Source organism: Bacillus sp. A015 (genome assembly GCF_053851875.1).
Window position 1 is genome coordinate 1 of the sequence record NZ_JBSPZB010000024.1, and the last position, 55,400, is coordinate 55,400.

Below are 55,400 nucleotides of genomic sequence, written 5' to 3' on the forward strand. Positions count from 1 at the left end.
TGGTACACTTGATGATACAAGTTTTGGCGGCGATACCTTTGTGGAAGAACACTTTTTAGACAACGCTGTTCATATGGGAATCAAAAACGCCAAAAGTATTGTGAAGGATCACAAAAAGGCACTCAAAACCATTTTTCAAGACATTGATGACCTCATTTCTTTGGAGGTATTTGATAGCCAAACCTTTGATGAAAAGATCGCAGATGCAGAAGACGAGCGGAAAAAGACGGTTAAAGATTTAATAGAACTTGATCAAAATTTAAAAGATGAATATGCTTTGTCAGAGACTGAGCAGAAGGCTACAATGGCATTGTACGCAGAAATGATGAATGCGACAAATGACGGAAAATCCATTTCGCCTATGAATTTTGACAAGAAAGCGTATCAAAATAGTGAAATCTACAAGGCAAAAAGCGATATTGAGAAGCAAACTTCTGAATATCTTAAAATTAAAAAAGAACAAGAAGAAGCCCGCGAGATCGCGAAAGAACAGGAAGCCCTCGCCAACCGTCCTTGGTATGATAAAGCCCTCGATTATGGCGGAAATATCGTCAATGAGCTGACAGGTGTGAACGATGCAAAAAGCGCCGCAACAGGCGTTGATCCGATCACAGGTGAAGAACTTACCGCAGGACAGCGAGTCGCCGCAGGCGGCATGGCAGCGGCAGGCTACATCCCAATCGTCGGCTGGGCAGGCCGCATATTCAAAGGCGGAAAAGCTGTCTATAAAACGACCCAAGCCACATCAGCCGCAGTCAGAGCAGTCGACATTTACAAGACATCGCAAAAGTCCTTTGACGCCCTAAAAACATCTCAAAAAGGCTTATATGGCCTCACCGCAACCAACGGATTTAGCGAAGCGATAACGGGTCGAGACATGTTTGGAAATAAGGTTTCGAAAGAACAGCAGGAAGCGAGCATGAACGCGGCACTTGGAATTCTTTTACCGTTTGGGGCGAAAGGGTTTCATGGGAAGATGGGGGTTAAGAGTACTGTTAAAAATGTAGATAATGGTACAGTGTGGAAGAATATAAAAATTACTCAACCACTTTATGAAGGTACAAAAATCCCAAAATCCTTTGAATTAGCAACAGCAGGTGGAAAGTTCTGGGTACATCCAAATGGAACAAAACATATGGTCGAGTATATAACAAGAGATGCGACTACACATGGTATGCCGATAAATAGTCAAACTTTATTGTCGAGTTTCCAAAGCTCTGTTAACAATGCTGCTAAGCAAGGAATTAAATATGAAGAAATTATGAAGATAGGTAATTGGGAATTAATATTTAGTAAACCCCGTGGAGACGGATTACTACCAGTAATAAAGCATGCTGTGTATATGCCTTAGAAGGAGACATGATAATGTTAAAAGTAACAGAATATAAAGACAGTCAGCCTATAAATATTGAATATGATCTTTATACACCGATTAATATAGAATTCGGTAGTTGGAATATATCAAAAGAGCCAACGATATATTGGAGAACTGGAGATTTCAAGAAATCTCTAATTGAAATAGGCATAGGGAAATATACAGGCAGCCTTCGTTCAATTACACTAACATTAAGTGAGAATGTACACAAAATGGAAAGTTTGAAATTTGATCTGAAAGATATAAATATGATTAAAGGCGCACCAAATTTTCAAGTAGAAGAATATAATGATATGACCTATATAGACGAAGAAGGTAAATTAGACGTATATATAGGGATAGATAAGGTTTTGATTTCATTTTCAGAAAATGATGCTTTGTCTATTTTACAAAATGATACAGTAGGATTTGCTTTAGATAAAGATGAAGTAGTTTGTGGCATTATAATAAGTGATATGTTAGAACATGAAAAGAAAACATTAGAAGATGCATTGAATTAGATTATTGTGAAATACAAAAAAATTTAACCTTGATTGGCTAAATGCCTTTCAAGGTTTTTGGTGTTTATTTGACTCCATACCGGAGGAAAACTTTTCTGTCAAAACCACCGTATGGCGAGCAGCACGAACTGAATATTTTTGTCCAGAAGGGAGAACCTGCGGACGTTAATCAATGAGCACAATATGTCCCTTGATCGGTGTCTTTCCCTTATCAAGAGTGTATCTGACTACGAACAAAGGTGTTGATGAATGTATTCATACGATAGGGACGTTCTGAGCCTGAATAGCAGTTGGTCTACGGCATTGAGGGCAGTATTTCATTTTATGATCGACTGTACTTGGCATCCTCTTGGAGTGTAGTCATCATTGAAAAATCTATTTAAACGAAGAGCGTAAGGTGGTGCTTATTTGGCAATTAGAGTTTGAGTATGAAGATCAGAGGTTCTTTATCCTAGCGATTACGGGAAGAGATATGTTTGGGAACAAAATCTCAAAAGAGCAATAGGAAGCCAGCATGAACGCGGCGCTTGGAATGCTTTTGCCGTTTGGGGCGAAAGGGTTTCATGGGAAGATGGGGGTTAAAAGAACAAGTGGTTTAAGTAAAATACCTGAAAATAGCATTAAACATTCTGATAAAGGAGACTTCACAACAAACCCTAAAACAGGGGATATTTCAAAAATGAAGGGTGGGGGGCACGGACAAAGCAACATAAAATTCTTACAAGAAAATAATATAGAATATAATATAAATAAAGTATATGAGAACGGTGTAAGGGTAGGTAATGTTCCTGGTCATAAGGTGAAAGCAAAACGAACAGGTTCCAACCAATCATGGTTTCCAGAAAACTGGACAGAATCTGACATTACATCAGCGGGTGCAAAAATTGCTGAATCACCTGATTTTTCTAAAGTGGAAAATGGAGTGACTATTTTTGGTGAATATAAAGGAGTAAGGGTTGGAGTTATTAAAACCAATGGAGAAGTAGGAACCATTTTTCCGGATGCTACAAAACAACCATAATTTGGAGGGTCAATATGGACATTGAAAATAGATTAAAAACGATATTAGATAAAAGAAAAAAGTTAGATTTAAATGATGATTACGGTATACAAAAAAGTTGGGATGAAATAATAGAAGTTCTTGGAGAAAATGAAGAGAGAACATTAGACTATTTAGATCATTGCAGTAAAGAAGATTTATATTGGATAAGCGAAGTGTTTGAAGACATATCAGAAGTTTTACAAAGTAAGGAATTAATTAAATGTTTGCGTAGATTGGATAAAAAATATCCTGAATTAGAGATGAAACAAGATATTGATATAGCAGAAAGCTATATTGAAGACTAAAATTGTAACATTTCCCCCTAATCATAGTGCCTCTCTCCACTTAACCGGAAATAATATGTTAAACTAATCCAATCACAACAAAAAAAGGGGAATAAAACATGCTATGGATTTTCACACAAAACCAGCAAAGCCTGGTCCAAGTCAATGAAGTCACAGTACAGGGGAAAAAAATTGAAGGGATCATGGGAAATGATTCTTGGACAAAGATACTCGGCAAGTATGACTCAAATGATCGAGCAGCAGAGATCCTTCAAGACATTGTGAAGACGATTGAAGAAAATCAAGGTGCATCTATTACATACCGAATGCCTCATCAATAATAAAGAAACCACCTTTCCCTCGAGAAAAGGTGGTTTCAGCGTGTAGACAAACCCTCGCATTCGGTGTCAGTTCTGCGTTCCGGTGCTCACGAATGTCAAATTCGCTCCGTTCCAGTACTCGTCCTTCCTAGAATTCAAAGGTTTTCTATCACGCTGAAAAGAAGACAAAGGGCTAAAATAAAGATCATTTTAGCCCTTTGTCAAACAATCTAAAACCACCTTTCCCTCGAGGAAAGGTGGTTTTGTTTATGATGGTGTTTTTGTAAAGGCTAAGAATAATGGAATGCCTGTGCCGACAAGTGTTGTGGCAAAAAGGAACATACCGCAAATGAATAGAAAATGACTGGCTGAAAAGACGAGTGCCATAATAAGAAAAACGATGCTGAGTCCTGCCATGCTATACGATGGGACAAAGCGGCGTTTGTATGTGGCTTTCTTTGTTAGGATTGAGAAGAAAATGCCAAATAATAAAGGGACAATCCATAAGTAAAATAAAATAATAAGAGACATACATCATACCTCGATTTTTCCTTCTATTTTATCAGATGCCGATTACAACGGATACCATAAAGCTTCACTTTGTAAAATCATTCATGTAATTGACACAATTAAGTGGACTGATTCATCGAATGCGTTTTTTGTGTCATATATTCAGGCTGTAAAAGTGCGTACACACAATGATCGGCAAAGCGGTCGCCCAGCCATTCACATTGTCTTAAAATGCCTTCAAGAGAGAAGGAAAATCGCTCTGCGATGCGTCTGCTCTTCTGGTTATCGACAGCGGCTCTGATTTCAATGCGGTGCAGTCCGCACTCTTCAAATAAATATTGAATGACGGCTTTACAGGCTTTTGTCATGATGCCTTTTCCTTGATAGCCTTCTCCGAGCCAATAGCCAATAGAAACGGTACGGTTGATCCAATGAATTTGGTGGGTGCCAATGATGCCGACGAGTTCTCCATGTGACCATATGCCCGCTTGGAAGCCGTTGTTCTGCAAGGCTTGCTGCATTGCGCCTTGAATGAACGCCATGCTGTCTTCTTCTGTTTGCGTTGTATCTACCCAAAGCAACCATTCACGTAAATGCTCTCTTGACCGCTGAATGAGCAGATACAAACTTCTTGCGTCTCTAGGCTCAAGCAGCCGCATGGATAGATCTTGATCCTGATAAAAAAACATGTGCCCACATCCTCTCAGGGAAAATTAATTCTATCATAACCAAATGGAAAGAAAAAGACAGCATCATCACTGTCTTTTACATAAACGTATCCACAATTAGAAAGAGATTGAGTGCTACAACAAGAGCTGCTATCACCCAAGATATTCCTGTCACCCAGCGTGCATTCGTCAAATCGCCCATAATTCGTTTTTTACTTGTAAACAAAATGAGTGGAATTAAAGCAAAGGCTATACCAAAAGATAAGACCACCTGACTCATCACAAGCGCAGATGTCGGATTCACCCCGGATGCAATGATCGCAATAGGGGGAATGATGGTAATCAACCGGCGTACATACAGCGGGATCCGGTACTGAATAAATCCCTGCATTATAATATCGCCTGACAGTGTACCGACAGAAGAGCTGGAAAGCCCGGCTACAAGCAGACCTACACCAAATAAGATGGCTGATACAGGACCTGCGAGTGTACCAAAATGCTGAAACGCAACATCCAGATCCTCAACAAAGAGACCATTTTTATAAAATAAAGCGGCTGCTACAATCAACATGCTGGCATTGATGGCCCCAGCGACTAGCATGGCAATAAGGATGTCTAAAAACTCAAAGCGGAAAATTTGTTTTTTCTCTTTTTCTGTTCTGCCGACGACTCGTCTTTGGGTTAAAGCTGAATGTAAATAAATCGCGTGCGGCATCACAGTAGCACCTAAAATGCCAGCTGCAAGCAGCACACTATCTGTTCCATCAAACCTCGGAATGAAAAGTCCGCCTGCGACACTTGCGATATCTGGCTTTGCGACAAAGGTTTGCACAGCAAAAGCGATCACTACAACGAACAGCATACCAGTGATGCCTGCTTCTAATGCTCGATATCCTCGTCTTTGCAGCTCTAAAATCGCAAATGATCCGATGGCTGCAATAATTGATGCTTCAAGCAGCGGGATACGAAAGAGTAAGTATAAACCAAGTGCAGCCCCGATAAACTCAGCTAAATCTGTGGCAATTATCACGAGCTCGCCCTGAATCCATAAACCGATGGAGACGGGCTTTGGAAACTCTTCACGTGCGATTTCAGGTAAATTTTTACCCGTCGCTATTCCAAGCTTTGCGGACAAGGATTGGATAAGCAAAGCCATGAGATTCGATATGAGAATGACCCATAAGAGAAGATACCCGTATTTTGAGCCAGCGGCAATATTGGTGGCGAAATTCCCTGGATCAATATAAGCAATAGCTGCGATAAAAGCAGGGCCGAGAAAAGGAAGGAGCCTTCTAAATCCTTTGACCTTTCCTTCAAGTGCACGCTCAGCAGCCGCTGACATGTGTGCCTGTGCCTTGATGTATTTGTTTGTCATATGTCATCACCTAGATTCTACAAAGTTTTGCTGGGGCACAAAAAGTTTCCTCTATGCAATTTTTAATCATCATATGCCCATCTCCATGAAAAGTCAACTATCTGAACTAATAGGTTTGTTTATCATATGTAAGTGAAAAAAATAGATGCAATGTCAATCAATACATAAAAAAACACCGCCTCTTAGGCGGTGCCAGCGTGTAGACAAACCCTCGCATTCTTTGTCAGGTCTCCGCTCCGGTACTCGTCCTTCCTAGACTGCAAAGGTTTTCTATCACGCTGAAAAGAAGACAAAGGGCTAAAATAAAAATCATTTTAGCCCTTTGCTTCCTCTGTTTTCGTTTTTTTAAGAAACCCTTGATCCAACACTGCGGAAGATCAGGCTTAAAATAATAACAAAAATAGCTGCTCCTAAGATCGCTGGAATGATCGCAAAGCCTGCAATACTAGGACCCCACGTTCCAAGTAATCCATGACCAATCCAAGCGCCTGCAAGCCCGGCAATCATTGAACCTATCCATCCTCCTGGTACACTACCTCCAGCGAGTGCACTGCCGATGAGGCCAATGACAATCGCCACAACTAATGAAATAAGAAATCCTAACATGTTGATCACTCCTCTTTTGATTGTTTATTAAGCAATAACCGTTTTGAAAGGGTTTAAAACCTCTCGGAACCGCTTCGATGTTTGATACGTATGATGGACAAGGATTGTGTATAATAACAGACAAATACCGAACGGCATCTAAGGAGGAAATGGTATGGAGGAAAGAGATTGGCTAAAAGCACAATTAAAGGAGATTGAAAAATGGGAGAAAGAACAGCAGAAGGTGTGCTTTTGGGAGAAACTCAGTCGGCTTCCATTTCAAATGCTGGACAAGCTGACTCCTGCCTTTATTCAGAAAAAAATCGGTGTGCTACTAGATGAAATGGGGCATTACATTCAATCAGGTGGCGCCTATTTGACATCAGAAAAAGGCATCATCCATCAATTTCAAAAGAAATGTGCTGACGAATCGATTCAGCGCATAGAAGATATTGAAAAAGCCCCTATTGAAGTCATGGATGCCATTAGTGAACATATGGGGAAAAACAGAACGAATATCGCCACGGTGCAAGGTGCGACAACAGGTGTCGGCGGCATGTTTACATTAGCGGCAGATATTCCTGCGGTGCTGGGCCTTTCCTTAAAAACATTACAGGATATTGCCGTCACCTATGGCTATGATCCTAAAAACAAGGAAGAACGGGTATTTATCATTAAATGTTTACAGCTGAACTCTGCTGATGTCGTTGGGAAAAAGTCGATACTAAAAGAGCTGAAGAGCTGCCATGCGTCCGAAGGAAAGCACGAAAACATGATCTCTCAAATTCAAGGATGGCGTGAAGTGGTCTATAATTACCGAGATTCGTTTGGCTGGAAGAAGCTGTTTCAGCTTGTCCCAATTGCGGGGATTTGGTTTGGAGCAGTCTCCAATCGCTCGCAGTTAAAAGGAATTGCCGAAACAGGCATGATGCAATATCGAAAGCGCAGAATTTTAACAAGATTACAAGAGCTCACGCAGCAAGAACAGAGTGAGTCGGGTGCATAAAGAAAATCCCTTTTCTCAAAGGGCTTTCAGCGTGTAGACAAACCCTTGCATTCTTTGTCAGGTCTGCGCGCCGGTGCTCACGAATGTCAAATTCGCTCCGCTCCGGTGCTCGTCCTTCCTAGACTTCAAAGGTTTTCAATCACGCTGAAAAGAAGACAAAGGGCTAAAATAAAGTTCATTTTAGCCCTTTGTCAACAATCTGAAATCCCTTTTCTCAAAGGGATTTTTTATTTGGTCTTATCATCATCTTCTTGAAAAGCTTGGATAGGAGAATGGTCATAACGTGCCCGCAGCTCGCGGATCTGTTTGATCAGGGTGGAACCGATTGTTTTTTCGGCTTCATCATACAAAGGATCAAGGGCTTTCACCCATTTTTGCCTCTCTGCTGGCGTTAATTCGTGGATCGCAATCGGAGATTCCCGTTTAATGTCCTCCAGCTGATCATGATTCATCTGTTCTGCATGTTTCTCGTTCCAAGCCGTTGTTTCTTCCATCGCTTCAAGTAAAATTCTTTTCGTTTCGGGTGTCTGGCGGTCAAAGAAGGCTTGATCTGTTAAGACAACATACCCTAAATACCCGTGATTACTGATCGTCATATAGTCTTGTATATGATAGAATTTTTTTGAATAAATATTTGAAATTGTATTTTCTTCACCGTCTACTTTTTTTGTTTCTAACAGCTGAAATGTCGAATTAAACGATTCCTGATAGGGCTTTGCGCCAAGAAGTTTGAACTGTTTTTCAATCATGTCGCTTTGCATAATGCGGAGAGATTGATTTTTTAAATCACCAGGCTGTTTGATTGGTCCTTTATTAGAGGTAATTTGCTTAAAGCCATTTGTCCAGTAGGCCATTCCTTTTAGACCATCTTTTTGCAGCGTGCCGAACAATTTCTGTCCAATCGCACCGTGTAAGCCTTCTTGAACAGCATCATAATTAGAAAAAGCAAAGGGAAGATCAAGTGCCAGCCACTCAGGGGACAGCATGCCGAGCTTCGAGGTAGACGGAGCAATAAATTGTACTTGATTCTCTTTGAGTGCATTAATCTCTTCAATATCAGAATAAAGGCTCCCGTTTGAGAAAATTTGAATGCTGATCTTTCCATCGGATTTCTCATGCACGAGCTCAGCAAATTTCTTTGCGGCAAGTCCTTTTGGTGTATTGTCTGCTACGACATGGCTAAATTTGAACACAAGCTGATCCTTCAGCCCTGTCTGTTCATCATCGAATATAGTCGCTGATTTAGGCATCATATGATAAAAGCCAAAGTATAAAGCGGTTACAAAACCGATGATTAGCAATAGCGTATAAGCAAGTAAATTCTTCATGCGTCAGATCCCCCTTATGTCAAGCATACTTGACAGAGGAAGAATTCGTAAAGATACAGGTGAAAAAATGATGAGAAATCGATTGAAATTACAACAACTATCTATTAGGTGGAAGCTCACCATTTTGACATATTTCGTTGTCATTTTCGCCCTTTTAATCGGAGGAATTGTCCTTGTTGGGGGAATCCAGCAAACGGAGGAACGAGAGCTGCGAAAAAGACTCATGAATACAGCGAGAACAGTGGCTGAGATGAATGAGGTGAAGCAGGCGTTAGCGGATCAGACAAAGGAACGTTCTCGATTACAGCATGCGATCGAAGAGATTCGGATTATTCAAGACGCTGACTACATTGTTGTCATGGATATGGATCATGTGAGATTAACGCATCCAGTGAAAACAAGAATTGGCCACCGCTCAGAGGGGACAGATGAAGAGCCGGCTTTTGCAGAGCATATTTATTTCTCAGAAGCAGAGGGAGAGCTTGGAACAGCCATCAGAGCTTTTTATCCAGTGAAGGATGAAAAATTTAACCAGACAGGTGTTGTCCTTGTAGGAAGGACGCTGCCAAGTATGGCAGATATATTAGGAAAAATGAAGCAGGATATCCTCATGATCCTGCTGCTGACGCTCAGCTTTGGGCTTGTGGGTTCATTTTTGCTCGCCCGTCATATCAAACAGCAAATGTTTAAGCTGGAGCCGCACGAGATTGTCAGAATGCTAGAGGAACGCACCGCCACCTTCCACTCCATCAATGAAGGAGTCATCGCCATCGATAATCAGCACTTGATCACCATTTTTAATGAGAAGGCGAAGCAAATTTTTGGAGTGACAGGTGATGCAGTAGGCCGGAATATTTGGGAGGTGCTGCCCGACACGAGACTTCCTGAGATCATTGATCGCGCAGAACCAGTCTACAATGAAGAGATTCATATGAGCGGAAAGCGGATTATGAGCAGCCGGATTCCGATTGTGATGAAAAAGAAGATGATCGGAGCAGTCGCCATTTTTCAGGACCGGACAGAGGCTGCTAAATTAGCAGAGGAACTAACTGGGGTCAAGAACTTTGTTGACGGCCTGCGGGTGCAGAATCATGAGCATATGAATAAGCTTCATACGATTGCGGGATTGATTCAGCTTGGCAAAGCCGATCAGGCGCTCGACCTTGCGTTTCAAACGACAGAAGAACAGGAACATGTGACGGATTTTCTTCACCGCGTCATTCAGCACGATGCCGTCGCAGGTTTATTGATGAGCAAGATCAGAAGGGGCAAGGAGCTTGGCATCAAAGTCGAAGTGGATGAAAATAGCTGTCTGCGCGATTTTCCAGAGCGGCTAGATCAGCATGATATGACGAAGCTGCTTGGCAATCTGATTGAGAACGCCTTTGCCTCGTATGATACTGTAGAAAGAGAAACGAAACTCATTTCGATTAGTATTGATCAAACGGAGGATGTTCTCGCGATTTTGATTGAAGACCATGGCTCCGGGATAGAAGAGGAAATGATTCCTCATATCTTCGATAAAGGCTTCACATACGGTAAAGAAGGCGGAACAGGCTATGGCCTGTATATTGTCAAAACGATGATCGACAAAGGGATGGGGAACGTAGAAGTCACATCAAGCATCGGCATTGGTACCACCTTCTCAATCGAATTCCCAATGACAATAGAGGAGAGAGACAGATGACTCAGATTAAGGTGCTATTAATTGAAGATGACCCGATGGTGCAAGAAGTGAATAAAGAGTTCATTATGAGTGTTCCTGGCTTTCAAGTAGCGGCTGTAGCAGGGAATGGCGAACAGGGCATCCAGCTGATCAAAGAGATTCGTCCAGACCTCGTGGTACTTGATGTCTATATGCCGAAGAAGGATGGCGTCAAAACGCTGCAAGACATTAGAAAGCAAAAGATGCAAGTGGATGTGATTGTAATTTCTGCAGCGAAGGACAAAGAGACAATTGGCGTCATGCTCCAAAATGGTGCGCGAGATTATATCATCAAACCGTTCAAATTTGAACGAATGAAAGAATCACTTGAAAGCTATAAAGCATTTAAATCGAAAATTCGTACCGCAGCAGAATTTTCTCAGGAGATGCTGGATGATATCATACGAAAGCCTGCCGTTAAGCAGGAAGGTACATGGCTCCCTAAGGGGCTGAATGTGCATACGATGAAGGAAATTAAAGCCTATATGAGGTTGCAGGAAGGCGCGCAGTCTGCAGAGGAAGTCGCCAATGCACTTGGTATTGCCCGTGTCACGGCACGCAGGTATTTAGACTTCCTAGTGAAAGTAGGCGAGCTGAAATTAGATATGCAATATGGCGGGGTAGGACGGCCTGTTAATAAATATATCGTACATTCTGACTAAGAGACCAAAAAGACCAAAATGTACGATATGTTCATAAGCTTCACAGCCTTTGATGAAATCGCTATCATTTATCTACAGATAACAGTTAAGCGTTTACATCAAAGGGTGAGGGAGTTGATTTTTTATGAAAAGGCTTTTTAAGAACCTGACATTTCAGGTCATTGCAGCTGTCATGATTGGGATCATTGTCGGAATGGTTTGGCCAAACGTCGGGAAAGAAATGAAGCCGCTTGGTGACACATTTATTAATGCAGTCAAAATGGTGATCGCACCAATCATTTTCTTAACCATCGTTCTTGGTATTGCCAAGATGGGTGATATGAAAAAGGTCGGGAAAGTTGGGGGAAAAGCATTTATTTATTTTGAAGTCGTTACAACGCTTGCTCTGGTCATCGGTCTTTTTGTTGTCAATTTCATGAAGCCGGGAGCAGGTCTTGACTATAGTAAGCTTGAAAAAGGGGATGTTTCACAGTATACCCAAAATGGGGGACAGGGTATCGACTGGATGGAGTTTGTGACACACATTGTGCCTTCTAACATGGTAGATGCCTTTGCGAAGGGAGATATTTTACAGGTCTTATTCTTCTCTATTTTATTCGGTGTTGCGCTTGCTGCACTTGGTGAGAAGGGGAAAGGAATCATCGAATGGCTTGATAAGCTGTCACTTGTCTTCTTCAAAATCATTGGATATATCATGCGTGCCGCGCCACTCGGTGCATTTGGGGCAATGGCCTATACGATCGGACACTTTGGTTTGGCTTCGATTAAACCGCTGGCGAGTCTGATGCTCTCTGTTTATATGACCATGTTCCTGTTCATCTTCGTTGTGCTGAACATCATTTGTAAAATGTATGGTTTCAGCCTGTTCGGTTATCTACGATTTATCAAGGATGAAATTTTAATTGTCCTTGGCACAAGTTCTTCAGAATCAGTGCTACCAAGAATGATGGATAAAATGGAACGATATGGATGTTCTAAGTCGGTTGTTGGACTTGTCATTCCAACAGGTTATTCCTTTAACTTAGACGGAACTTCAATATACTTATCGATGGCCGTGGTCTTCTTAGCACAAGTTTTTGGTGTGGACTTATCCATCGGTCAGCAGATCACGATTATCCTTGTTCTGATGCTCACATCAAAGGGAGCAGCTGGGGTAACAGGAAGCGGATTTATCGTGCTGGCATCTACACTTGCTGCACTTCAGGTCATTCCGCTTGAAGGGCTTGCACTGCTGCTTGGTGTTGACCGATTCATGAGTGAAGGAAGAGCCATTACAAACCTGATTGGAAATGGAATTGCAACCATTGTTGTAGCGAAAAGTGAAGGTGAATTTGACGAAGCGAAGAGTAAAACAGCGCTTCAGGAAATGCGGAATATCAAGCAAGCCGTTTAGTATAAAAAACAACCAAAAACCGAAACCTTATGTTCTACATGGGGTTCGGTTTTTTCTTGTGATGAAAAGAAAAAACAGAAAAGCTTGATAAAATTAGAACGAATCGTAAGACCTCATTGACCTTTTGTTATATAATTTACAGAAAGATCCGATATAATGTATATCAGATACGATGAAAAATAGACTTTAGTCCTGGCAGGTGTGGAACGTAATGGCAGCATTTTTAAAATTGTTCGAAAAACCCGGTGTTAAGCGGTTTGCAGTATTTGTAGTATTAGCCACAGTATTGTATCTATTAAGAGGAATGATGAATTTAATTCTCCTGACCTTCATATTCACCTTTTTGATGAATCGGTTAGAAGAGGTCATTAGGGGCTTTTTAAATCACTTCCTAAAAATAGGACAGAAATCGGTCATTACCCTTTTGTATATTCTCCTGGCTGGTGGATTGACGTTTGGCGGATTCGTTTTTGTGCCAATCATCGCCAAACAGGTGGAGCAGTTATTTCATTTAGGAAAGAAAATTTCAGATCATCCACAAGATTTACCCTTCTTTGACGTCATCACCAACGTATTCGGAGATTTCAAAATATCAGCTTACTTTGAGAAAGGGTTTAATTTCCTCTATACATACTTAACAGATTTCAGCACGTTTAGTATCCAGGTCATTATGTCCTTAATATTAAGCATGTTCTTCCTGTTCGAAAAGGAACGCCTCATCCAATTCATGAACAAGTTCAAAACGAGTAAAATCTCCGTGTTCTATCATGAAATTGCTTTCTTTGGACGTAAATTCTCCAGAACGTTTGGAAAGGTACTCGAAGCACAGTTTATCATTGCCACCGTTAACTGTGTCTTAACGACAATTGCGCTTGGAATTATGGGCTTTCCGCAGTTATTTGGATTAGCGGTCATGGTCTTTTTGCTAGGCTTAATTCCTGTAGCGGGTGTGGTCATCTCTCTCATTCCATTGAGCATCATTGCGTATACACTTGGAGGCGGAATGTATGTCCTTTATATTGTGCTGGTCATCGTCATCATCCATGCAATTGAAGCCTATTTCTTAAATCCGAAGCTCATGTCAGCTAAAACAGAACTCCCTATTTTCTTCACATTTATTGTGCTGATTTTCTCTGAACACTATATTGGCATTTGGGGACTCATTATCGGTATCCCAATCTTTGTGTTTATTTTAGACATTTTGGAGGTCACAAATAAGGAAGAAAGTAATTAAAAAGTTCATATGAACCTGTTTACAATTTTCTAAAAATAAGGTATAAATAGTATGAAAATATCATAATAACCACACGCTTAATCCTTCTAAAGGAATGGGGGACCCATGTTTTTGGGGTGAATTTTTCTTTCATTAGAAAAAAGGACATCTCTTCGTCCTAACCCGTCAGCTAACCTCATCAGCGTGAAGAGAGTAAACGGTGGTATATGTAAGAACACGCAGACCCACGAGAAAACTCTCTCGTGGGTCTTTTTGACGAGGAAGGGGAGATTTTATTGAAGCTGGCTACAAAAATTATCATTGCCCTCATTGTAGGTGCAATCACGGGACTTTTGCTTAACATTTTTGCTCCAAATGTATTCAAAATGTTAGATCCTTATCTGTTCACACCTCTAGGTCAAATCTTCTTAAATCTTATCAAAATGTTAGTTGTGCCAATCGTGTTCTTTTCCATCACACTTGGCGTGGCAGGCCTTGGTGATCCGAAAAAGCTTGGCAGAATTGGCGCAAAAAGCATCTCGTACTTTCTACTGACAACAACATTCGCTATAATCATTTCAATGTCTTTAGCGTTATTAATTAAACCTGGTTCCTTTGGCTCTTTCGACACAAAGGGGGCAGAATTTAAACCTCAAGAAGCACCATCTACGGCTGACACATTATTAAACATCATTCCAACAAATCCAGTCCAATCTCTAGTTGAAGGTAACATGCTGCAAATCATTGTGTTCTGTGTTTTCTTAGGTCTAGGCATTGCAGTACTAGGTAAAAAAACAGAAGGGTTACTCAAAATATTAGAACAAGGCAATGAACTCATGATGTACCTTGTGGGAGTAGTCATGAAATTTGCTCCATACGGAACATTTGGCTTAATTGTAACGGCGATTGGGAGCCAAGGTCTTGATGCAATTAAAGCCATGGGGCTGTACTTTTCAGTGGTTCTAGTAGCGCTGTTTGTTCATTTCTTTCTCACCTATGGTTCAACTTTGGCTTTATTTGCAAAACGAAATCCTTTTACATTCTTTAAAGATTTTTCACCTGCGATGGTCGTGGCATTTAGTACGTCAAGCAGTAGTGCAGTTCTTCCTGTTTCAATGGAAACAGCTCAGAAAAAGCTGAAAGTACCTGAGCCTATATCTAGCTTTGTGCAGCCATTGGGCGCGACAATCAATATGGATGGGACGGCGATTATGCAAGGGGTCGCAACCATCTTTATTGCACAAGTATTTGGTGTTGAATTGACGCTTATACAAATGATCACAGTTGTATTAACCGCCGTATTAGCCAGTATTGGGACAGCCGGCGTACCGGGGGTTGGCTTGATTATGCTGGCCATGGTACTGAATTCTGTGGGTCTACCTGTTGAAGGAATTGGGCTTATCCTTGGTATAGACCGTTTATTAGATATGGCAAGAACCGTTGTTAATATTACAGGTGACGCAGCATGTGCGGTGATTGTGACAGAAACTGAGAAAAAACATGAGAAAGACGCATCATCACCTAATTTATCAATGTAATGTTCAAAAGGGCTGACCTGGATCAGCCCTTTTTTTCGTGGAACGGCTTGTTTTGCGTGATATACTTTTAACAGAATGAGCGGCCGTAACTGCCGCCATAGGCTTTACATCAGAAGGAGGAACCACTTTGCAGTCTGCTGTTCTAAAAGTAGAGAAAGTCGATAAACAAATGGGCCGACATATGATTTTGCAAGATATTTCTATGGAGATTAGGCAAGGAGAGATTGTCGGTTTACTTGGACCAAATGGGTCTGGAAAAACGACCTTGATTCGGCTGATCGTGGGCTTGATGAGAAAAAACAACGGCCGAATCATGATCAATGGATATTCTCAGGATAATGAATTTCTAAAGGCGATGTCATCTGTTGGTGCCATCATAGAAAATCCTGAGTTCTATTCGTATTTAACAGGCTTTGAAAACCTTGAATTGTATGCGGCGATGCACGATGGAGTTTCCGAGGACCGCATTCATGAAGTGGTGAAAAGAGTTCGTCTGGAGCACGCCATTCATCAGAAGGTCAAGACGTATTCATTGGGGATGAAACAAAGGCTTGGGATTGCACAAGCCATTTTGCATCAGCCCAATCTGCTCATTTTAGACGAACCGACAAATGGGCTTGATCCCGCAGGAATGAAGGAATTCCGCGAGCACTTGCAAACGCTCGTGCAAGAAGAAGGAACCTCCGTGTTATTTGCCACGCATTTATTGCATGAGGTAGAAGAGCTATGTGACCGCATGATCATCATTCAAAAAGGACGGATCAAAGCGAGTGCGAATCTTCGGGACATGGAGGGAAAAGAGCAGGTGCTGATGAATATTCAGCCAGTAGAAAAGGCCGCTTCATGGCTCGGCACAAATGGATATACATATGAACGAAATGGAGAGCAGGTGCTGCTTCAACTGAACAAAGATCGTGTGTCAGAGCTTAACAAGCAGCTCGTGTTGGCAGGGTTTGATGTACTAGAAATGACGCCTCAAAAACAATCCATTGAAGAGGCCTTTATGAAATGGACGGAAGGCGGGACAGCAGATGCTTCAACTGATCAAGAATGAGCATAAAAAAATTATGAGGCAAAAGATCACATTCATTGCACTTGGATTGATCGTTGTCTTTCAAATGACGATGGCTTTAGCGTTGAAACGAGTCATATCCAGCCTTGGTGGACAAGACACGGTCGCGAACTATTTTGCTTATTCCACAAACGTCGTGTTTATTTTACAAGTGCTCGCTGTCGTCATTGGCGCGACACTGATCTCAACAGAGTTTCAAAAAAGGACGATCAAGTTCTTATTCATCCGGCCAAAGACAAGGCTGCATATTTTTCTGTCAAAATATATGACACTTGTGCTAGCGGTCATCTACCTGTTTGTTTTTTATTACGTGTTAGCTTTTCTATTTGGCCTTATTTTCTTTGGTACTGAATTTAATGAAAGTACGGGACGATTATTTCAGCATACGCTTGCAGTCATCGGTTCACAGTGGGTGGAAGTGATCATGATGGCAAGCTTCGCTTTTATGTGTTCCAGTTTGTTTAGGAACAGCCTGATTGCGCTTGTCACTTCATTCTTTGTTTTATATGCGGCAAAATCACTTGTGCCCATCATGTCTCTTTTTGAAAATCAGTGGGGGAAAATCCTGCTTTTCGCCAACACGGACTTTACTCAATACAGCTTTCAAGGACCGCCACCCTTTGATGGAATGAGTCTTTTGTTTTCTCTATTCATTGTAGGGGCGCATTTTGTTTTCTTTGTTGGAACGGCTTGGTTCCTTTTTTGGAAGCGTGACGTAAATGTGTAAAAATTGTGTCAAATAACAAGAAAAATTCGTGACATCTTTGTGAAAACGAGTCTGTATTTCACGATAACCGCCTGATTTTGTCTTATAATATGGAGGAGTCATGGAGGTGGCACTATCGTGAAAAATTTCATTACGGCTTTACCAATTTTGTTGCTGCTGTCGTTTTCGTTTGTGTCTTTTGCCTTCCAGTTTGATCATCTTGTTTATTTCAGACTAGCGCTAGGGATCTTTTCATTAGCCGGTCTTTTCTTTCTGTATACACTTAAAAGAAACATGAAATGGTTCATGGTTTATTTATATGCGAGCTGGATCATTCTTGCTGCCGTCACGACATTTGAGGAACCTGTATTTTCTCAATTCTTTTTCGGTGGTTTAACGATGACTATGGGCTATCTCACGTATATGCTCATTTACTTAGGAATGAAGCAGGACCGTGTAGCGAAATCACATTAAAAACAAAAGCCGATAAAATCTGTTATTCGATTTTATCGGCTTTTTTTATTTCTGTTGAGGTAAATAAAAGAGCAGCCAGCTTTTGACTGCTCATCTTGTATTTATGATTTACGTCCAGCAGCTGCAAGCTGCTTCTGATGCTTTTTGTCGATGGTTTCGTATATACTTTCCATCATTTTAGGATCGCGCATGATCGCCTTCTTGTTCTCTTCAATCAATTGCTGGTACGTTTTGATCTTCTTCTTAGACATGTGACTCATCGCTCCTTTATAAAAATGGGGATTTATAAGATTCCTCATAGATGAAATTGATAATCATTTTCAATTAGCTAACAACTTCATTATACAAAGTCAAATGTCAGAAGTAAAGATTCAATTCAGAAAATTCACGTAACCGACATATTCCCATCCATATCGACTTTGAATTCTTTCCCAGGAAATAATTCGCTGTCAATTCTTGTCGTGACATCATAAAAACATTCTTTTCTTCATTGAAACGTTTTGGCCATACATCTCGTCTTATGTAGAGATTTGATATAAGAGGATATAGAAGAAATGAAAAAGACACCAGCAAGAGTTTGCTGATGTCCTTTCATTATCATCAGTTATGAAACGTGTTCTTGAAGAAACTCTGTCACTTCTTCAGGTGATTTTGCGTTTGCACTGTGTAAATGTCCTGTTTTTTCACCATTTTTGAAAATTAACAGGCTTGGAATACCCATTACCTGATACGTTTCCGCTAATTCAGGGAAGTCATCTTTGTTTATTTCAAACCATTCATGGTGAGCATAAGCCTCTAAAATGTCTGGAATGAACATGTCCATTCTTGTGCAATCAGGACACCATGTCGCAAAGAATTTCACGATGACTTCTTTGTCTGATTGAATGATTTCATTGAATTGTTCAGTACTTGTGATTTTTTTCAATTTGTCACAACTCCTTTTCAATGTCATTTTAATATAAAATAAAGGCGAATGACATACAAATGCTCGGGGGGCGCTTACAACCTTTACAAATCATTTCAATTCCGTAACAACAAAAATTAATTAGAGCATTTTCGCTTGAAAGTGATAAGATAGTAAAGATGAATTTTAGTGGGGGGAGTATCCATTGAAAATAAGTTTAGGATTGGTTTACGGCGGAAAGTCAGCCGAACATAATGTATCACTGCAAACAGCACTTGCAGTAACAAAAGCACTTAACACTGAGAAGTTCGATATACATCCAATTTATATTACAGAAGAGGGCGAATGGCTAAGAGGAGAAAAACTCACTGAACCAGTATCAAACGTCAAAATGCTTCAATTTGAACAAAACGCAAAGACGTTTTTACCAACTTCTTTAAATGAGAGCATGTTTCCACAGCCTGCATCAGCTGATGAGAAAATTGATGTCGTCTTTCCATTGCTGCACGGACCAAATGGTGAAGATGGAACGATGCAAGGTTTACTTGAACTACTAAATATCCCGTATGTCGGCAACGGCGTTCTCGCTTCTGCTGCGGGTATGGATAAAGTCATGATGAAAGATGTTTTTGCGCAAGCAGGACTTGAACAAGCAAAGCACCTTTCCTTCAATAAAAAAGACTACGAGAAAACAACATCAGACAGCTTAGAACAGGTGGAGCAAGTACTAGGCTATCCTTGCTTTGTGAAACCTGCCAACATGGGATCAAGTGTTGGAATTAGTAAATGCCGCAGCAAAGAAGAGCTTCAAGCAGCATTTGATTTGGCTTTCCAATATGATCGTCGTGTTGTCGTGGAAGAAGGCGTCATTGGAAGAGAAATCGAAATTGGTGTATTAGGAAATGACGAGCCGAAATGCTCTGTTGTTGGTGAAATTGCACCTAAAACAGATTTTTATGACTACAAAGCAAAATATGAAGATGGCGATACAGACTTGATCATTCCTGCTGGTGTTTCAGAAGATGAATACAAGACGATTCACGATATGGCGATTAAAGCATTTAAAGCGATTGATGGATCTGGTCTCGTACGTGCAGACTTCTTCCTAACAGAGGATGGCAAAGTGCTGATCAATGAAGTGAATACAATGCCTGGATTCACACCATTCAGTATGTTCCCGCTGCTTTGGAAACATACTGGTGTAGAGTATCCTGAATTGATTGAAAAGCTGGTGTCACTTGCAATTGAACGTCATCAAGAAAAACAAACCATTAAAACAACTTTTTAATGTGAGCATTCAAGCAGACACTATCCTACAGGTAGTGTCTCAGATTGTTGACAAAGGGCTAAAATGAACTTTATTTTAGCCCTTTGTCTTCTTTTCAGCGTGATAGAAAACCTTTGAAGTCTAGGAAGGACGAGTACTGGAGCGGAGCGAATTTGACATTCGTGAGCACCGGCACGCAGGACTGACACCGAATGCGAGGGTTTGTCTACACGCTGAGACACTATCCTACAGGTAGTGTCTCTTTTCCTTCAAACGTGAAATGAGAAAGAGAGGCGAAAATCATGATCAAACGTACAGTGAAACAAATCGCCCAAATGGCTGGTGGAGCATTATCTAATCAAGCTTTTGGCGAAGAGCAAATTCACGGAGTGACAACAGATACACGAAAAGTATCAAAAGGCGCACTGTTTATCCCGCTTATTGGAGAACATTTTAACGGTCACACATTTGCTTCAAAAGCAGTGGAGCTTGGAGCTGCCGCTGTTCTTTGGAATCAAAAAGAGGCCAATCCACCAGAAGGCGTTCCAGTCATTCTTGTAGAGGATACACTGGCTGCACTGCAACAGCTGGCAAAATCATACTTAAAAGAAGAAAATCCTCGTGTTGTCGGTATTACAGGAAGTAATGGGAAAACAACAACGAAAGACATGATTCATTCAGTATTACAAACGGCGTATCAAGTCCATAAAACAGATGGCAATTTTAATAATCATATCGGTCTTCCGCTCACCATTCTTGCGATGCCAGAAGGAACAGAGGTCGCTGTCTTGGAGATGGGCATGAGTGCAAAAGGTGAGATTGAGTTTTTGTCAAGCCTCGCTGAACCTGATGCGGCAGTCATCACCAATGTCGGAGAATCTCATATGCAAGATCTAGGATCAAGAGAAGCAATTGCCGATGCAAAATGTGAGATCACAAAAGGGTTAAAAGAGGATGGCGTCTTTTATTATTTAGGAGATGAGCCCTTGCTTCGCGAAAGAGCGAATGCACTGGCTCACAACGTGAAAACCTTTGGAGAAGCAGAGGACTGTGATATCAGGGTGAATCACATCAATCAGCTTGCAGAAGGAACTGAATTTCAAGTCGAAGGGTACGCTCAGGCGTTTCTCATTCCTGTATTAGGGAAACATAATGTGAAGAATGCCCTTGCTGCTATTGCCATTGGCCAGCATTTTGGGCTGAATGAAAGACAAATAGCCCAAGGGTTGATGCAAACGAAATTGACAGGAATGCGTCTTGAGCTGTTTACAACAGATAAAGGAATCACGGTCATAAACGATGCGTATAATGCGAGTCCTACTTCCATGAAAGCGGCGATTGACCTTGTAGGGGATATGGACGGTTGCGCCAATCGCATTTTAGTGCTTGGTGATATGCTTGAAATGGGAAGTGAAGAAGAAACGTATCATTACGAACTAGGCCGATACATCAAGCCTGAGTTTATCGATCATGTCATGACGTATGGACGGCTAGGTGCACTCATTGCTGAAGGAGCAAAGAAAGCATTTGGAGATGCGCGCGTGTTCTCTTATATGGACAAAGAGGAACTGAAGAAAAAACTAGCTGAAGTGGCAGGACCTGACGATGTTGTTCTTGTCAAAGCCTCACGCGGCATGAGATTGGAAGAAGTCATTACTGCACTATAAAAGTTAGCGGCAAAGAAGGTGACTGAATGATTGGCTGTCTATGTATACACGGTTTTACGGGAGCCCCTTATGAGGTAGAACCGCTGGCGCAGTATTTAAAGCAGACGACAGATTGGACCGTGCAGTCTATCACGCTTCCGGGGCATGGGGAGGAACTTCAATTAAAAGGCATTCTTTATCAAGAATGGATTGCGACAGCTGAACTAGAACTTTTATCCCTATCCCGAACATGTGACACCATTTATTTGGTCGGTTTTTCAATGGGCGGGATGATTGCCTCTTACTTAGCTGCGAAGTATCCGGTTGCCCGCCTTGTCCTTTTAAGTGCTGCGGCAAAATATGTGAACCCAAAACAGATGATCCAAGACACAAGGCAGATGGTGAAGGAATCTTTGTCTGGGTTGATTGATACAAACCCCTTGTATGACCGGTATCGTCATAAGCTAACGAGCACGCCCTTATCAGCTGCTGTAGAATTTATGAAGCTGGTAAAGCAAACGAAGAGCTCCCTTGAGAAGCTTCATCTGCCCGTCTTAATTGTTCAAGGGGAAAGCGATGGGATTGTTCCCGCTTCTAGTGCAGAATTTATTTATCATAAAATCCCGTCTCATCAGAAAGAAATGTTTTATTTACCTGACTGTAAACACCATGTTTGTCACGAGCCATGTGCACAGCAATTGTTTGAGAAAGTAGAACAATTTCTAAAAAAAGCAATTTAATATATAGAAAAGCGAAAATGTGGCTAAACTAATATAAATTGAATCCCACTTGTTAAAATCTGCAACATTTTTGTCGAATCAGTGACAGGCCTATGTTACAATAGGCAAGAAAAGGTGGTCGATTCGGTTTGTTTCAATATGACGGAAAAACCTTTATCCCGCAGTCTAATTCGAGTAATGGGGAAGTATCAGAAAGAACCATATTTCAATATCGTCAGGACGGGAATATTTTAACGGGCACATATCAAGGCGGCAGTATTGTATCTGGCGTACTTGTAGGAACAGTGAAAGAGGATGGAACACTTCATTTTAGATACCACCATGTGAGCAAGGATGGCAGCATGAGAAGCGGGACCTGCGATTCCACACCTAAGCAGCTGGATAGCGGAAAAATTCAACTGTTAGAAAAGTGGAAATGGATGGACGGAGATCAAAGTGAAGGTGAATCTGTCATTGTGGAGCAGTAGATATATCCATTTCTGTCTTGTTGAAAAACAAATAGTGTAATGGTAAGATATAATGTAGGGTAATTCGGGCTTTGTATATAATGGACCTGTCCTTTCAGAAAAGGGCAGTTTTTAATGATCATTCACGAGATTACTGAAACAGCAATTAGAAGGAGTTTGAATAATTTGACTATAACGTTTCAAGATTTTCAATTAAGCGAAAGTCTCATGAAAGCTATTAACCGCATGGGATTTGAAGAAGCAACACCGATTCAAGCAGAAACGATTCCTCTCGGTCTTCAGAATAAAGATGTCATCGGACAAGCACAAACAGGAACAGGAAAAACAGCAGCATTTGGTATTCCTCTGGTTGAAAAAATCGACCCAGCGTCTCCTAATATCCAAGCGATTATCATTGCGCCAACAAGAGAATTAGCTATTCAAGTATCTGAAGAGCTATACAAAATCGGCCAAGACAAGCGTGCACGCGTTCTTCCGATTTACGGTGGACAAGATATCAGCCGCCAAATCCGTTCGCTCAAGAAGAACCCTCATATCATCGTAGGGACTCCAGGACGTTTACTCGATCACATTAACCGTCGTACAATGCGTCTTCAAAATGTTGAAACAGTTGTGCTTGATGAAGCAGATGAAATGCTAAACATGGGTTTCATTGAAGACATTGAATCGATCCTTTCAAATGTACCAAGTGAACACCAAACACTTTTATTCTCAGCGACAATGCCTGCACCAATTAAGCGCATTGCAGAACGTTTCATGACAAACCCAGAGCATGTGAAAGTAAAAGCAAAAGAAATGACAGTATCTAACATCCAACAGTTCTACTTGGATATTCACGAACGTAAGAAGTTTGATACATTGACACGTCTTCTTGACATTCAATCACCTGAGCTTTCAATTGTCTTCGGTCGTACGAAACGCCGTGTTGACGAATTGACAGAAGCGCTTAACCTAAGAGGTTATACAGCTGAAGGAATTCATGGTGACCTGACTCAAGCGAAACGTATGGTTGCGCTTCGCAAATTCAAAGAAGGTTCAATCGATGTGCTTGTGGCAACAGACGTTGCAGCACGTGGACTTGATATCTCTGGCGTGACACACGTGTATAACTTCGATGTGCCACAAGATCCGGAAAGCTATGTACACCGTATTGGACGTACAGGCCGTGCTGGACGTACAGGTATGGCGGTGACATTTATCACACCACGTGAAAAAGATATGCTTCGTGCGATTGAGCAAACGACAAAACGTAAAATGGATCGTATGAAAGAACCAACTCTAGATGAAGCAATTGAAGGACAACAGCAAGTAACAGTTGACCGTCTACGCACGATCATCAGTGAAAACAACTTAAACTTCTACATGACAGCTGCTGCTGAATTGCTAGAAGATCATGATTCTGTCACAGTGGTTGCGGCTGCCATCAAAATGATGACAAAAGAGCCAGATGCAACGCCTGTTCGTTTGACAGATGAAGCACCAATGATTTCAAAACGCAATCGTAACAATCGCAGCTCTTCTAAACGTAGAGACGGCGGCGGAGGAGGCGGCTATCGCGGGAAAAGCCGTTCATCTTACGGTGATAAAAAACGTTCATCAAATGATCGCAATCGTTCTTCTAGCGATCGTCGTCAAAAGAAATCTTATAACAACTAACATACAAGAGCGAATCCTTTGCAGGGTTCGCTTTTTTTTAACAGGCTTATTGAAACTTTTTAGGCTCTGTTTCGTAATATATTGATAGAAAAGTAAGAGAATGGGGGAAGAATGTGAGAAAACAGCCGCAACGTCAAATTAGCTTAAATGGATTAAAGGTATGGCGTCTTCAAAATGGAATTATCTCATTGATTTTCTTACTCATCATCATTGGGGTATTTATTGCTAGTTATTATTTTCAATGGCCATATTGGATTGGGGCCATCCTCGTCGGATTGTGGATCTTACAGATCATTTTCGGAATTTGGCTCATACCAAAAATCCGTCATCACATCTGGCGCTACGAAGTATTTGAAAATGAAATTGAAATACAGCATGGGCTGATTCGCGTTACACGTGTGATTGTGCCGATGGTGCGTGTCCAGCATGTCGATACATCCCAAGGACCGCTTTTAAGGCGCTATCGTTTGGCATCTGTTCAAATTTCGACTGCTGCCACTGTTCATGATATTCCAGCGTTAGAATTAGAAGAGGCAGATGAGCTTCGTGATTACATATCTCGTTTAGCAAGGGTGACAGAAGATGATGTCTGAACCAAAACGTGTACATCCAATCTCGATGTTCATTGATTTTATATCAGATGCCGTATCCATGATCAAAAACTTCATTATCCCTTTTTTCGTGCTTATTTTTGTGAACTCGAATTCAAGTATTCGCTTTTATGCGTTTATCATTCTTGGTGTGCTTCTTTTATGGAAAGCTGTTTCAACCGTTTTAGAATGGAGACGATTCACCTACCGTATGGAAGACGATGAATTTCGTGTGGAATCAGGTGTAATCACGAAAAAGAAAAAATATATCTCGTTAGAACGAATTCAAACGGTCAATACAAGTGAAGGCATCTTCCAGCGGATTTTCGGTTTGGTGCGAGTTCAAATTGAAACGGCAGGCGGGACGGATGGCCCAGAAGTGAGCCTGACGGCAATTACAAAAGCAGAAGCAGAACAATTGAAACAGTCGATTTTCAACCGGAAGAAAAGCTTGCAGCAAGAAGAAATGACGGATGAAACTGGTGATATACCGCATGATCATCTAACTGCGCAAAAACCTGTGGAGGAAGAAATCAACGTCTCCTATCGTATGGGTGTACCAGAGCTGCTTTTAACGGCTACGACTTCAAGTGGCATCGGTGTGATTATATCGGGTTGTCTAGCCATTTACACACAAATAGATGAAATTCTTCCTTTAGACGGGTTCGTCAAGCAGTTCTCTTTCTTAAGTCATGCAAGTGTTGAAATCTACGCGATTCTAATTTTTCTAGCCGTATTGATTGCTTGGATACTCAGTGTTGGAGTGACGGCGCTCCAATACGCTAATTTTGCTGCCAAACGAAAAGGGAATGACATCATCATTACAAGAGGACTCATTGAAAGACATCAAATGACCATTCCGCTTGCGAGAATTCAAGCAGTGAAAATCAAAGAAAACATTCTCCGTGAGCCTTTTGGGTTTGCTACGGTGATGCTCGTTAGTGCAGGAGGTTCTATTACAGAAAAAGAAACCTCTTCGGTCTTATTTCCACTGATTCGAAAGAAAAAAATCAATGAATTGTTGTCTCAATTTACAGATCATTATCACCTGACACCAGAAGCTGAGCTGAAAAAGGTGCCAAAGCGTTCACTCAAACGCTACCTGATCTCTTTCGGATTTGTTCCATTGCTCGTTGGTGTGATCCTTTCAGTACGTTTTCCGCCGTGGGGGTATTTGGCATTCATTCCGTTGCCAATTGCTTTGTTCTTTGGGTACTTAGCCTATAAACAATCAGGTTATACGATCAAAGATCCATTGATTCAGCTGACGACAAGAGGCATCAGCAAAACCACCGGAATTGTATTGAGAAAACGAATGCAAAACTATACGGTGACCCAATCTTATTTCCAAAAGAAAGGCCGAGTGGCGAGTATTCACACCTTTGTGAAATCCTCTGCACTGCTTGATTCCTTTGGTGTGCATCACCTTGAAGAGAAAGATGCTGCACGTGTATTTGATTGGTATTCCTATGAAAAAATTAAATCTTCTTAAACTAAAAAATGTCGATCAGCTCCTTGTCAAAAGGGGTGATCGACATTTTTTATGAGATTAATAGCGTCTTTTTTTGGAGTGAAAGAATAGGGTGATAGGTGCTAGGATCATGCCGCCTATCAATCCAAATAAGTGAGCCATAATATTGATATTCGAATTGACGAACGTCATGATGACAGAGACACCAAGAATCGTTAAGATTACCTGAGAATTGCCGCGATCCATCATGTGCGGTTTAAATAGGACAAGATACAGATAAACGCCAAACAAACCAAAGATAGCACCAGAAGCGCCGACATGTACATACTCTAAAGGCTCCACCCAATAGGTTCCGAGATTTCCAATGAACCCTGCCCCAAGATAAATGATGAGAAACCGAACCTTACCAAGCAAATACTCAAGCGCTGGTGCAAATAGGAACAAGGACATAGAATTGAACAAAATGTGTGTCAGACTTCCGTGGAGAAAAATAGGGGTAACGAGCCGCCACCATTCTCCTGCTGCTACACCATAGTTGAAACCGACGAGATGGTCCTGCCCAAGCTGTATAATAGGGATAGGAATAGCAAATAAAAGCCACAGACCTATTTGCAATGCAAGGATCGCTGTTACGATTGGATACGACCTAATAAATTGTTGAAAGCTCTCCGTTCGAATAAACATAACAAACCCCTTTTGACTAGATAATGGTAAGTTTATAGTAACACGTTTATGAAGCGAACATCCAAATTAGTACGAGTATCATAGGAGGTACCCCGTGATCAAAGGAATTGGCATTGATATTGTAGAAATCGACCGGCTGTCACGAGTGCTCAGCAGACAGCCCCGTTTACCAGAACGAATATTGACTTTAAGTGAACAGGACGTCTTTTACGCGCTAAGTGAAAAGAGACAGCTGGAGTTTTTAGCAGGACGCTTTGCGGCAAAGGAAGCTTTTGCTAAAGCATACGGTACGGGAATCGGTCAGCATTTAAGCTTTCATGACATCGAGATACAAAAAGATGATCATGGAAAACCTTTTATCAAAAGCGAGAAAACGAAGGAAGACCAGGTTCATGTGTCCATTACGCACACAAAAGAATATGCTGCTGCGCAAGTTTTAATCGAAAGGTTGTCAAGCTAGTCTGCATATTGTTTGTCCCCCCTTCATATATTGGGTAGTGCGATAAGGAAGGGCGAGTTGCTAACAGGCTTTGATGGTTCGCGGTACGCAGTTAACTCTTTAGGCGTACTGTTAAAGCCAAACAAGCGGTTTCTTCCTTTTAACACAATTAACGAAGGGGTTGAAAAGGGTGAGAAAAAGCTTTGTTTTGCTTGTAACGGGGATCCTTTTTGTACTGATTCTCTCCGCATGCGGTCAAAAATCTCAGCAGGATATCGTTGGAGATTTAAACAAAAAGGCAGAGGAAATGACATCATACAAAGCCAAAGCAAAAATGACCATCGAGACAGGGAATGATCCGCAGGAGTATCAGGTGGAAATTTGGTACAAGAAGCCGGAGCTTTACCGTGTCTATTTAGAAAATCCGAAAAAGGATCAAAGTCAAGTCATTTTAAGAAATGGCAATGGTGTGTTTGTGCTGACACCTTCATTGAACAAAAGCTTCCGTTTCCATAGTGATTGGCCGAATAATAGCAGCCAGGTCTATTTATTTGAATCACTAGTGAAAGACATTAAAAATGACAGTGCAGCTCAGTTCAAAGCGAAAGAGTCAAAGTATATTTTCGAAACAAAAACCAATTATCAGCACAACCAAATGCTGCCTACCCAAGAGATTACCTTTCATAAAAAAACAATGGCGCCTGCCAGTGTGAAAGTGCTGGATAGCGACAAAAAGCCAATGGTGAAAGTAGAATTCTCTCACTTTGAATTCAATAAATCCTTTGACAAAGATGCATTTGATGAGAAGAAAAACATGACACTCTCCCAAATGGATGTCGCCACAAGTGCAGACCCATCTGACAGCTTCGCAGTGAAAACACCAGTTGATATGCCAGAGGGCGTGAAGAAGATGGAAGAGAAAGAAATGACAACAGATGCTGGGAAACGTTATGTGATTACGTATGGCGGAAAGAAATCCTTCACACTCATTCAGGAAAAAGCGAGAGTGGCAGAAGCATCTACGCCTGTGACGATGAACGGCGAGCCAGTCGATCTTGGCATGACAGTGGGGGTTCTAACGGATCAATCTCTTTCATGGACATCTGACGGAGTCGACTACTTAATTTCCTCAAGTGATTTATCGAAGGAAGAGCTGTTAATGGTCGCAAAAAGTGTCGAAGGCCAGTCAGCCAAATAAATGAATATCTCAGGCGAGAGCCTTGAAAATGAATCAGCCCTATGCAAGGGCTGATTTTCTTTGATTTGTTTCACATTATTCTTGATTTTTAGTATCATAATGAAGGTATTGAATCATTCAATAGGGAAGTGTGACTGATGGACACAAATGCCTTTTATAGAGACACATGGGCAGAAATTGATTTAACAGCAATCAAGCATAATGTTTCACATATGAAAGATCATATTGGTCAAAAAGTTCAATTAATGGCTGTTGTAAAAGCCAATGCGTATGGACATGGAGATATAGAAGTGGCAAGAGCTGCACTCAAAGCAGGAGCAGACTTGTTAGCCGTTGCCTTTTTGGATGAGGCCATTTCTTTAAGAAATAAAGGCATCAAAGCACCGATTCTTGTACTCGGCGCAGTACCGCCAGAGTATGTCAAAGTCGCCGTGAGATACAACGTCATCATGACTGCTTACTCAATCGAGTGGCTGAGAGATGTAATCAAAGTAGTGAAAGGACAGATTGGACAACCCATTCGTTTTCATTTGAAAATTGACAGCGGAATGAATCGTTTAGGTGTTAAAACCTTAGAGCAAGTGAGCGAAGTGAAAGAGCTTGCCTGCGATCATTCTTATTTACAGCTGGAAGGTGTATTTACTCACTTTGCGACAGCAGATGAAAAGGATGAGGACTACTTTGATATGCAGATGGACACCTTTCAAACATTGCTTCAGCCGTTTCATACGGACAAACTGCTCGTTCATTGCGCCAACAGTGCAGCAGGTCTAAGGTTTAAAGAAGTATTGTTTAATATGGTTCGTTTCGGCATCAGTATGTACGGGCTGTCACCGTCAGAGGAAATCAAAGATGAATTGCCTTTCAAGCTGGAAGAAGCCATGTCTCTTCATACAAAGCTAGCGCATGTGAAGCTTATTCAAAAGGGTGAGAGTGTCAGCTACGGAGCGACCTATACAGCCAATCAAGATACATGGATTGGCACGGTTCCGATTGGCTATGCAGACGGCTGGATCAGGAAGCTGGCAGGAACGGAAGTGCTCGTTGGCGGAAAGCGCCGGAAGATTGCTGGAAGGGTATGTATGGATCAATTCATGGTCGAATTGAAAGAGAACATTTCAGCAGGCGGACCAGTCGTTTTGATTGGTTCACAAGGCGAAGAAAAGGTATCAGTCGATGAAATTGCCAAAAGGCTTGAAACCATTAACTATGAAGTCACTTGCTCGATTGGCCACCGGGTCCCAAGAGTATATATGGAGGACGGCAAAAGGGTTCATGTGCGTAATCCGCTGCTTCAAGGCGGGCCAAGCTTTTTATAGCAGCTTTTAGGGGAACGATGTCCAAACCGACATCGTTCTCTTTTATTCTACAGAGAAGGAATAAATATCCTCCCTTTTTTAGGGATTTTGGAAATACCGTATGATTTTCGGAAAAAAGCGTATAATGGGAAAGAGGGACTCCATTATCATTTTGAATTACGGGTGGCCGACCGCTTCATGTTCTAATAAGAAATCATGAAAACAGCTTTGCTTGTGCATTGAATAATGGTATGATTAGTCTTGGAATGGATCGAAACGGTATCCGTAAGTTTTGTGGAGGTGTATGTTTTTTGTCTGAATCCAGCGCAACAAACGAAATGAAGATTCGACTGCCCGAGGCTTTGATGTCTGAAATCGAACGAGTAGCAGAGCAGGATAAGGTAACAAGAAATGAATTGATCTACCGAGCGACAAAAACGTATATTCGTGAACGTAATATTCGACAAAATCGTGAATCGATGAGACGCGGCTACATGGAGATGGCGAAAATTAATCTGAATATCTCTTCAGAGGCACAATATGCAGAATTTGAGGCTGAGAATACAGTTGAGCGATTAGTCAGCGGGGGTTAAACATTTGATTGTTAAACGCGGTGATGTTTACTTTGCTGATTTATCTCCTGTTGTTGGCTCCGAGCAGGGCGGGGTTCGCCCGGTATTGGTGATTCAAAATGACATTGGAAATCGCTTCAGCCCGACTGCTATCGTTGCAGCCATAACAGCCCAAATACAAAAAGCGAAATTACCGACTCACGTCGAAATTAATGCAAAGCGCTACGGCTTTGAACGAGATTCTGTCATTCTTTTAGAGCAGATTCGTACGATCGATAAACAAAGATTGACAGATAAAATCACACATCTTGATGATGAGATGATGGAGAAGGTTGATGAAGCCTTACAAGTTAGTTTGGCTCTTATTGATTTTTAATATGCTGATATTTGGTTGCTCTCCTGTGAGCAACTTTTTTTTGTGTTCATTTTTTATTAAGGCTATAATGGAGAGAGAATGAAAGTTATTGCTTTTTATGTACGTAGGGGGTAAATTATGTCGAATCATATCGTGTTAGCTTTTGCGAGAGCGCACCAAAAGGAATTAGAAAAAGAATGGACTGACATCTTCAAACGACTCGGAGAAGAAGAAACGGACATGATGCTAAACGACAAAATGTATGAAACGATTTGTTCCGAATATGTCCAGCTTATTCTGGCATCCCTTTCAGAGGCGAATGCTGAGGATTTTGAAGAAAAAGTGCAATCTTTTGCTTTGAAAATTGTACAAATGGGTATATCACTTAAGTTACTGGCAAAAGGGCTAACGGAAATCCGTTCACACTTATATCAAAAAATGAACAGTGACAAAAATACTGAACAAGGAAGTAATGAGCTCATCTGGGAAATTGATCGGTTCATTTCACCTGTTCATAACGAAATATTGAATCACTACTCCATCTCATGGGAGAAAACCGTCAACCTTCAAAAAATTGCGTTACAGGAACTATCTGCTCCGCTGATTCCAGTGTTTGAGCACATCACTGTCATGCCTCTTATAGGAACAATTGATACGGATCGTGCGAAGAAGATCATGGAGAATCTGTTAAATGGCGTCGTGAAGCATCGGTCACAGGTGGTCTTAATCGACATTACCGGTGTACCTGTCGTTGATACAATGGTGGCACACCATATCATTCAAGCGTCAGAGGCTGTGAGATTAGTAGGTGCAAAATGCTTATTGGTCGGTATTCGTCCAGAAATCGCCCAAACCATCGTCACTCTTGGAATTGATTTATCTCAAGTTACAACAAAGAATACCCTTCAAAAAGGAATTCAAACTGCTTTAGAAATGACCAATCGAAAAATTATTTCATTGGAGGGGAAGCCCAGTGAGAAATCACCCGAAGATTCCAATCTTAAAATTATATAATTGTCTTCTAATTTCGATACAGTGGGAGCTTGATGACCAAACAGCCCTTCACTTTCAAGAAGACTTGCTGAATAAAATTCATGAAACAGGAGCGAACGGCGTTGTCATTGACCTAACATCTGTTGATATGATTGATTCATTTATCGCAAAAGTATTAGGCGATGTCATCACGATGTCAAAGCTCATGGGGGCAAAAGTTGTATTAACAGGAATACAGCCGGCAGTCGCTGTAACACTCATTGAACTTGGTATATCACTGGAAGAAATTCAGACTGCATTAGATCTTGAACAAGGGCTTGAGACATTGAAGCGGGAATTGGGGGAATAGATATGAAAGACCAATCCTGTGTGAAAATTTTGACGGAATGGGACATAGTCGCGGCAAGACAACTGGGACGAAATGTTGCAAAAGAACTGGGCTTTGGAACAGTTGACCAAGCAAGAATTACGACGGCCATTTCAGAATTAGCTCGAAACATCTATTTATACGCTGGTAAAGGTCAGATTTGTATAGAAGAAGTGATGGAGCGCGGAAAGCGTGGACTCAAAATCATTGCAGCCGATGAAGGACCTGGCATCATGGATATACGTAAAGTGATGGAAGACGGTTTTTCTACATCAGGCGGACTTGGAGCAGGTCTTCCGGGAGTGAGAAGACTGATGGATGATTTTAAATTAGATTCTACACAAGAACAAGGAACTGAGATACAAGCTGTCAAGTGGCTTCGCTAGGAGGGAAACCATGGATTTTAAGGAGGTAATGGAGCAGCGGTATCATCAGCTGCTCAGTCGTTATATCAGTGATCTAACTGAAACATCGCTTTATCAAGCTCAAAAATTTAGCCGAAAAACCATTGAGCATCAAATACCTCCTGAAGAAATAGTAAGTGTTCACCGAAAAGTGATTCAGGAGCTTTACCCTGATTTGCCGGAAGATGTCTTTCATTCACTAGACTTCTTAATTGAAGTCATGATTGGGTACGGACTTGCCTACCAGGAACATTTAACACTCAGAGGCATCCAGCAAGAAATTAAATCAGAGATTGAAATTGCTGCAAATGTTCAGCAAACCCTTCTGGAAACGAAAATACCAGAAGGTGACACCTTTGATATTGGGGCCATTAGTGTGCCGGCAAAACAGATGAGTGGAGATTATTTTCACTTTGTCACCGATCACGATACAATCAATATCGCGATCGCAGATGTGATTGGGAAAGGCATCCCGGCTGCGCTCTGTATGTCGATGATTAAGTATGCGATGGATTCCTTGCCGGAGTCAGGGAGCGGCCCAACAAAGGTCCTAAAAACCCTTAATCGTGTTGTCGAGCAAAACGTAGACCCAAGCATGTTTATCACGATGTTCTATGGCAGCTATAATACAGAAACACATGAATTTAAATACGCATCGGCTGGTCATGAGCCGGGCTTTTTCTATTGCAAAAAAGAGAATAAATTTTACGATTTAGATGCGAAAGGGCTTGTCCTTGGAATCGCACCAGACTTTGATTACAGGCAGTATGAGAAGCATTTGGATATTGGGGATATGGTCATTTTATTCTCCGATGGTGTAACAGAATCTAAGGCAGAGGACGGTTTCTTAGAGCGGGAGGATATCAAAGCGCTCATATCAGAGCACCTATCTTACTCGGCTCAGGAAATGGTGGATGCCATCTATGCCAGCTTACTCAAACTGCAAGACTTTCAGCTGCATGATGACTTTACATTACTTGTTCTGAAAAGAAAGGTTTAGAAAGTGAATACGCGGGTATATAAAATTCTAGGAAACAAGAATTTCGAGGTGAATGCATAATGAATATGTCGGTAAAAGAGCATCAAATAGATCATAAAACGAAAATTAGTGTCAGCGGAGAAATTGATGTGTACTCCGCTCCTGAGCTAAGAGAAACGCTTATGCCTAAAGCAGAGCAAGGAGAGCATCTAGAAATCTGTCTAAAGGATGTTTCTTATATGGATAGCACAGGTTTAGGTGTATTTGTTGGGCTGTTTAAAGCGGCTCAAAAAGCAGGTGGAACATTAAAGCTTGAGAACTTGTCGGATCGGCTTGTAAGGTTGTTTGAAATTACTGGATTAAAGGACATCATTGACATTTCTGCAAAAACAGAGGGTGGGGTACAATGAACGAATCAGTAGATCTAATCGAGATGAAAATCCCGGCGAAACCAGAATACGTAGGCATCATTCGTCTGACTCTTTCAGGCGTAGCAAGTCGAATGGGTTATGCCTATGAAGAGATTGAGGACTTAAAAATTGCCGTCAGTGAGGCCTGTACAAATGCAGTTCAGCATGCCTACAAAGGTGAACATGGCGAAGATGGTGAGGTAGCAGTTCGCTTTCTTGTCTATGAGGATCGTCTAGAAATCATTGTCGCTGACAAAGGCGGTAGCTTTGACTTTAAGCAAAAGCAGGAAGGACTAGGGCCTTACACATCTGCTCATACGGTGGATCAATTGGCAGAAGGAGGTCTTGGTTTATATTTGATGCAAACATTGATGGATGAAGTCGAGGTGCAAGCAAACTCCGGAGTTACTGTGGCAATGACAAAGTTTTTAAACAGGGAGCGAGTTGACCATGACACAACCATCCAAAACTATGAAACTAACTAAAGATGAAGTGGATCGCCTCATCCAAAGCTATCAAAACAATCAAGACGAGCAGGCGCAGCTCACGCTTGTTGAATGCTATACAAACCTGGTCGATATGTTGGCGAAAAAATATTCAAAAGGCAAAAGCATTCATGAGGATCTAAGACAAGTTGGAATGATTGGTTTACTCGGCGCAATAAAGCGTTATGACCCGCTTGTCGGTAAATCATTTGAAGCCTTTGCGATTCCAACCATTATCGGGGAAATCAAACGCTTTTTACGTGATAAGACATGGAGTGTTCATGTACCAAGGCGGATTAAAGAGCTTGGCCCAAGAATCAAGATGGCAGTTGATCATCTGACAACGGAGACGCAGAAGTCACCTAAAGTACAAGAGATTGCAGAATATTTAGATGTGACAGAAGAAGAAGTACTTGAAACAATGGAGATGGGCAAAAGCTATCAAGCGCTGTCTGTAGACCAAGGCGTAGAGGCTGATTCTGAAGGAAGCACCGTCACCATTTTAGACGTCGTCGGCTCACAGGAAGAAGGATACGAACGAGTGAACGAAAAAATGATGCTTGAGAGTGTGCTTCATGTTCTGACTGATAGAGAAAAAGAGATTATCAATCTCACTTATTTGCAAAATAAGAGTCAGAAAGAAACAGGCGATTTACTCGGCATATCCCAAATGCATGTATCGAGACTGCAGCGGAAGGCAGTTAAAAAGCTACGAGATGCATTATCAGAAGATGCGTCTATGGAGCTAGGGTAATGAAGCAGATCAAACAGCATGAGCATGTGAACGCCATTATCTATCAATCGAATAAAGAAGGGAAATCATGCTGCGGGGACAGTTTTTTTATTAAAGCAGATGATGAAGAACTAATTTGTGCTGTAGCAGACGGATTAGGCAGCGGCCAGTTCGCCAATGAATCATCTTCTTTAGTTAGTGAAATTGTCGAAGAATATGGACATGAGGATGTGACGACCCTCATAGACAGATGCAATCAGGCCATGAAAAATAAACGCGGGGCCACGGTTGGCATATTAAAGGTGAATTTTTCCCAGCAGCAATTTACCTATTGTTCGGTTGGTAATATCCGATTTATCTTGAATGCACCTTCTGGCGACTATATTTATCCACTTCCGACATCAGGATACTTATCAGGGAAACCTAGGAAATATAAAACATACACCTATTCCTACGAAAAAGGATCGACATTCATTATGTATTCAGACGGGCTGAATGTGCCAAACATGCGAATATGTTTAAAGCATAGCCATTCAGTTGCAGATATTGCAAAGCAACTTGAAACATACACACAAGACAAAAAGGACGATCTCACCTATGTACTTGGTCAGCTCATGTGAAAATAGCTGACCTTTTTTCTGTTTTGCCGGTTTTTTTGATACACTAAAAGAGAAGACACAGTGAGAGGATGCAAAGTATGAAGACATCTGACGTTTTATTGAAACAAATTGCGACAGAATTAAAGCTTTCAACGAAACAAATTGAAAGTGTGATCCAGCTATTAGAGGATGGCAACACCGTCCCATTTATTGCTCGTTACCGGAAAGAGCAGACAGGCTCACTGGACGAGGTGCAAATTCAAACCATTTCCGAGCGCTATACATATATCCAAAATGTCACTACCCGAAAAGAAGAAGTCATTCGCTTAATTGCTGAACAAGACAAACTGACCGATGAATTAAAACAGAAGATCGAACAGGCTCATAAGCTGCAAGAGGTCGAAGATTTATATAGACCATTCAAACAAAAGCGTAAAACAAAGGCAAATGTGGCAAAGTCAAAAGGACTGGAGCCGCTAGCAGAATATTTGCTCAAGCTGCCGAATGATGATATCCAAAAGCAGGCTTCTGCCTTTATGAGCGAAGAAAAAGAAGTGACAAGTGTAGAAGAAGCACTTGAAGGCGCTCAGCATATTATTGCTGAACAGCTGGCAGATGACCCTGATATGCGAAAATGGATTCGCAGTGAAACCTATCAAAAGGGGAGTCTTGTCACATCAGGAAAAGACGTTGAAAGCGATGAGAAAAACGTTTATGAAATGTATTACGATTATCAAGAGCCGATCAAAAGGATTGTGCCCCATCGTGTACTTGCGGTCAACCGTGGAGAAAAAGAAGGCATCTTGAAAGCAGCCATCGAACCACCTGCTGAAAATATTCGTTTCTATCTCGACAAACAAGTCATAAAGGGCAAGCAAACGACGGCGAGACCGTATATTGAAGCGGCTATTGACGATGCTTACAAACGCCTCATTCAGCCTTCGATTGAACGTGAAATACGAAAAGAGCTGACAGAAAAAGCAGAAGAGCAAGCCATCCATATTTTCGCTGAAAACTTAAGAAAACTGCTGCTTCAGCCGCCGATGAAGGGGAAACGTGTACTAGGAGTGGACCCCGCATTTCGTACAGGCTGTAAATTAGCGGTCGTTGATGATACGGGAAAAGTTCATCATATTGGGGTCATTTACCCGCATCCACCCGTCCAGAAAAAAGCGGAAGCCAAACAAAAAGTAAAAGAGATCATTCAATCATCAAACATTGAAGTCATTGCGATTGGAAACGGAACAGCCTCAAGAGAGACAGAACAATTCATCGCAGACCTGATTCAAGAGCTGGATCAGCCGGTGTCATATTTGATCGTGAATGAAGCCGGGGCAAGTGTTTACTCCGCGTCTGCTCTAGCGAGAGAAGAGTTTCCAGACCTGCAAGTGGAAGAAAGAAGTGCCATTTCAATCGCGAGAAGATTACAGGATCCTTTAGCAGAGCTCGTGAAAATTGATCCGAAATCTGTCGGGGTGGGCCAATACCAGCACGATGTTAGTCAAAAGCAATTGAACAGCTCGCTAACCTTCGTTGTGGAGACGGTCGTGAACCAAGTCGGTGTAAACGTCAATACAGCCTCACAGGCGCTGCTGCAGTATGTGTCAGGCCTTTCAAAAGCCGTCGCAGGAAATATCGTCAAGCGCCGCGAAGAGATTGGGAGATTCACAAGCAGAAAAGAACTGAAGGATATCCCAAGACTTGGTGCCAAGACATATGAGCAGTGTATCGGCTTCCTGCGCATCGCAGACGGACAAGATCCACTTGATCGTACAGGCATTCACCCTGAAAGCTATAAAGAAACAAAACAGTTCTTACGCATGATCAAGATGACACCAGACGATCTTGGAACAGAACAATTAAAAGAGAAAATCGCTGAGGTGAAGCTGGATGAAGCAGCGGAGCAGCTTGAAATTGGTCCAATTACACTTCAGGATATCATCGATCAGCTGACAAGACCTGAGCGTGATCCGCGGGATGAAGTACCAAAACCGCTATTAAAAACAGATGTATTGAAATTGGAGGACTTGAAGCAAGGAATGGAGCTTCAAGGAACGGTGAGAAACGTCGTCGACTTCGGCGCATTCGTCGATATTGGTGTGAAACAGGATGGACTTGTCCATATTTCAAAGCTAAGCAACCGTTTTGTGAAGCATCCGCTTGATGTTGTGTCAGTCGGTGACATTGTGACCGTGTGGGTAGACTCTGTTGACCAGGCAAAAGGCCGCGTTGCCCTCTCCATGCTGAAACCAGAGTAGACAAAAAACGAGGCGCACCTTAGGATGGGGTGTGCCTTGATGTGACTGAATGTTTTTTTCTATAGAAGTACCAGCATTGATTCAGCAATTTGATTTGGTAATGATTTTTTTCATAAAATGCTTTCTGCATCTGATTTTTCAGCCAGTTGGGCATCGCCCATTCCTCCTTTGATCGAAACAGTGGATGTACCTACAATGTATGCAAAGGGGAAATTGTCCTGTTCGAGGTTTTTATAGAAAGGAACGATCTTGTTTGAACCAGCTGCAATTACAACAGTTAACAGAGCACATTTCTCAGCAGTTCTTTGGTAAGGAATTTCGCCACAAGGCTGTTTTTAATGACCGCTTAAAAACAACAGGCGGGAGATATTTACTTGGTACACATGATATTGAATTGAATCGCCGATATTTAGAGGAGCATGGAAGAGATGAATTAATCGGTATCATCAAGCATGAGTTATGTCATTATCACCTCCATCTCGAAGGAAAGGGCTATCAGCATCGTGATCGCGAGTTTAAAGAGTTATTGAAACAGGTAGGAGCCCCGCGCTTTTGTACACCGTTAAGGGCTGTGCAAAACAGGCGAGGTGCGCAGAAACGCCATGACTACGTTTGTACAGGGTGCGGCAAGCATTTTATCAGAAAGAGACGGTTTGATACCTCTCGCTATGTCTGCGGCGTCTGCAAAGGAAAATTGACTTGGCACCGTACGATAGATTCAGTGTGAAAAGCATTCCTAGAGGGATGCTTCAGCGTGTAGACAAACCCTCGCATTCTTTGTCAGGTCTGCGCGCCGGTGCTCGTCCTTCCTAGACTGCAAAGGTTTTCTATCACGCTGAAAAGAAGACAAAGGGCTAAAATGAAGATCATTTTAGCCCTTTGTCAACAATCTGAAGCATTCCTAGAGGGATGCTTTTTTATGTCCAATGAAAATGGAACATCGTCTGATATGCAGGAGAGAAAGTAGACATATTGAGACAAAAAGAGACACAAGTCTCATTTTGTCTCTTTTTTTAACGGCTTGAATTGTCTAAAGCCTATGTTTCAACATGTCGTGATGTTGGCACGTTTTTTGCTTGTATATAAGTGCAAGCAAAAAAGATAGGAGGTTTTACAACATGGAAGTCGCATTGACAAAAGAAAAAGCGGTATGGATGTATCAAAAAATGCTGGAAATCCGCCAGTTTGAAGATCGAGTACACACACTTTTTACAAAAGGAATCCTGCCAGGCTTTGTCCACCTTTATGCTGGGGAAGAAGCTGTCGCTGTAGGAGCCTGTGCCCACCTGAATGAAAAAGACACCATCACAAGTACACACCGTGGCCACGGGCATTGTATAGCTAAAGGCTGTGATCTAAAAGGAATGATGGCAGAAATTTATGGGAAAGCCACAGGTTTGTGTAAAGGGAAGGGAGGGTCAATGCACATCGCAGATTTTGATAAAGGAATGCTTGGTGCCAATGGAATTGTTGGAGGCGGATTTCCGCTGGCGTGTGGAGCAGCCCTAACAGCTAAATATAAGAAGACAAAAAATGTAAGCGTTTGCTTTTTTGGAGATGGGGCAAACAATCAAGGAACATTTCACGAAGGTATCAATCTCGCAGCCATCTGGAGATTGCCTGTCATTTTCATCGCAGAAAACAATGGCTATGGGGAAGCGACACCATTTTCCTATGCTTCAAGCTGCAAATCAATCGTGGATCGAGCCGCTGGTTATGACATTCCTGGGATTCAAGTAGACGGAAAAGATGTGATGGCAGTTTATCAAGCCGCAGAACAAGCAATTGAACGAGCAAAAAATGGAGAAGGTCCGACATTGATTGAATGCATGACATATCGGAATTATGGTCATTTTGAAGGAGATGCTCAGCGTTACAAAATAAATACGGAAAGAACAGAACACCAAGAAGAGAAAGATGCCATCGCTCTTTTTAAAAATGAATTATTAAAGAAGCAGCTGCTTACGAATACAGAAATATCAAGTATTGAAGCGGCTGTAGCGGAAGCGATAGATGAAGCCGTTAGATTCAGTGAAGAAAGTAAATATCCAGATCATACTGAATTATTGACCGATGTGTATGTTTCGTATCAATAAATCAGAAAGGGGAAAGGAAAATGACAAGAGAAATCAGCATGTCTAGTGCATTGAACGAAGCGATCAAACTTGCGATGAGAAGAGATGAGGATGTCATTTTAATGGGGGAAGATGTTGCAGGAGGCGCTCATGTGGATCACTTGCAGGATGATGAAGCATGGGGCGGTGTTCTCGGTGTCACAAAAGGAATCGTTCAGGAGTTTGGACGTGAGCGAGTCCTTGACACGCCGATTAGTGAAGCTGGCTATGTCGGTGCTGCCATGGCAGCTGCTTCAACAGGGCTAAGACCAATTGCGGAACTCATGTTTAATGATTTTATCGGTACCTGTCTGGACCAAGTGCTGAATCAAGGGGCAAAATTCCGATACATGTTTGGCGGAAAAGCGGAGGTGCCCGTCACCATTAGAACAACACACGGGGCGGGTTTTAGAGCAGCCGCTCAGCATTCTCAAAGTTTGTATGCGCTATTTACGAGCATTCCTGGATTGAAAGTGGTTGTGCCTTCCTCGCCATACGATGCCAAAGGTTTACTACTGGCATCAATTGAGGACCAGGACCCTGTCATCTTTTTCGAAGACAAGACGCTGTACAATATCACAGGAGATGTTCCAGAGCGATACTACACACTGCCGATTGGCAAAGCAGATGTGAAGAGAGAAGGCTCAGATGTGACCATCTTCGCAGTAGGCAAACAAGTTCATACAGCACTCAAAGCGGCAGAACAGTTAGCTGCTCAAGGAATTGAGGCTGAGGTCATTGATCCGAGAAGCCTGTCTCCACTTGATGAAGAGGCTATTCTGGCTTCGGTAGAAAAAACAAATCGGCTTGTCATTGTGGATGAAGCAAATCCAAGATGCGGAATTGCCGCAGATATCGCTTCCTTGGTTGCTGATAAAGGATTTGATTTACTCGATGCTCCAATCAAAAAAGTGACGGCTCCTCATACACCGGTTCCGTTTTCACCACCTCTTGAAGATATCTATTTGCCGACACCTGATAAGGTTGTGAGCACCGTATTAGAAATGATTGGTGAGAATCAAGACAAGATATTGAACTAAAGAAAGGAGAGAGAAAGATGGCTGTCGAGGTTGTGATGCCGAAATTGGGCATGTCGATGAAAGAAGGCACGGTATCTGTCTGGAATAAGCAAGTCGGAGAGAGCGTAAACAAAGGGGAAAGCATTGCAAGTATCAATTCTGAAAAAATTGAGATGGAGATTGAGTCACCTGCTGAAGGCACTGTATTGGAAATCAAAGTGCCTGAGGGAGAAGGTGTCCCACCTGGCACGGTCATTTGCTATATCGGTGAGGGAAATGAACAGGTTGAAGAAAAGAAAGAAGAAAGAGGGTTGCCGACAAAACCAAAGAAAGAGAGAAAGAAAATCTCCCCTGTTGCTCGTAAAATTGCTAACAATGCAAATCTGGACATTGACACGCTGGTGGGAACCGGACCAGACGGTAGAATTACAAAAGCGGATGTGCTTCAGGCACTTCCTGATCAGAAAGAAAAACAGACACAAAACAATAAGACAGACCATCAACCTGTCAACATGATGCGGAAAACAATTGCCTCACGGATGATGAAAAGTCTGCAAACAAGTGCACAACTAACAATTACGATGAAAGCGGACGTGACAAAACTGACAAAATTACAACCTCAGTTGAACGAAACAGCCATAGCACGTCACGATACAAAATTGACCATGACCGATTTTGTAGCCAAAGCAGCGATCCTTTCATTACTAGAACATCCTGAGATGAACAGTCAATATCAAAATGAAAGAGTGGAAACTTTTGAGTATGTTCATCTTGGGATAGCAGCTGCTTTAGATAACGGCTTGGCTGTGCCGGTTATTCGACATGCGGAGCGACTATCGCTCATTGAGCTAGCGAAAAACATCAAATTGTATGGCAAAAAAGCACGTGAAGGCAAACTACTTCACGATGAAATCGAAGGCTCTACCTTTACGATCACCAACCTTGGTGCCTATGGTGTTGAGCATTTCACTCCGATTTTGAATCCGCCGGAAGCAGGTATCCTAGGCATCGGCACAATGTATGAAACCCCTATTTATCAAGATGATGAATTGTGCAAAGGCAGTATCCTTCCGCTCAGTCTGACGTTTGACCACCGTGCGCTGGACGGGGCACCAGCATCCGCATTTTTATCATCTGTAAAAGCATATTTAGAAAAACCAGTATCCATTCTTTTATAGGAAGAAGGAAAATACGATGACACTAGTTATTATAGGAGGCGGACCTGCAGGGTATGTGGCGGCAATTACAGCCGCTCGTTTTGGAAGGAAGGTTGTGTTAATTGATCAAGGCCAGTTGGGAGGAACCTGTCTCAATGAAGGATGTATTCCAACCAAATCGCTTTTGCAAAGCGCCGATATGTACGAGCATGTGAAGTCAGCTGCGCATTTTGGAATTGAACTTCCAGGAAAGAAGCCCATCATCCAATGGGATTCCGTTCAAAAACGGAAACAGTCAGTCGTCAAGCAACTGACTGATGGCGTTCGCTATTTGATGAATAAAAACAAAATCAACGTGTTGAATGGAAAGGCGGCATTTCTTTCTGCACATGAGATTTTGATTGAAAGTGGAGGGGAGTCTGAAATCATTCAAGCAAAACAAATCATCATTGCATCAGGGGCAGAGCCTGCTGCCTTACCTTTTGCGCCATTTGATGGGAAATGGTTGATTCACAGCAAGGATGCAATGTCGCTCCCTTCGATACCAGATTCGCTTTGTATCATTGGTGGTGGGGTGATCGGGTGTGAGTTCGCAAGCATTTTTAGCAGAATGGGGACAAAGGTTGTTATGATTGAACAGTCGGTACACATTTTACCTGAAGAAGATGACGATATTGCACAATGTCTTCACGATCAACTTGAAGCAGCAGGTGTGGACATTTTGACATCGGCTGCAGTCAACCAGCTTGATTCAACCTCAAGGAAAGTGGTGATTGAGAGAAAACATGGTGAGCGGTGTGAAATCCAGTCTGATCTTTGCTTAGTAGCAATTGGCAGAAAGCCGCGGCTTGGAGAATTGAATCTTGATCAGATTGGCATTGAATATGACAGGAACGGGATCAATGTCAATGAGCATATGCAAACCAATCTCCCCCATATATATGCGTGCGGCGATGTCACAGGAGGAGTACAGCTTGCTCACGTTGCTTTTCATGAAGGCACGATTGCGGCCTCACATGCATCAGGCGAAGATGTAAAGGTCAATGAACAAGTGATTCCTAGGTGCATCTATACGTCCCCAGAAATCGCCAGTGTTGGCTTAAATGAAGAGAAAGCTAGAAATCAATATGAAGATATTCGAATAGGGAAATGTTCATTTTCCGCAAATGGAAAAGCATTGATTCTAAATCAACCGGCCGGTCAGGTGAAAATCATTGTAGAACCGCAATACCAAGAGATTTTAGGAGTATCAATCATCGGGCCAAATGCAACAGAGCTGATTGGACAAGCAGCAGTCATGATGCATACAGAGTTGACCGTTGATACATTAGAGCAATATATTGCTGCACATCCGACTCTTTCAGAGGCGATTCACGAAGCCTTGCTGCAAACAAGTGGACGAGCGGTGCACTGCTGAAAGAGAAACGCACTTCTCAACATCTATCTTGATGTGTTCTTGGGGTAGCCAATGTTATTGAAAGCGCTTTTATAATTATCTATAATGAATAAAAAGCCCCCCAGAGGAGAGGATGAAATGAATCCGACGCCTTGCTATTTGAATACATGGAAACGTTTTGTTCGAGAAGGTTTGCTTGACAGATCTCGTCTGAATAAGAGAGTGATGGAGTCATGGCACAGATGTAAAAAGGCAAATGTAAACCCGTATTTAGATAAAGGCCAGTCGATGTTAGAAAAGGAATTGTTCAATGTTCAAAAAAAGAAATACTCATTATTTTTAGATGCCGCTCTTCCCTACTTAAATAAAATCAGTCAACAATTAAAAGAATCAGACATGATGGCCTTACTCATAGATGCAGATGGATATGTGCTAAGCCTGACAGGAAGCCAAAGGACGCTGGTAGAAGCAAGTAAAATTAATTTTGTTGAGGGCGCGCGTTGGACTGAAGCAGATGTAGGAACGAACGCTATTGGAACTGCGCTGGTCATCGGTGAGGCTGTGACGATCAACGGGACTGAACATTTTTCCATCGCTTCTCACCATTGGAGTTGTTCAGCTGCACCAATTCGGGATGCAGACGGTACGATCATAGGAGCCATAGATATCTCCTGTATGGCGGACAAAAGGCATCCTTTTATGCTTGGAATGGCTGCAACGGCTGCTTATGCTATAGAAAGAGACATTCAAGTTCAACAAAAAAGGAAAGAGATGGAGCTGATCAGCCATTGTCTCCAGCAGGTGGAAGCTGATGCACCGTATGTTGTTTGTAATGAGAAAAAGCAAATTGTTTCTGCAAGCAAACCAATCAGGGAACGATTTTCAAACTGGTACGGAATGAATGTTGAGCGGCTTAAGGGTCATCCATTTGTTATTCGGGGAAAGCAGATCATTCAATCAGAGCAAGATGGAAAGATGCTAGGCATGTCCCTTTCTCTTGAAGAAGCAGTGAAAAGCAACATAACTGTTTCTTTTGCTCAATTTCCCGGGGAATCCGGAACAAGTAAGGTATTTCAACAGACGCTCAGCGAAATGAAAAGGGCAGCACAAACAGATGCCAATGTATATATTTGGGGCGAAACAGGATCGGGGAAAGAACTGGCCGCTAGAGCCATTCACTCAGCCAGTGAAAGGCATAGAGGGCCGTTTATTGCTGTTAATTGCGGAGCCATTCCTGAAAGCCTGTTAGAAAGCGAATTATTTGGCTATGCTGAAGGGGCTTTTACAGGGGCAAAACGTCATGGAGCTAAAGGGAAATTTGAACAAGCTCATAAAGGAACACTCTTTTTAGACGAAATTGGCGAAATCCCATATGCGATGCAAGTAGCGCTTCTTAGGGTGATAGAAGAAAGGAAAGTCGTACCGCTCGGCGGGACACACGAAATCCCTTTGGATATTAGAATCATTACAGCGACACACCGGAACATGAATGAACTGCTGAAGGAAGGGAAAATACGAGAAGATTTGTACTACCGTCTTCATGTCTATCCAATCAACATCCCGCCACTCAGGGAAAGAAAGGAAGACATCCCTGATTTATACCGTTATTATCAAAAGAAACATCAGTGGAATGCGAAGTTTCCTGACTCATTTTTTCAGAGGTTGCAGGAGTATCATTGGCCGGGAAACATACGCGAGCTTTTTAATCTGTTTGAACATATAAGGGTATTGTTTCCTGAAGGAGGAAGGATTGGGCCGTCTCAATATGCTGAGGTATTAGAGGCACTTGACCAGAAAAAGAAGAAGCTGTATTCAGCAGAGGGTCACGAGATTTCAAAAGAACTAACATATAGGGAACATATTCGAAAGCAAATGGTGATAGAGGCACTGCACAAAACGAAAGGTCATGTGTCAGAAGCAGCAAGGTTAGCGGGGGTGCCAAGAAGCACTTTTTACAAGTGGATGCGAAAATTTAAGCTATCGTAAACCCTTAAGGATGGCTACATCAAGGAGGCTCTGGTCTCCCTTTGAGAGGTCGGGGTCTTTCTGCCATGTACAAACAGAAAACAAAAAGGAAGGGAAAAAGGCTTGACTGTTATATTAGTATATGTTAAATTATAAAAGCCGTCGCAAATGGAGCAGGAATGAACGCTTAAAAATGCTTGACACATTTTTCTGGCATAGATATAATGAAACATGTCTTATTATTCCGCAGTAGCTCAGTGGTAGAGCTATCGGCTGTTAACCGATCGGTCGTAGGTTCGAGTCCTACCTGCGGAGCCATAATGGAGAAGTACTCAAGTGGCTGAAGAGGCGCCCCTGCTAAGGGTGTAGGTCGCGTAAGCGGCGCGAGGGTTCAAATCCCTCCTTCTCCGCCATTATTGTATGGCCCGTTGGTCAAGCGGTTAAGACACCGCCCTTTCACGGCGGTAACACGGGTTCGAATCCCGTACGGGTCATGTTTTGTTTAATTGATTGATTCGTTGGGCTATAGCCAAGCGGTAAGGCAACGGACTTTGACTCCGTCATGCGTTGGTTCGAATCCAGCTAGCCCAGCCATTTTTTTATATATGTTTTTCTGCATAGCAGATGAGCCATTAGCTCAGTTGGTAGAGCATCTGACTTTTAATCAGAGGGTCGAAGGTTCGAGTCCTTCATGGCTCACCATTGTCACGCGGGTGTGGCGGAATTGGCAGACGCGCTAGACTTAGGATCTAGTGTCTTTATGACGTGGGGGTTCAAGTCCCTTCACCCGCATTGTTTTTTCAAACAGTGCACTTATGAATATATGAGCACATCATACACGCGGTCGTGGCGGAATGGCAGACGCGCTAGGTTGAGGGCCTAGTGGGGGCAACCCCGTGGAGGTTCAAGTCCTCTCGGCCGCATCAATGATACCAAGGGTTTTGAGTACCTTGGTATTTTTTGTCTTTTGAACAGGATGTATTTTGTGACCAAAACTGACCACTTACTTTTAGTAGGTGGTCTGATTTTTCTGCAAAAGTATATAGTTAAAAGATAAAAGGGCATAGTATATTAGCATATAAAATATGTTATGCCTTTTTTTGTTTTAATAACGCATCCGTTATTTTAAGCGTGTAATGTTACTTGATTATGGAATAAAAACAAGTGTCGGTCAGCTTGCTTCCATCTGCGGATAAATCATCATTTCTTAAAGTGCCTTCGAATACAAACCCAAGTTTTTCGGGGATTGCACGACTTTTAACGTTTGTTGATTCACACCTTATTTCAATTCTTCTAAATTTGATATTGTTTAACCCAAAGTCAGCTAATTTCTTAACTGCTTCTATCATATACCCATTCCCGCTAAATGTGGTATTTCCCCAGTATCCAATTTCACATTTAGGTATGTCCCAGTCAATCCCCTGAAGGCTAGTTATTCCAATAAAGTCCTTGGTACCTTTTTTAAAAATAAGAAAACGAAAACTTTCTCTTTTTAGAAAATTTATATGGGCAAGTCTTAAATTTATCTCTGTTTCCTCAACAGTGGGAAGTTTTTGAGCAAATGGCAACCACGCTTTTAATTCAGAAAAGGAATCCCTTATAGCTTGGTTTACAATTTTCCCATCTCCTGTTTGGAGTGGTGCTCGAAGAATTAGTCTTTCTGTTTCTAATTGTAATGGAACATCTAACAACAAAGGATTCATTTGATTTTTCCTCTCGGAATTTTATATTGAAGAAACAAAGTAATACAATAATAAAGCTTTATAACGTGCGCAAATATAGTTCAATTTGCGTTTAATCTTCCTTTTGCGTAACTGACATCATACACCTATTGTGAGAAAATGGGTGCTGCGTATCAAGAAATCAATGAACTGCCAATGAACGGTGAAAATGATCGTCTTGGTTTATCAAAGAAAACACTAGACTGACTATGAAGAAGCAAAAGATGAAGAGACAAAGTTAGTGGAGTAAAACGTGAGTTTACTCCTCTTTTTTTATTCTTGGGTTCATTTTTCTCATTCTGGGTGTTCGATGATGTGCTCTTTTTTCCTGTCAAAATATCCATTTGACGTCTAGCTCTGGTCATTTCTGTAGGAAGGATGTAAACATATTCAAATATCTTATTTGTAAATTTAAATAAGGCTCAACCATAGTACTGTTAAATTCTATAGAAAGAGATCACAAGATACATCGATTGTATGCTGGGTGGAAACGTGCCCGGTCGATTTTAATATAAGTTTCTCTTTTGAATGAACGACTCCACATCAAATTATCTTAGCTGTGAAATCTTAATTACTATCCTCTAAAGAATAGTTGTCAGTCATGATGGGGTTGTTGTCCATTCATCTTTTATATTGTTAAATAAAGGTGATAATGAGATAATTTGATAAAAGAAATTAAGTCGCATAAGATCAACCAAAGGAGTTATAACATGATAAAAAGGTTTTCTCTAGTTTTACTTACTCTCATGATGTCTATAGTTGTTTTGCTAGTGGCTGCCAAAAATTCCCCTGGCGATAATGTCATTTCATTTGATCAGCCTCACATCTTAATAATATCAATTGGAATATTGGTATGTTTATTCATTCCTCCGTTAGTGATGTCCTTTTTCAGTCACTTGATTGTGAGAACTATATCTAGTGTATACCAATGTTTTATTGTGCTATCTTTTCTGGGGCTCATTCCAATAGGATTTCTTATTTCAGATTTTTTAACAATTGCTGTTTCTGTTGCAGGAACTTTAGCCAGCGTAGCTAGTCTTATAGTAACTTTAAGAATTGATAGGAATAAAGATGCTAATCTTAACTAAAATAAAAATGACTTGAATTTTCTAAGAGTACAGTAGTGTTTCGCTATTAATCACTTTTAAATAAACTCTGAAAAATGGAATGACGTTATGAACTTGTTTTATTCCTTTCATGATTGAAAGCCCATTTTGTAGAAAAAATATCTTAAAGTCTGAGAAGAACAAAAGTAAGTATGATCGTTGATTTTCTTCTTTTAAATCCTAAATTGCAATTATTTCCGAATCATGCTATAATAAGATTAATTATTTTTGTTCGGCGTAAAGGATAGCATGAAGATAGACTTTTCGTCTTGAGGATACTTTGGGCAAGGATAGTATAATACATTGTGTGGTAAACGCACTAGGAGGCAACAAACATGGAACAAGGTACAGTAAAATGGTTTAACGCAGAAAAAGGTTTTGGATTTATCGAACGTGAAGAAGGAGACGATGTATTTGTACACTTCTCTGCTATCCAAGGTGACGGATTCAAATCTTTAGACGAAGGTCAAAAAGTAACATTTGACGTTGAGCAAGGTTCTCGTGGAGCTCAAGCTGCTAACGTTCAAAAAGCTTAATCTTCATTTTCTAAAAACAGGTTCTCTCTAGAGGGCCTTTTTTTTATGCTTTCTCTTATTTCTTCAATAAAAAACCCTACTCAGCGTGCAAGTAGGGAGATGTTACAAGGTAATCGTAAAAAAATTCATGCTTCAAAGGTTTATCAACAGTATAGCATATTGGATTGACAAAATGCGGAATTTGCCTAAATAATTTCTTTTTCTTTACTGAGTTCAAAGAGAGGGAATTTGTTCGTAGAGAAATGTATTCGAAAATGGGGAAGAAGGTAGAGAATCTTAACAGAAACTGTTTATTTGTTTTTCAGTAATTCCTTCGATGACTTCAAGCTCACTAAGCAAATACCCATAAGCATCGTCAAGCATTTTCTTTTCGCTTGCATTCAGTGCTTTTTCTTTCTTCATTCGCATGAGGTCACGTACAACTTCGACGCCATCTTGTATGTCGCCAGTTTTTATTTTGTTCGTGTTGATTTTATATCTTTCTTTCCACGGCAATAATTTATCTGATTTTCCATTCTGAAAAATGTGTATAATGTTCTTTAATGCAAGTACATCTGTAACGGGTCTTATACTTGATCTCGACATCTTCCTTGTTGGAATCATCACTTTCATATGGCTAACGGACATCTTAATGACATAATACTGTTGTTTTTCATCAGAGAATTCCTTTTCTTCTATGGCTTCAATTATACCTGCTCCATGCATTGGATACACAATGTTATCACCAATTTGAAACATATCATCCACCTCCATATTAAGTACCTACTTTAAGGATACCACAAATCGAGGTAAAATAATCAAATTTATAATAATAACATGATTATTTATTTGGTGTCAATATTTTCGGATCAGATTTTGAGAGAATCATTTATTTATTCCGCCACTACTCATATGTGGTTTTTTAACGTGATCATGATCAGTAAACAGATACAGCCTAAAGCAATCACTACTTTTTTGTATCTCGTATGAAAGGAAACCCTAATATCACGAAAACGGCGATAATAATCAATAAACGTTTGAACAGGATATCCACATCTTCATGAGGACATCGTGATAAATGGTTGAAATATCAAAAGACTAGCCAATGAGGCTAGTCTTTTAAAATGAATTCGATCATAAGGTTGAAATATCAATGACAAAGCGGTAACGGACATCACTTTTGAGTACGCGTTTATAGGCTTCATCGACTTGGTTTGCGTTGATCACTTCAATTTGTGGCGAGATGTTGTGAGCAGCTGCGAAATCAAGCATTTCTTGAGTCTCCTGAATGCCGCCAACGAGTGATCCGGCCATGCTGCGACGACCGGTGATTAATGAAAAGACGTGGAATTGATCTGGCTCAGGTGGTGCACCAACGTTCACCAAGGTTCCGTCCACACGAAGTAAGGACAAATAGGCGTCCACGTTGATATTGGCAGAGACCGTATTCAGAATGACATCATATTGACCGGCTAGTGTTTTAAATGTATCGGGATCACTTGTGGCAAAATAGTCCTTTGCGCCAAACGACAGTGCCTCTTCTTTTTTATTCAAAGAGCGGCTCAAAACAGTCACCTCAGCACCAAGTGCGCGTGCGAATTGAATGGCGACATGGCCGAGCCCGCCCATTCCGACAATGGCAACCTTTTTGCCAGGACCTGCCTTCCAGTGCTTTAACGGTGAATAAGTTGTAATGCCAGCACAGAGAAGAGGACTTGCGGCATCAAGAGGCAGTTGATCAGGAATGCTGATGACAAATCGTTCAGTCACGACAATCTTCTGACTATAGCCGCCATAAGTCGGTTCCCCGTCATAGTCAAGGTTGTTATACGTTTGGACGACCCCTTTCGTGCAATACTGCTCGTCTCCATTTTGACAATATTCACAGGTACCGCAGGAATCTACAAAACAACCGACTCCTACACGATCTCCAATCTTAAACCTCGTGACAGCATCACCTACAGCTGCAACGACCCCAGTGATCTCATGCCCTGGAACCATTGGGAAAATGCCGCCTCCCCATTCGTCGAATGCACTGTGGATATCTGAATGACAGATACCGCTAAATTGAATATCAATTAAAATATCATGTGGACGAAGGGCTCTTCGTTCAATGGTTGTCCGTTCAAAGTTCGCTTTTGCATGTGAAACACTTAAAACGTGTGATTGGTGCGTCTGACACATTCTTGATCATCCTTTCAAAAGTGAAATTCGTTTCTTCCCCTATACTGTACGTCTTAAAGTGAACTCTAAGTCAAGATGGAATCCTCCGGTGTAACGAATTCATCCTTAATACGAATTGAGCCAAAAGCATCTTGTTTTCTTTATCAAAATGGAGATGATGAGGAAAGGGAGAGATGATAAGGTGAAAGAAAGAAGAGAAGGGTGAAAACAATGAAAATAGCACAAGCCGCAAAACAGCTTGAATTGTCCACTGCGACGCTCAGGTACTATGAGAACATTGGTTTAATTAGACCAATCAGACGTGATGAGAACGGTATTCGTGATTATACGGAGGATGATATTCAATGGATTGAATTTATCAAATGTATGAGAAATGCAGGTCTTTCAATCGATGCGCTCAGAGAATATACGGCTTTATTTATTGAGGGAGATGATCATACATTGTCTTCACGGAAAAGCATTTTGGTTAATGAACGAGAAAGACTCTTAGAAAAACATAAGGAAATGGAAGAGACGATTAAACGATTAGATTTCAAAATAGAAAGTTATGAAGATATTATCCACAGTTATGAAAAAAAGCTGGTTCATCAACTCAAAACCAGTTCTATTTAAATGACAGAGGGTTTTTTGAGGTCACAAGGCAGTATCATCTTTATTCCATTCACATCTGAAGAATTGAGAGATGAAGAAAACCTGTGACTTGTCACAGGTTTTCTGGTGATGTTATCTTTTTGTGTAACGCACCCAGTTATAATGTGCATGGAGTGGTGTAACACCGTTGTAGGAGCCGAGCCATTCATCGACACCTGCACCATTCCACAGGTTCATCATAATTTTTCCTGGTGTTTGAGGAATTTGAGTGGTGGCGGTATGTTTTAATTGTCCATCGACATACCATTTAATTGAGTTTGGCTGCCAGTCGAATGCATAGGTGTGATAAGCATTTGCTGCATCAAAACCAAGGTTGACGATTTTTTCATGATTTCCTACACCATTGGTATAGTAGTTGAATTGTACCTTTGTGGTATCTTTTCCTAGAAATTCGATGTCAATCTCATCCCAAGGCGTACCATCAGTTGGACCCGTATAAGTAAAGAACGAAGAAACGATCCCTACATTTTTTGCTGGTTTCATGCTGACTTCATAAAGCCCGTAGCCGTATGTTTGAACGGAGCGGTTTTCCCCGCAGTCAAACTTGTTATAGGAAGGACTTGTGAGCGATAAACGCATTTCACCTAATGACGTCATGGAGACATTATTGGCACGCCATGTACAGTTAAACATGTTTCCATTCGAGTACCCATCGGCTTTTTGCCATAACCCTGTATTATAGTTGTTAAAAGGTTCATAAAACGATCCACCGGTTTGTGCTGAGGCAGCAGTAAATGTGGACAAACTCATGAATAATCCAGTGACAAGCAGCAGCAACATTCGTTTCACACGGTAAGACATGTAGGCATTCCCCTCTCCCTTTTTTGAAAACGCTTTCTTTATTGATGATACATGATTCTCTCAAAATGGAAAATCGGTCTAAATAATGATAAACAGCAATTTTCATTTAATAGAATAGAGAGAAGGATCATGAGTAAAAAATAGTGATTGACAAATCGGACAGTTGTCCGTAAGATAATATCGGGACAATTGTCCTAACAACCTAAAGAGTCTTAATTTGAAATATATAGAGATGTGTGCAATGTGGATGAAGGTAAAGAAGGTGAGCATCATGGAAAAGGATATTGGGAAGGAAATTGAAGAGGTCGCTTTCTCCTTGTTTCAAGAGTTTGGCGTAGAAAATGTCAGCATGCATAAAATTGCGAAAACCGCTGGTGTTGGGCAAGGGACACTTTACCGCCGCTATGCAAATAAAAGTGATTTGTGTCTTTCTATACTTGGAGAGAGGTTTGAACGACTGATCCCTGCTTTGCGTCTTTACTTGAGCAAAATAAGTGATCAACCTGTTCGAGATCGTTTACGTTATGTTCTCGAGGAGATCCATCTCATAGTCGGGCACCATTTAGACTGGATTCGGATGCTCACGATTTCTGGAAATTTAGAGCAGACAAGTAAAGTATATGATTGTCATTACAGTCAATCGCTTAAACAAATCATTCGTGATTTGCTGAAGGAAGCGAAAGAAAAAGGGGAAGCGAACATACAGGATATTGAGCTGACGACATTATGTATGTCCTCTCCAATGACGCCTGAACTCATGTTTTATATACATGAATCTGGCTATTCAATCGAAGAAATTGCTCAATTCGCTGCAGAAAGACAGGTTTTATCCGTCTTTCAATAGACATTGAAGTGGCTCATTTCTGACCAGCCTGACTTCCTATGGTTCATCTAAACTGAAAAAAGAAAAGGAGCCAACTTAATATGAGCAAACAGCAAGCAGCAGCTTCTGATATTAGAACGCTGCCCATTATTATCTCATTTATTACAGCTGGATTTATTGGTCTGTTCAGTGAAACGGCACTAAACATGGCACTGAGGAGTTTAACGTTAGACTTTGGAATTGAAGCGACGACCGCTCAGTGGCTGACAACAGGATATTTATTAACACTGGGTATTCTCGTACCGATTTCAGGACTGATTCTTCAATGGTTTACAACAAGACAGCTTTTCATTACTTCGTTGATATTTTCAATCATCGGAACATTTATTGCTGCGGTTGCGCCAGTCTTTAGTATTTTAATGGTTGCACGTGTCGTGCAGGCAGTTGGAACCGCATTGCTTCTTCCATTGATGTTTAATACGATATTGGTGATCATTCCGCCTCATAAACGAGGCAGATCCATGGGGATTATTGGCCTTGTGATCATGTTTGCACCAGCAGTAGGTCCAACGGTCTCCGGTCTTATTCTTAAATCGTTGACATGGCATTGGATTTTTTGGATTTCGCTTCCGTTATTAATAGCTGCACTGGTATTTGGTTATATCTTTATGCAAAATATTACGGAACCAACTAGACCGAAAATCGACATCCTATCGATTGTGCTTTCAACTATTGGTTTCGGTGGAATTGTGTATGGCTTTAGTAGTGCCGGTGAAGGCGGTGGATGGAGTAGCATGCATGTCATCGTGGCGATTGTTGTAGGTGTGATTAGTATTCTTGTGTTCTCCCTTAGACAGCTGAATATGAAAGAGCCGATGCTTAACTTAAGCCCATTTAAATATCCGATGTTTGTCATTGGGTTACTTCTGATCTTAGTGTGTATGATGGTGATGCTTTCTGCTATGATGATTTTGCCATTATATCTGCAAACATCCTTGGCGCTTTCAACATTTACAGCTGGTTTAATGCTGTTACCGGGTGGAATTATCAACGGACTCCTATCTCCAATCATGGGTGGTCTATTTGATAAGTTTGGACCGAAATGGCTTGTAATCCCAGGTCTTGTCATTGTCGCAGCGACGATGTTTGGCTTCACGAATTTAAGTGTGAATACATCGATTGGATATATTGTGACCCTTCATATTACCTTAATGGTAGGAATCGCTATGATCATGATGCCTGCACAAACAAACGGATTAAATCAGCTCCCACCAGAGCTATATCCGCATGGAACAGCGATTATGAATACCCTGCAACAGGTGTCAGGAGCAATTGGTACTGCGGTCGGTATCTCTATCCTTTCATCAGGTGCCCGCAGTTTTATGAAAAATGTCGCTGATCCGGCAAATCCGGTGAATCAGCTGCTAGCCTTTACAAATGGCGTACAGCATGCATTTATCTTTGCTGTCATCATGACCGTCGTTGGCTTAGTCATCGCTTTCTTCATTAAACGAGTAAAGGTAGAACAGCAAGTATCATAATGACATATGAAAAGCACTGAGGGCTTGGGACTGACCCCATAAGATGAGACAAATAAAAAACACCTTCAAGTTTGAAAACGGATCGTTGTTATCCGAAATAAGACGTGGAGGTGTTTTTTCTATGGGGACAAGAGTG

Annotated in this window: 58 protein-coding genes, 7 tRNA genes, 1 pseudogene and 1 riboswitch; of the genes and pseudogenes, 53 read left to right on the forward strand and 13 right to left on the reverse strand. The window is 41.5% G+C overall.

All coding sequences use genetic code 11. The annotated features are described in order from the left end of the window. The 5 genes and pseudogenes from ACSLGF_RS16495 to ACSLGF_RS16515 form a co-directional block, all read left to right on the forward strand. Positions 1 to 1,351, forward strand: a 1,351-nt coding sequence (locus ACSLGF_RS16495) for a T7SS effector LXG polymorphic toxin (RefSeq protein ID WP_456007236.1), incomplete at its 5' end; no start/stop codon positions are given. Between the two features lie 14 nt (positions 1,352 to 1,365). After that, positions 1,366 to 1,875: a hypothetical protein gene (locus ACSLGF_RS16500; RefSeq protein WP_456007238.1), complete on the forward strand. Its 510-nt coding sequence runs from the start codon at positions 1,366 to 1,368 to the stop codon at positions 1,873 to 1,875. 445 nt (positions 1,876 to 2,320) lie between these two features. Continuing rightward, positions 2,321 to 2,896 (forward strand): annotated as a pseudogene (locus tag ACSLGF_RS16505) (EndoU domain-containing protein); the annotation flags it as partial. Positions 2,897 to 2,910: 14 nt separating this feature from the next. Continuing rightward, positions 2,911 to 3,222 (forward strand): hypothetical protein, encoded by a 312-nt coding sequence (locus ACSLGF_RS16510; RefSeq protein ID WP_456007240.1) that lies wholly within the window; start codon positions 2,911 to 2,913, stop codon positions 3,220 to 3,222. A gap of 98 nt (positions 3,223 to 3,320) precedes the next feature. Beyond that, positions 3,321 to 3,542 (forward strand): hypothetical protein, encoded by a 222-nt coding sequence (locus ACSLGF_RS16515; protein ID WP_099728442.1) that lies wholly within the window; start codon positions 3,321 to 3,323, stop codon positions 3,540 to 3,542. Between the two features lie 246 nt (positions 3,543 to 3,788). On the opposite strand, the gene ACSLGF_RS16520 is transcribed toward ACSLGF_RS16515, so the two are convergent. The 4 genes from ACSLGF_RS16520 to ACSLGF_RS16535 form a co-directional block, all read right to left on the reverse strand. Further along, on the reverse strand, positions 3,789 to 4,052 hold the full coding sequence (locus ACSLGF_RS16520; protein WP_456007242.1) for a response regulator: 264 nt from the start codon (positions 4,050 to 4,052) through the stop codon (positions 3,789 to 3,791). A 98-nt stretch (positions 4,053 to 4,150) separates the two neighbouring features. Next, entirely contained in the window at positions 4,151 to 4,720 is a 570-nt protein-coding gene (locus ACSLGF_RS16525) for a GNAT family N-acetyltransferase (RefSeq protein ID WP_456007244.1), read from the reverse strand. Positions 4,721 to 4,796: 76 nt separating this feature from the next. After that, positions 4,797 to 6,074 carry an Nramp family divalent metal transporter gene (locus tag ACSLGF_RS16530; protein WP_456007246.1) on the reverse strand — a complete coding sequence of 426 codons (1,278 nt, stop codon included), beginning with the start codon at positions 6,072 to 6,074 and terminating at the stop codon, positions 4,797 to 4,799. Positions 6,075 to 6,419: 345 nt separating this feature from the next. Further along, the gene (locus ACSLGF_RS16535; protein WP_099728438.1) at positions 6,420 to 6,680 is read right to left on the reverse strand and encodes a GlsB/YeaQ/YmgE family stress response membrane protein; all 261 of its coding nucleotides are present in this window, start codon (positions 6,678 to 6,680) and stop codon (positions 6,420 to 6,422) included. A gap of 154 nt (positions 6,681 to 6,834) precedes the next feature. Between ACSLGF_RS16535 and ACSLGF_RS16540 the strand changes: the two genes are divergently transcribed. After that, positions 6,835 to 7,665 (forward strand): EcsC family protein, encoded by an 831-nt coding sequence (locus ACSLGF_RS16540; RefSeq protein ID WP_456007248.1) that lies wholly within the window; start codon positions 6,835 to 6,837, stop codon positions 7,663 to 7,665. 227 nt (positions 7,666 to 7,892) lie between these two features. On the opposite strand, the gene ACSLGF_RS16545 is transcribed toward ACSLGF_RS16540, so the two are convergent. Then, the gene (locus ACSLGF_RS16545) at positions 7,893 to 8,993 is read right to left on the reverse strand and encodes a TRAP transporter substrate-binding protein (protein WP_456007250.1); all 1,101 of its coding nucleotides are present in this window, start codon (positions 8,991 to 8,993) and stop codon (positions 7,893 to 7,895) included. Positions 8,994 to 9,060: 67 nt separating this feature from the next. On the opposite strand from ACSLGF_RS16545, the gene ACSLGF_RS16550 reads away from it, so the two are divergent. From ACSLGF_RS16550 to ACSLGF_RS16585, 8 genes are all read left to right on the forward strand, one after another. Beyond that, positions 9,061 to 10,680 (forward strand): ATP-binding protein, encoded by a 1,620-nt coding sequence (locus ACSLGF_RS16550; protein WP_456007312.1) that lies wholly within the window; start codon positions 9,061 to 9,063, stop codon positions 10,678 to 10,680. Further along, positions 10,677 to 11,360 carry a response regulator gene (locus ACSLGF_RS16555; RefSeq protein ID WP_456007252.1) on the forward strand — a complete coding sequence of 228 codons (684 nt, stop codon included), beginning with the start codon at positions 10,677 to 10,679 and terminating at the stop codon, positions 11,358 to 11,360. The genes ACSLGF_RS16550 and ACSLGF_RS16555 overlap by 4 nt, the downstream gene beginning before the upstream one ends. Positions 11,361 to 11,484: 124 nt before the next feature. Next, positions 11,485 to 12,753: a C4-dicarboxylate transporter DctP gene (gene dctP / locus ACSLGF_RS16560; protein WP_099728433.1), complete on the forward strand. Its 1,269-nt coding sequence runs from the start codon at positions 11,485 to 11,487 to the stop codon at positions 12,751 to 12,753. 211 nt (positions 12,754 to 12,964) lie between these two features. Continuing rightward, positions 12,965 to 13,987: an AI-2E family transporter gene (locus tag ACSLGF_RS16565; protein ID WP_456007254.1), complete on the forward strand. Its 1,023-nt coding sequence runs from the start codon at positions 12,965 to 12,967 to the stop codon at positions 13,985 to 13,987. 64 nt (positions 13,988 to 14,051) lie between these two features. Beyond that, positions 14,052 to 14,185, forward strand: a riboswitch (cyclic di-AMP (ydaO/yuaA leader). Positions 14,186 to 14,262: 77 nt separating this feature from the next. After that, a complete protein-coding gene (locus ACSLGF_RS16570; RefSeq protein WP_456007256.1) occupies positions 14,263 to 15,504 on the forward strand; it encodes a dicarboxylate/amino acid:cation symporter in 1,242 nt (413 codons plus the stop codon). A gap of 127 nt (positions 15,505 to 15,631) precedes the next feature. Beyond that, on the forward strand, positions 15,632 to 16,558 hold the full coding sequence (locus tag ACSLGF_RS16575; protein ID WP_456007258.1) for an ABC transporter ATP-binding protein: 927 nt from the start codon (positions 15,632 to 15,634) through the stop codon (positions 16,556 to 16,558). Continuing rightward, positions 16,536 to 17,303 (forward strand): ABC transporter permease, encoded by a 768-nt coding sequence (locus tag ACSLGF_RS16580; RefSeq protein WP_249705343.1) that lies wholly within the window; start codon positions 16,536 to 16,538, stop codon positions 17,301 to 17,303. Before ACSLGF_RS16575 ends, ACSLGF_RS16580 begins: the two co-directional genes overlap by 23 nt. Before the next feature lie 117 nt (positions 17,304 to 17,420). Next, positions 17,421 to 17,756, forward strand: a complete 336-nt coding sequence (locus ACSLGF_RS16585) for a hypothetical protein (RefSeq protein ID WP_008359528.1) — start codon at positions 17,421 to 17,423, stop codon at positions 17,754 to 17,756. Between the two features lie 101 nt (positions 17,757 to 17,857). Here the strand turns inward: ACSLGF_RS16585 and fbpB are convergent, their stop codons facing one another. After that, positions 17,858 to 18,007: a Fur-regulated basic protein FbpB gene (fbpB, locus tag ACSLGF_RS16590; RefSeq protein WP_144459703.1), complete on the reverse strand. Its 150-nt coding sequence runs from the start codon at positions 18,005 to 18,007 to the stop codon at positions 17,858 to 17,860. A gap of 353 nt (positions 18,008 to 18,360) precedes the next feature. Next, complete coding sequence (locus ACSLGF_RS16595; protein WP_012008983.1) at positions 18,361 to 18,681, reverse strand: thioredoxin family protein; 321 nt, start codon at positions 18,679 to 18,681, stop codon at positions 18,361 to 18,363. Between the two features lie 184 nt (positions 18,682 to 18,865). On the opposite strand from ACSLGF_RS16595, the gene ACSLGF_RS16600 reads away from it, so the two are divergent. From ACSLGF_RS16600 to ACSLGF_RS16630, 7 genes are all read left to right on the forward strand, one after another. Continuing rightward, the gene (locus ACSLGF_RS16600) at positions 18,866 to 19,948 is read left to right on the forward strand and encodes a D-alanine--D-alanine ligase (RefSeq protein ID WP_456007261.1); all 1,083 of its coding nucleotides are present in this window, start codon (positions 18,866 to 18,868) and stop codon (positions 19,946 to 19,948) included. A gap of 281 nt (positions 19,949 to 20,229) precedes the next feature. Beyond that, positions 20,230 to 21,594, forward strand: coding sequence for a UDP-N-acetylmuramoyl-tripeptide--D-alanyl-D-alanine ligase (locus tag ACSLGF_RS16605; protein WP_456007263.1), 1,365 nt, complete (start codon positions 20,230 to 20,232; stop codon positions 21,592 to 21,594). A 26-nt stretch (positions 21,595 to 21,620) separates the two neighbouring features. Further along, positions 21,621 to 22,313 (forward strand): alpha/beta hydrolase, encoded by a 693-nt coding sequence (locus ACSLGF_RS16610; RefSeq protein ID WP_456007265.1) that lies wholly within the window; start codon positions 21,621 to 21,623, stop codon positions 22,311 to 22,313. Between the two features lie 128 nt (positions 22,314 to 22,441). Beyond that, complete coding sequence (locus ACSLGF_RS16615) at positions 22,442 to 22,780, forward strand: n-acetylglutamate synthase (RefSeq protein ID WP_456007267.1); 339 nt, start codon at positions 22,442 to 22,444, stop codon at positions 22,778 to 22,780. A gap of 165 nt (positions 22,781 to 22,945) precedes the next feature. Further along, positions 22,946 to 24,436 (forward strand): degradosome RNA helicase CshA, encoded by a 1,491-nt coding sequence (gene cshA / locus ACSLGF_RS16620; protein WP_456007269.1) that lies wholly within the window; start codon positions 22,946 to 22,948, stop codon positions 24,434 to 24,436. Positions 24,437 to 24,549: 113 nt separating this feature from the next. Beyond that, complete coding sequence (locus ACSLGF_RS16625) at positions 24,550 to 25,029, forward strand: PH domain-containing protein (RefSeq protein ID WP_099728422.1); 480 nt, start codon at positions 24,550 to 24,552, stop codon at positions 25,027 to 25,029. Then, entirely contained in the window at positions 25,019 to 26,518 is a 1,500-nt protein-coding gene (locus ACSLGF_RS16630) for a PH domain-containing protein (protein WP_456007271.1), read from the forward strand. Before ACSLGF_RS16625 ends, ACSLGF_RS16630 begins: the two co-directional genes overlap by 11 nt. Before the next feature lie 57 nt (positions 26,519 to 26,575). On the opposite strand, the gene ACSLGF_RS16635 is transcribed toward ACSLGF_RS16630, so the two are convergent. After that, positions 26,576 to 27,181, reverse strand: coding sequence for a rhomboid family intramembrane serine protease (locus ACSLGF_RS16635; protein WP_456007273.1), 606 nt, complete (start codon positions 27,179 to 27,181; stop codon positions 26,576 to 26,578). Between the two features lie 94 nt (positions 27,182 to 27,275). Here ACSLGF_RS16635 and acpS point away from each other — a divergent pair, with 94 nt between their 5' ends. The 14 genes from acpS to ACSLGF_RS16705 all read left to right on the forward strand — a co-directional run bounded on the left by acpS (position 27,276) and on the right by ACSLGF_RS16705 (position 38,271). Then, positions 27,276 to 27,641, forward strand: a complete 366-nt coding sequence (gene acpS, locus ACSLGF_RS16640; protein ID WP_099728419.1) for a holo-ACP synthase — start codon at positions 27,276 to 27,278, stop codon at positions 27,639 to 27,641. A gap of 160 nt (positions 27,642 to 27,801) precedes the next feature. After that, entirely contained in the window at positions 27,802 to 28,818 is a 1,017-nt protein-coding gene (locus ACSLGF_RS16645; protein WP_105928504.1) for an outer membrane lipoprotein-sorting protein, read from the forward strand. Positions 28,819 to 28,955: 137 nt separating this feature from the next. Beyond that, positions 28,956 to 30,137 carry an alanine racemase gene (gene alr, locus ACSLGF_RS16650; protein WP_456007275.1) on the forward strand — a complete coding sequence of 394 codons (1,182 nt, stop codon included), beginning with the start codon at positions 28,956 to 28,958 and terminating at the stop codon, positions 30,135 to 30,137. A gap of 290 nt (positions 30,138 to 30,427) precedes the next feature. Beyond that, positions 30,428 to 30,709, forward strand: a complete 282-nt coding sequence (locus tag ACSLGF_RS16655; protein ID WP_003214273.1) for a hypothetical protein — start codon at positions 30,428 to 30,430, stop codon at positions 30,707 to 30,709. A gap of 4 nt (positions 30,710 to 30,713) precedes the next feature. Beyond that, positions 30,714 to 31,064, forward strand: a complete 351-nt coding sequence (gene ndoA, locus ACSLGF_RS16660; protein ID WP_003214169.1) for a type II toxin-antitoxin system endoribonuclease NdoA — start codon at positions 30,714 to 30,716, stop codon at positions 31,062 to 31,064. Positions 31,065 to 31,181: 117 nt separating this feature from the next. After that, positions 31,182 to 32,057 (forward strand): RsbT co-antagonist protein RsbRA, encoded by an 876-nt coding sequence (locus ACSLGF_RS16665; protein WP_456007277.1) that lies wholly within the window; start codon positions 31,182 to 31,184, stop codon positions 32,055 to 32,057. After that, positions 32,017 to 32,385: an RsbT antagonist protein RsbS gene (rsbS, locus tag ACSLGF_RS16670; RefSeq protein ID WP_003214235.1), complete on the forward strand. Its 369-nt coding sequence runs from the start codon at positions 32,017 to 32,019 to the stop codon at positions 32,383 to 32,385. The genes ACSLGF_RS16665 and rsbS overlap by 41 nt, the downstream gene beginning before the upstream one ends. A 2-nt stretch (positions 32,386 to 32,387) precedes the next feature. Next, positions 32,388 to 32,789 (forward strand): anti-sigma regulatory factor, encoded by a 402-nt coding sequence (locus ACSLGF_RS16675; RefSeq protein ID WP_060595592.1) that lies wholly within the window; start codon positions 32,388 to 32,390, stop codon positions 32,787 to 32,789. A 10-nt stretch (positions 32,790 to 32,799) separates the two neighbouring features. Next, positions 32,800 to 33,807 carry a PP2C family protein-serine/threonine phosphatase gene (locus ACSLGF_RS16680; RefSeq protein ID WP_456007280.1) on the forward strand — a complete coding sequence of 336 codons (1,008 nt, stop codon included), beginning with the start codon at positions 32,800 to 32,802 and terminating at the stop codon, positions 33,805 to 33,807. 59 nt (positions 33,808 to 33,866) lie between these two features. Then, a complete protein-coding gene (locus ACSLGF_RS16685) occupies positions 33,867 to 34,196 on the forward strand; it encodes an anti-sigma factor antagonist (protein WP_099728413.1) in 330 nt (109 codons plus the stop codon). Then, positions 34,193 to 34,681: an anti-sigma B factor RsbW gene (gene rsbW / locus ACSLGF_RS16690; RefSeq protein WP_034324014.1), complete on the forward strand. Its 489-nt coding sequence runs from the start codon at positions 34,193 to 34,195 to the stop codon at positions 34,679 to 34,681. Before ACSLGF_RS16685 ends, rsbW begins: the two co-directional genes overlap by 4 nt. Next, positions 34,647 to 35,435 (forward strand): RNA polymerase sigma factor SigB, encoded by a 789-nt coding sequence (sigB, locus tag ACSLGF_RS16695; protein WP_456007282.1) that lies wholly within the window; start codon positions 34,647 to 34,649, stop codon positions 35,433 to 35,435. The genes rsbW and sigB overlap by 35 nt, the downstream gene beginning before the upstream one ends. Continuing rightward, positions 35,435 to 36,034 carry a PP2C family serine/threonine-protein phosphatase gene (locus ACSLGF_RS16700; RefSeq protein ID WP_456007284.1) on the forward strand — a complete coding sequence of 200 codons (600 nt, stop codon included), beginning with the start codon at positions 35,435 to 35,437 and terminating at the stop codon, positions 36,032 to 36,034. Before sigB ends, ACSLGF_RS16700 begins: the two co-directional genes overlap by 1 nt. Positions 36,035 to 36,111: 77 nt before the next feature. Beyond that, positions 36,112 to 38,271, forward strand: a complete 2,160-nt coding sequence (locus tag ACSLGF_RS16705; RefSeq protein WP_456007286.1) for a Tex family protein — start codon at positions 36,112 to 36,114, stop codon at positions 38,269 to 38,271. Positions 38,272 to 38,290: 19 nt separating this feature from the next. Here ACSLGF_RS16705 and cmpA read toward each other — a convergent pair whose 3' ends face one another. Further along, positions 38,291 to 38,425 carry a cortex morphogenetic protein CmpA gene (gene cmpA / locus ACSLGF_RS16710; RefSeq protein ID WP_008346893.1) on the reverse strand — a complete coding sequence of 45 codons (135 nt, stop codon included), beginning with the start codon at positions 38,423 to 38,425 and terminating at the stop codon, positions 38,291 to 38,293. Between the two features lie 99 nt (positions 38,426 to 38,524). On the opposite strand from cmpA, the gene ACSLGF_RS16715 reads away from it, so the two are divergent. The 13 genes from ACSLGF_RS16715 (at position 38,525) to ACSLGF_RS16775 (ending at position 46,845) form a co-directional block, all read left to right on the forward strand. Beyond that, entirely contained in the window at positions 38,525 to 38,998 is a 474-nt protein-coding gene (locus ACSLGF_RS16715) for a SprT family protein (protein WP_456007288.1), read from the forward strand. 391 nt (positions 38,999 to 39,389) lie between these two features. Then, positions 39,390 to 40,367, forward strand: a complete 978-nt coding sequence (locus tag ACSLGF_RS16720; protein ID WP_456007290.1) for a thiamine pyrophosphate-dependent dehydrogenase E1 component subunit alpha — start codon at positions 39,390 to 39,392, stop codon at positions 40,365 to 40,367. A 20-nt stretch (positions 40,368 to 40,387) separates the two neighbouring features. Beyond that, entirely contained in the window at positions 40,388 to 41,425 is a 1,038-nt protein-coding gene (locus ACSLGF_RS16725) for an alpha-ketoacid dehydrogenase subunit beta (RefSeq protein ID WP_456007292.1), read from the forward strand. Positions 41,426 to 41,442: 17 nt separating this feature from the next. After that, complete coding sequence (locus ACSLGF_RS16730; RefSeq protein WP_456007294.1) at positions 41,443 to 42,582, forward strand: dihydrolipoamide acetyltransferase family protein; 1,140 nt, start codon at positions 41,443 to 41,445, stop codon at positions 42,580 to 42,582. Positions 42,583 to 42,598: 16 nt separating this feature from the next. After that, positions 42,599 to 43,978 (forward strand): dihydrolipoyl dehydrogenase, encoded by a 1,380-nt coding sequence (gene lpdA / locus ACSLGF_RS16735; protein ID WP_456007296.1) that lies wholly within the window; start codon positions 42,599 to 42,601, stop codon positions 43,976 to 43,978. Between the two features lie 117 nt (positions 43,979 to 44,095). Then, a complete protein-coding gene (locus tag ACSLGF_RS16740; RefSeq protein WP_456007298.1) occupies positions 44,096 to 45,943 on the forward strand; it encodes a sigma-54-dependent Fis family transcriptional regulator in 1,848 nt (615 codons plus the stop codon). Between the two features lie 222 nt (positions 45,944 to 46,165). Continuing rightward, positions 46,166 to 46,240: transfer RNA gene (locus ACSLGF_RS16745), tRNA-Asn, on the forward strand. A 4-nt stretch (positions 46,241 to 46,244) separates the two neighbouring features. Then, positions 46,245 to 46,335 (forward strand) — tRNA-Ser (locus ACSLGF_RS16750). Positions 46,336 to 46,344: 9 nt separating this feature from the next. After that, positions 46,345 to 46,416, forward strand: a tRNA-Glu gene (locus tag ACSLGF_RS16755). Positions 46,417 to 46,441: 25 nt separating this feature from the next. Continuing rightward, positions 46,442 to 46,516: transfer RNA gene (locus ACSLGF_RS16760), tRNA-Gln, on the forward strand. A gap of 32 nt (positions 46,517 to 46,548) precedes the next feature. Continuing rightward, positions 46,549 to 46,624 (forward strand) — tRNA-Lys (locus tag ACSLGF_RS16765). A gap of 7 nt (positions 46,625 to 46,631) precedes the next feature. Next, positions 46,632 to 46,714: transfer RNA gene (locus ACSLGF_RS16770), tRNA-Leu, on the forward strand. A 48-nt stretch (positions 46,715 to 46,762) separates the two neighbouring features. Then, positions 46,763 to 46,845 (forward strand) — tRNA-Leu (locus ACSLGF_RS16775). A gap of 216 nt (positions 46,846 to 47,061) precedes the next feature. On the opposite strand, the gene ACSLGF_RS16780 is transcribed toward ACSLGF_RS16775, so the two are convergent. Continuing rightward, positions 47,062 to 47,625: a GNAT family N-acetyltransferase gene (locus ACSLGF_RS16780; protein ID WP_456007300.1), complete on the reverse strand. Its 564-nt coding sequence runs from the start codon at positions 47,623 to 47,625 to the stop codon at positions 47,062 to 47,064. A 728-nt stretch (positions 47,626 to 48,353) separates the two neighbouring features. Between ACSLGF_RS16780 and ACSLGF_RS16785 the strand changes: the two genes are divergently transcribed. Together ACSLGF_RS16785 and ACSLGF_RS16790 are read left to right on the forward strand one after the other, a co-directional pair. Next, on the forward strand, positions 48,354 to 48,731 hold the full coding sequence (locus ACSLGF_RS16785; protein WP_456007302.1) for a hypothetical protein: 378 nt from the start codon (positions 48,354 to 48,356) through the stop codon (positions 48,729 to 48,731). 353 nt (positions 48,732 to 49,084) lie between these two features. Further along, entirely contained in the window at positions 49,085 to 49,285 is a 201-nt protein-coding gene (locus ACSLGF_RS16790) for a cold-shock protein (RefSeq protein WP_034324611.1), read from the forward strand. Positions 49,286 to 49,561: 276 nt separating this feature from the next. Here ACSLGF_RS16790 and ACSLGF_RS16795 read toward each other — a convergent pair whose 3' ends face one another. Next, positions 49,562 to 50,023, reverse strand: coding sequence for a CarD family transcriptional regulator (locus ACSLGF_RS16795; RefSeq protein WP_456007304.1), 462 nt, complete (start codon positions 50,021 to 50,023; stop codon positions 49,562 to 49,564). A 375-nt stretch (positions 50,024 to 50,398) separates the two neighbouring features. Beyond that, positions 50,399 to 51,448: an NAD(P)-dependent alcohol dehydrogenase gene (locus tag ACSLGF_RS16800; protein ID WP_456007306.1), complete on the reverse strand. Its 1,050-nt coding sequence runs from the start codon at positions 51,446 to 51,448 to the stop codon at positions 50,399 to 50,401. Between the two features lie 210 nt (positions 51,449 to 51,658). Here ACSLGF_RS16800 and ACSLGF_RS16805 point away from each other — a divergent pair, with 210 nt between their 5' ends. Further along, entirely contained in the window at positions 51,659 to 52,060 is a 402-nt protein-coding gene (locus tag ACSLGF_RS16805; RefSeq protein WP_456007307.1) for a MerR family transcriptional regulator, read from the forward strand. A 111-nt stretch (positions 52,061 to 52,171) separates the two neighbouring features. Here ACSLGF_RS16805 and bglS read toward each other — a convergent pair whose 3' ends face one another. Continuing rightward, on the reverse strand, positions 52,172 to 52,900 hold the full coding sequence (gene bglS, locus ACSLGF_RS16810) for a beta-glucanase (RefSeq protein ID WP_456007309.1): 729 nt from the start codon (positions 52,898 to 52,900) through the stop codon (positions 52,172 to 52,174). Between the two features lie 271 nt (positions 52,901 to 53,171). Here bglS and ACSLGF_RS16815 point away from each other — a divergent pair, with 271 nt between their 5' ends. After that, positions 53,172 to 53,744 (forward strand): TetR/AcrR family transcriptional regulator, encoded by a 573-nt coding sequence (locus ACSLGF_RS16815; protein ID WP_456007310.1) that lies wholly within the window; start codon positions 53,172 to 53,174, stop codon positions 53,742 to 53,744. A gap of 80 nt (positions 53,745 to 53,824) precedes the next feature. After that, complete coding sequence (locus ACSLGF_RS16820) at positions 53,825 to 55,264, forward strand: DHA2 family efflux MFS transporter permease subunit (protein ID WP_456007311.1); 1,440 nt, start codon at positions 53,825 to 53,827, stop codon at positions 55,262 to 55,264. The last annotated feature ends 136 nt before the right edge of the window (positions 55,265 to 55,400 follow it).

What these genes read in the sequence shown, in the direction of transcription:
- ACSLGF_RS16730 (WP_456007294.1), top strand. Translation starts at nt 41,443, where the DNA reads ATGGCTGTCGAGGTTGTGATGCCGAAATTGGGCATGTCGATGAAAGAA.
- fbpB (WP_144459703.1), bottom strand. Translation starts at nt 18,007, where the DNA reads ATGTCTAAGAAGAAGATCAAAACGTACCAGCAATTGATTGAAGAGAAC.
- ACSLGF_RS16785 (WP_456007302.1), top strand. Translation starts at nt 48,354, where the DNA reads ATGATAAAAAGGTTTTCTCTAGTTTTACTTACTCTCATGATGTCTATA.
- dctP (WP_099728433.1), top strand. Translation starts at nt 11,485, where the DNA reads ATGAAAAGGCTTTTTAAGAACCTGACATTTCAGGTCATTGCAGCTGTC.
- ACSLGF_RS16720 (WP_456007290.1), top strand. Translation starts at nt 39,390, where the DNA reads ATGGAAGTCGCATTGACAAAAGAAAAAGCGGTATGGATGTATCAAAAA.
- ACSLGF_RS16535 (WP_099728438.1), bottom strand. Translation starts at nt 6,680, where the DNA reads ATGTTAGGATTTCTTATTTCATTAGTTGTGGCGATTGTCATTGGCCTC.
- cmpA (WP_008346893.1), bottom strand. Translation starts at nt 38,425, where the DNA reads ATGCCCAACTGGCTGAAAAATCAGATGCAGAAAGCATTTTATGAAAAA.
- sigB (WP_456007282.1), top strand. Translation starts at nt 34,647, where the DNA reads ATGACACAACCATCCAAAACTATGAAACTAACTAAAGATGAAGTGGAT.
- lpdA (WP_456007296.1), top strand. Translation starts at nt 42,599, where the DNA reads ATGACACTAGTTATTATAGGAGGCGGACCTGCAGGGTATGTGGCGGCA.
- ACSLGF_RS16550 (WP_456007312.1), top strand. Translation starts at nt 9,061, where the DNA reads ATGATGAGAAATCGATTGAAATTACAACAACTATCTATTAGGTGGAAG.
- ACSLGF_RS16705 (WP_456007286.1), top strand. Translation starts at nt 36,112, where the DNA reads ATGAAGACATCTGACGTTTTATTGAAACAAATTGCGACAGAATTAAAG.
- rsbW (WP_034324014.1), top strand. Translation starts at nt 34,193, where the DNA reads ATGAACGAATCAGTAGATCTAATCGAGATGAAAATCCCGGCGAAACCA.
- ACSLGF_RS16800 (WP_456007306.1), bottom strand. Translation starts at nt 51,448, where the DNA reads ATGTGTCAGACGCACCAATCACACGTTTTAAGTGTTTCACATGCAAAA.
- ACSLGF_RS16805 (WP_456007307.1), top strand. Translation starts at nt 51,659, where the DNA reads ATGAAAATAGCACAAGCCGCAAAACAGCTTGAATTGTCCACTGCGACG.
- ACSLGF_RS16545 (WP_456007250.1), bottom strand. Translation starts at nt 8,993, where the DNA reads ATGAAGAATTTACTTGCTTATACGCTATTGCTAATCATCGGTTTTGTA.
- ACSLGF_RS16815 (WP_456007310.1), top strand. Translation starts at nt 53,172, where the DNA reads ATGGAAAAGGATATTGGGAAGGAAATTGAAGAGGTCGCTTTCTCCTTG.
- ACSLGF_RS16635 (WP_456007273.1), bottom strand. Translation starts at nt 27,181, where the DNA reads ATGTTTATTCGAACGGAGAGCTTTCAACAATTTATTAGGTCGTATCCA.
- ACSLGF_RS16515 (WP_099728442.1), top strand. Translation starts at nt 3,321, where the DNA reads ATGCTATGGATTTTCACACAAAACCAGCAAAGCCTGGTCCAAGTCAAT.
- ACSLGF_RS16510 (WP_456007240.1), top strand. Translation starts at nt 2,911, where the DNA reads ATGGACATTGAAAATAGATTAAAAACGATATTAGATAAAAGAAAAAAG.
- ACSLGF_RS16630 (WP_456007271.1), top strand. Translation starts at nt 25,019, where the DNA reads ATGATGTCTGAACCAAAACGTGTACATCCAATCTCGATGTTCATTGAT.
- ACSLGF_RS16665 (WP_456007277.1), top strand. Translation starts at nt 31,182, where the DNA reads ATGTCGAATCATATCGTGTTAGCTTTTGCGAGAGCGCACCAAAAGGAA.
- ACSLGF_RS16685 (WP_099728413.1), top strand. Translation starts at nt 33,867, where the DNA reads ATGAATATGTCGGTAAAAGAGCATCAAATAGATCATAAAACGAAAATT.
- ACSLGF_RS16530 (WP_456007246.1), bottom strand. Translation starts at nt 6,074, where the DNA reads ATGACAAACAAATACATCAAGGCACAGGCACACATGTCAGCGGCTGCT.
- ACSLGF_RS16675 (WP_060595592.1), top strand. Translation starts at nt 32,388, where the DNA reads ATGAAAGACCAATCCTGTGTGAAAATTTTGACGGAATGGGACATAGTC.
- ACSLGF_RS16725 (WP_456007292.1), top strand. Translation starts at nt 40,388, where the DNA reads ATGACAAGAGAAATCAGCATGTCTAGTGCATTGAACGAAGCGATCAAA.
- ACSLGF_RS16790 (WP_034324611.1), top strand. Translation starts at nt 49,085, where the DNA reads ATGGAACAAGGTACAGTAAAATGGTTTAACGCAGAAAAAGGTTTTGGA.
- ACSLGF_RS16500 (WP_456007238.1), top strand. Translation starts at nt 1,366, where the DNA reads ATGTTAAAAGTAACAGAATATAAAGACAGTCAGCCTATAAATATTGAA.
- ACSLGF_RS16700 (WP_456007284.1), top strand. Translation starts at nt 35,435, where the DNA reads ATGAAGCAGATCAAACAGCATGAGCATGTGAACGCCATTATCTATCAA.
- ACSLGF_RS16820 (WP_456007311.1), top strand. Translation starts at nt 53,825, where the DNA reads ATGAGCAAACAGCAAGCAGCAGCTTCTGATATTAGAACGCTGCCCATT.
- ACSLGF_RS16525 (WP_456007244.1), bottom strand. Translation starts at nt 4,720, where the DNA reads ATGTTTTTTTATCAGGATCAAGATCTATCCATGCGGCTGCTTGAGCCT.
- ACSLGF_RS16680 (WP_456007280.1), top strand. Translation starts at nt 32,800, where the DNA reads ATGGATTTTAAGGAGGTAATGGAGCAGCGGTATCATCAGCTGCTCAGT.
- ACSLGF_RS16565 (WP_456007254.1), top strand. Translation starts at nt 12,965, where the DNA reads ATGGCAGCATTTTTAAAATTGTTCGAAAAACCCGGTGTTAAGCGGTTT.
- ACSLGF_RS16795 (WP_456007304.1), bottom strand. Translation starts at nt 50,023, where the DNA reads ATGTTTCAAATTGGTGATAACATTGTGTATCCAATGCATGGAGCAGGT.
- ACSLGF_RS16780 (WP_456007300.1), bottom strand. Translation starts at nt 47,625, where the DNA reads ATGAATCCTTTGTTGTTAGATGTTCCATTACAATTAGAAACAGAAAGA.
- ACSLGF_RS16580 (WP_249705343.1), top strand. Translation starts at nt 16,536, where the DNA reads ATGCTTCAACTGATCAAGAATGAGCATAAAAAAATTATGAGGCAAAAG.
- ACSLGF_RS16610 (WP_456007265.1), top strand. Translation starts at nt 21,621, where the DNA reads ATGATTGGCTGTCTATGTATACACGGTTTTACGGGAGCCCCTTATGAG.
- ACSLGF_RS16740 (WP_456007298.1), top strand. Translation starts at nt 44,096, where the DNA reads ATGAATCCGACGCCTTGCTATTTGAATACATGGAAACGTTTTGTTCGA.
- alr (WP_456007275.1), top strand. Translation starts at nt 28,956, where the DNA reads ATGGACACAAATGCCTTTTATAGAGACACATGGGCAGAAATTGATTTA.
- ACSLGF_RS16540 (WP_456007248.1), top strand. Translation starts at nt 6,835, where the DNA reads ATGGAGGAAAGAGATTGGCTAAAAGCACAATTAAAGGAGATTGAAAAA.
- bglS (WP_456007309.1), bottom strand. Translation starts at nt 52,900, where the DNA reads ATGTCTTACCGTGTGAAACGAATGTTGCTGCTGCTTGTCACTGGATTA.
- ACSLGF_RS16605 (WP_456007263.1), top strand. Translation starts at nt 20,230, where the DNA reads ATGATCAAACGTACAGTGAAACAAATCGCCCAAATGGCTGGTGGAGCA.
- ACSLGF_RS16555 (WP_456007252.1), top strand. Translation starts at nt 10,677, where the DNA reads ATGACTCAGATTAAGGTGCTATTAATTGAAGATGACCCGATGGTGCAA.
- ACSLGF_RS16520 (WP_456007242.1), bottom strand. Translation starts at nt 4,052, where the DNA reads ATGTCTCTTATTATTTTATTTTACTTATGGATTGTCCCTTTATTATTT.